General features: G+C 60.6%; 35 protein-coding genes and 2 pseudogenes (1 of these 37 running past the window's edge). 17 read left to right on the top strand and 20 right to left on the bottom strand.

The annotated features are described in order from the left end of the window. From FYJ44_RS07325 to FYJ44_RS07305, 5 genes are all read left to right on the top strand, one after another. Nucleotides 1-316: the final stretch of a branched-chain amino acid ABC transporter substrate-binding protein gene (locus FYJ44_RS07325; protein ID WP_154510733.1), read on the top strand. Its footprint begins 815 nt before the window's first position; 316 of the gene's 1,131 nt are visible here — the last part of the coding sequence; its start codon lies beyond the left edge, outside the window; it ends in the stop codon at nt 314-316. A 191-nt stretch (nt 317-507) separates the two neighbouring features. Continuing rightward, complete coding sequence (locus FYJ44_RS07320; RefSeq protein WP_154510731.1) at nt 508-1,416, top strand: branched-chain amino acid ABC transporter permease; 909 nt, start codon at nt 508-510, stop codon at nt 1,414-1,416. A gap of 2 nt (nt 1,417-1,418) precedes the next feature. Further along, nucleotides 1,419-2,639, top strand: coding sequence for a high-affinity branched-chain amino acid ABC transporter permease LivM (gene livM, locus FYJ44_RS07315; RefSeq protein WP_154510729.1), 1,221 nt, complete (start codon nt 1,419-1,421; stop codon nt 2,637-2,639). Beyond that, nucleotides 2,636-3,421, top strand: a complete 786-nt coding sequence (locus tag FYJ44_RS07310) for an ABC transporter ATP-binding protein (RefSeq protein WP_154510727.1) — start codon at nt 2,636-2,638, stop codon at nt 3,419-3,421. The genes livM and FYJ44_RS07310 overlap by 4 nt, the downstream gene beginning before the upstream one ends. Then, entirely contained in the window at nt 3,414-4,118 is a 705-nt protein-coding gene (locus FYJ44_RS07305; protein ID WP_154510725.1) for an ABC transporter ATP-binding protein, read from the top strand. Before FYJ44_RS07310 ends, FYJ44_RS07305 begins: the two co-directional genes overlap by 8 nt. 142 nt (nt 4,119-4,260) lie before the next feature. On the opposite strand, the gene FYJ44_RS07300 is transcribed toward FYJ44_RS07305, so the two are convergent. Both FYJ44_RS07300 and FYJ44_RS07295 read right to left on the bottom strand, forming a co-directional pair. Continuing rightward, nucleotides 4,261-4,680 carry a pyridoxamine 5'-phosphate oxidase family protein gene (locus FYJ44_RS07300; protein WP_287702495.1) on the bottom strand — a complete coding sequence of 140 codons (420 nt, stop codon included), beginning with the start codon at nt 4,678-4,680 and terminating at the stop codon, nt 4,261-4,263. A 166-nt stretch (nt 4,681-4,846) separates the two neighbouring features. Beyond that, on the bottom strand, nt 4,847-5,932 hold the full coding sequence (locus FYJ44_RS07295; protein WP_154510723.1) for a glycosyltransferase family protein: 1,086 nt from the start codon (nt 5,930-5,932) through the stop codon (nt 4,847-4,849). A gap of 193 nt (nt 5,933-6,125) precedes the next feature. Here FYJ44_RS07295 and FYJ44_RS07290 point away from each other — a divergent pair, with 193 nt between their 5' ends. The 4 genes from FYJ44_RS07290 to FYJ44_RS07275 all read left to right on the top strand — a co-directional run bounded on the left by FYJ44_RS07290 (nt 6,126) and on the right by FYJ44_RS07275 (nt 13,274). After that, on the top strand, nt 6,126-7,142 hold the full coding sequence (locus FYJ44_RS07290) for a glycosyltransferase (protein ID WP_154510721.1): 1,017 nt from the start codon (nt 6,126-6,128) through the stop codon (nt 7,140-7,142). Nucleotides 7,143-7,215: 73 nt separating this feature from the next. Beyond that, nucleotides 7,216-7,806, top strand: coding sequence for a tetratricopeptide repeat protein (locus FYJ44_RS07285; RefSeq protein WP_154510719.1), 591 nt, complete (start codon nt 7,216-7,218; stop codon nt 7,804-7,806). 198 nt (nt 7,807-8,004) lie between these two features. Next, nucleotides 8,005-9,285: a metallophosphoesterase family protein gene (locus FYJ44_RS07280; protein ID WP_154510717.1), complete on the top strand. Its 1,281-nt coding sequence runs from the start codon at nt 8,005-8,007 to the stop codon at nt 9,283-9,285. Beyond that, the gene (locus FYJ44_RS07275; protein ID WP_154510715.1) at nt 9,285-13,274 is read left to right on the top strand and encodes an AAA family ATPase; all 3,990 of its coding nucleotides are present in this window, start codon (nt 9,285-9,287) and stop codon (nt 13,272-13,274) included. Before FYJ44_RS07280 ends, FYJ44_RS07275 begins: the two co-directional genes overlap by 1 nt. Before the next feature lie 64 nt (nt 13,275-13,338). On the opposite strand, the gene FYJ44_RS07270 is transcribed toward FYJ44_RS07275, so the two are convergent. Beyond that, a complete protein-coding gene (locus tag FYJ44_RS07270; RefSeq protein WP_154510713.1) occupies nt 13,339-14,301 on the bottom strand; it encodes a DMT family transporter in 963 nt (320 codons plus the stop codon). A gap of 181 nt (nt 14,302-14,482) precedes the next feature. Between FYJ44_RS07270 and FYJ44_RS07265 the strand changes: the two genes are divergently transcribed. Together FYJ44_RS07265 and FYJ44_RS07260 are read left to right on the top strand one after the other, a co-directional pair. After that, the gene (locus tag FYJ44_RS07265; RefSeq protein WP_326833674.1) at nt 14,483-14,866 is read left to right on the top strand and encodes a squalene cyclase; all 384 of its coding nucleotides are present in this window, start codon (nt 14,483-14,485) and stop codon (nt 14,864-14,866) included. Nucleotides 14,867-15,035: 169 nt separating this feature from the next. Beyond that, entirely contained in the window at nt 15,036-16,676 is a 1,641-nt protein-coding gene (locus FYJ44_RS07260; protein ID WP_154510711.1) for an outer membrane homotrimeric porin, read from the top strand. Between the two features lie 254 nt (nt 16,677-16,930). Here the strand turns inward: FYJ44_RS07260 and FYJ44_RS07255 are convergent, their stop codons facing one another. The 4 genes and pseudogenes from FYJ44_RS07255 to FYJ44_RS07245 all read right to left on the bottom strand — a co-directional run bounded on the left by FYJ44_RS07255 (nt 16,931) and on the right by FYJ44_RS07245 (nt 19,544). Then, nucleotides 16,931-18,136, bottom strand: coding sequence for an MFS transporter (locus FYJ44_RS07255; RefSeq protein WP_154510709.1), 1,206 nt, complete (start codon nt 18,134-18,136; stop codon nt 16,931-16,933). 149 nt (nt 18,137-18,285) lie between these two features. Beyond that, nucleotides 18,286-18,729, bottom strand: a complete 444-nt coding sequence (locus FYJ44_RS07250) for a C-GCAxxG-C-C family protein (protein WP_229772586.1) — start codon at nt 18,727-18,729, stop codon at nt 18,286-18,288. A gap of 317 nt (nt 18,730-19,046) precedes the next feature. Continuing rightward, nucleotides 19,047-19,158: pseudogene (locus tag FYJ44_RS15025) on the bottom strand (DapH/DapD/GlmU-related protein); the annotation flags it as partial. Nucleotides 19,159-19,163: 5 nt separating this feature from the next. Next, a complete protein-coding gene (locus FYJ44_RS07245) occupies nt 19,164-19,544 on the bottom strand; it encodes a maltose acetyltransferase domain-containing protein (protein WP_229772584.1) in 381 nt (126 codons plus the stop codon). Between the two features lie 252 nt (nt 19,545-19,796). Here FYJ44_RS07245 and FYJ44_RS07240 point away from each other — a divergent pair, with 252 nt between their 5' ends. Then, a complete protein-coding gene (locus FYJ44_RS07240; protein WP_154510707.1) occupies nt 19,797-20,504 on the top strand; it encodes an SDR family oxidoreductase in 708 nt (235 codons plus the stop codon). A gap of 4 nt (nt 20,505-20,508) precedes the next feature. Continuing rightward, entirely contained in the window at nt 20,509-21,456 is a 948-nt protein-coding gene (locus FYJ44_RS07235) for a helix-turn-helix transcriptional regulator (protein ID WP_154510705.1), read from the top strand. 583 nt (nt 21,457-22,039) lie between these two features. Here the strand turns inward: FYJ44_RS07235 and FYJ44_RS07230 are convergent. Further along, nucleotides 22,040-24,199, bottom strand: a complete 2,160-nt coding sequence (locus FYJ44_RS07230) for a RelA/SpoT family protein (RefSeq protein WP_154510703.1) — start codon at nt 24,197-24,199, stop codon at nt 22,040-22,042. 121 nt (nt 24,200-24,320) lie between these two features. Between FYJ44_RS07230 and FYJ44_RS07225 the strand changes: the two genes are divergently transcribed. Both FYJ44_RS07225 and FYJ44_RS14855 read left to right on the top strand, forming a co-directional pair. Next, nucleotides 24,321-24,809: a hypothetical protein gene (locus tag FYJ44_RS07225; protein ID WP_154510701.1), complete on the top strand. Its 489-nt coding sequence runs from the start codon at nt 24,321-24,323 to the stop codon at nt 24,807-24,809. Nucleotides 24,810-24,861: 52 nt separating this feature from the next. Then, nucleotides 24,862-24,996: a hypothetical protein gene (locus tag FYJ44_RS14855; protein WP_268234070.1), complete on the top strand. Its 135-nt coding sequence runs from the start codon at nt 24,862-24,864 to the stop codon at nt 24,994-24,996. Nucleotides 24,997-24,999: 3 nt separating this feature from the next. Here FYJ44_RS14855 and FYJ44_RS07220 read toward each other — a convergent pair whose 3' ends face one another. The 3 genes from FYJ44_RS07220 to FYJ44_RS07210 all read right to left on the bottom strand — a co-directional run bounded on the left by FYJ44_RS07220 (nt 25,000) and on the right by FYJ44_RS07210 (nt 28,017). Further along, on the bottom strand, nt 25,000-25,698 hold the full coding sequence (locus FYJ44_RS07220) for an LrgB family protein (RefSeq protein ID WP_154510699.1): 699 nt from the start codon (nt 25,696-25,698) through the stop codon (nt 25,000-25,002). After that, entirely contained in the window at nt 25,689-26,069 is a 381-nt protein-coding gene (locus FYJ44_RS07215; protein WP_154510697.1) for a CidA/LrgA family protein, read from the bottom strand. The genes FYJ44_RS07220 and FYJ44_RS07215 overlap by 10 nt, the downstream gene beginning before the upstream one ends. Nucleotides 26,070-26,331: 262 nt before the next feature. After that, complete coding sequence (locus tag FYJ44_RS07210; RefSeq protein WP_229772583.1) at nt 26,332-28,017, bottom strand: peptide-binding protein; 1,686 nt, start codon at nt 28,015-28,017, stop codon at nt 26,332-26,334. Between the two features lie 124 nt (nt 28,018-28,141). On the opposite strand from FYJ44_RS07210, the gene FYJ44_RS07205 reads away from it, so the two are divergent. Then, entirely contained in the window at nt 28,142-31,396 is a 3,255-nt protein-coding gene (locus tag FYJ44_RS07205) for a DEAD/DEAH box helicase (RefSeq protein WP_154510693.1), read from the top strand. Nucleotides 31,397-31,488: 92 nt separating this feature from the next. On the opposite strand, the gene FYJ44_RS07200 is transcribed toward FYJ44_RS07205, so the two are convergent. Then, on the bottom strand, nt 31,489-31,821 hold the full coding sequence (locus FYJ44_RS07200) for a winged helix-turn-helix transcriptional regulator (RefSeq protein ID WP_154510691.1): 333 nt from the start codon (nt 31,819-31,821) through the stop codon (nt 31,489-31,491). A gap of 135 nt (nt 31,822-31,956) precedes the next feature. On the opposite strand from FYJ44_RS07200, the gene FYJ44_RS07195 reads away from it, so the two are divergent. Then, nucleotides 31,957-32,514, top strand: coding sequence for a flavodoxin family protein (locus tag FYJ44_RS07195; protein ID WP_154510689.1), 558 nt, complete (start codon nt 31,957-31,959; stop codon nt 32,512-32,514). 269 nt (nt 32,515-32,783) lie between these two features. Here FYJ44_RS07195 and FYJ44_RS07190 read toward each other — a convergent pair whose 3' ends face one another. The 8 genes and pseudogenes from FYJ44_RS07190 to FYJ44_RS07155 all read right to left on the bottom strand — a co-directional run bounded on the left by FYJ44_RS07190 (nt 32,784) and on the right by FYJ44_RS07155 (nt 57,234). Continuing rightward, nucleotides 32,784-42,641 (bottom strand): VCBS domain-containing protein, encoded by a 9,858-nt coding sequence (locus tag FYJ44_RS07190; RefSeq protein ID WP_154510687.1) that lies wholly within the window; start codon nt 42,639-42,641, stop codon nt 32,784-32,786. Nucleotides 42,642-43,174: 533 nt separating this feature from the next. Beyond that, on the bottom strand, nt 43,175-46,489 hold the full coding sequence (locus FYJ44_RS07185) for a VWA domain-containing protein (RefSeq protein WP_154510685.1): 3,315 nt from the start codon (nt 46,487-46,489) through the stop codon (nt 43,175-43,177). Between the two features lie 568 nt (nt 46,490-47,057). Further along, complete coding sequence (locus FYJ44_RS07180) at nt 47,058-49,598, bottom strand: tetratricopeptide repeat protein (protein WP_154510683.1); 2,541 nt, start codon at nt 49,596-49,598, stop codon at nt 47,058-47,060. A gap of 254 nt (nt 49,599-49,852) precedes the next feature. Further along, nucleotides 49,853-51,502 carry a Ppx/GppA phosphatase family protein gene (locus tag FYJ44_RS07175; RefSeq protein ID WP_154510681.1) on the bottom strand — a complete coding sequence of 550 codons (1,650 nt, stop codon included), beginning with the start codon at nt 51,500-51,502 and terminating at the stop codon, nt 49,853-49,855. Further along, nucleotides 51,487-52,251, bottom strand: a complete 765-nt coding sequence (locus tag FYJ44_RS07170; protein WP_154510678.1) for an HD domain-containing protein — start codon at nt 52,249-52,251, stop codon at nt 51,487-51,489. The genes FYJ44_RS07175 and FYJ44_RS07170 overlap by 16 nt, the downstream gene beginning before the upstream one ends. A gap of 17 nt (nt 52,252-52,268) precedes the next feature. Continuing rightward, nucleotides 52,269-54,440: a polyphosphate kinase 1 gene (gene ppk1 / locus FYJ44_RS07165; protein ID WP_154510676.1), complete on the bottom strand. Its 2,172-nt coding sequence runs from the start codon at nt 54,438-54,440 to the stop codon at nt 52,269-52,271. A 145-nt stretch (nt 54,441-54,585) separates the two neighbouring features. Further along, nucleotides 54,586-55,704: a pentapeptide repeat-containing protein gene (locus tag FYJ44_RS07160; protein ID WP_288957191.1), complete on the bottom strand. Its 1,119-nt coding sequence runs from the start codon at nt 55,702-55,704 to the stop codon at nt 54,586-54,588. 763 nt (nt 55,705-56,467) lie between these two features. After that, nucleotides 56,468-57,234: pseudogene (locus FYJ44_RS07155) on the bottom strand (IS5 family transposase). Nucleotides 57,235-57,671: the final 437 nt, after the last annotated feature.

Raw genomic sequence — 57,671 nt, 5'->3', positions numbered from 1 at the left:
CTATCCCAAGGACACCAGCACCCTGCCCGAGTACAAAAAGGCGCGCGAAGCGCACGTCAAGGCCTACGGCAGCGAGCCCGGCTTCGGTTACTACAATGCCTACGCCGCCGCCCAGTGCCTGCTGGCGGCCATCGAAAAGACGGGCGGCACGGACACGGCCAAGCTCAAGGAAGCCCTGCGCACCAACCCGGTGGACACGCCGTTGGGCAAGATCAGCTTCAACGAAAAGGGCGACGCGGCCGGTATGGCGCTTTCCATCTACCAGGTCAAAAACGGCAAGTTCGTGGAGCTGGATCACAGCATCACGTTGCAGTAGTAGCACTGGCGGGACGCGGCTCACGCCGCGCCCCTTTTCCGCCCCGCGGCGGTGCGGCGACCTCCGGGCCGTGCCGCGTCCGCCGCGCGCGGCGATTGCGCGCGCGGTTTATGTTCCGGGCGCTTCGCAGCATTCACCAGGCAGCCGGCGCTCCGGCAATCTGGCGGGCCCATGCCCGCGTGCGGGTAAGCATGGACATCCAATTCTTCGTAGAGCTCTTTTTCGGCGGACTGACCCGGGGCAGCATCTACGCCCTGATCGCTTTGGGCTATACTCTGGTGTACGGCATCATTGAGCTCATCAACTTCGCCCACGGCGAAATCTATATGCTCGGCGCTTTCACGGCCCTGCTGGTGGCCGGGGTTCTGGGCGTATATGGTTTCCCGGCCGGGGGCATTCTGGTCGTGGCCGCCCTGGCCGCCGTGATCTGGTGCGCCGCCTACGGCTACACCCTGGAAAAGGTGGCCTACAAGCCCCTGCGCGGCGCGCCGCGCCTTTCCCCGCTGATTTCGGCCATCGGCATGTCCATCTTTTTGCAGAACTACGTGCTGCTGGCCCAGACCTCCGACTTCGTGCCCTTCCCCCGCCTGTTGCCGGAAATGGAATTTCTGGAATACGTCAACTACGTCATGGGGCCCAGCGATTTTCTGATCCTTCTGGTCAGCACGCTGGCCATGGTCTCCCTGTCGCTCTTCATCCGCTACACGCGCATGGGCAAAGCCATGCGGGCCACGGCCCAGAACCGTAAAATGGCCCTGTTGCTGGGCATCAACGCCGACTGGATCATTTCCCTGACCTTCATCATCGGCTCCGGCCTGGCCGCGCTGGGCGGCGTGCTTATCGCCTCGCACATGGGGCAGGTCAACTTCGGCATCGGTTTTCTGGCTGGTCTCAAAGCCTTCACGGCGGCGGTGCTCGGCGGCATCGGCTCCATTCCCGGAGCCATGGTGGGCGGGCTTGTGCTGGGTCTGGCCGAGAGCTTCACCACCGGCTATTTCTCCGGTAACTACGAAGATATTCTGGCCTTCGGCATTCTGATCCTGATTCTGATTTTCCGCCCCGACGGCATTCTGGGCAAAGCCAAGGTACAGAAGGTGTAGCCATGCGGCGCGTATTCAAGGCCGTGCTCACGGCGATATGGTTCATGGTGCTGACCCTGCCGGTCATGGGCATCAAGCTGAACACGCTTGACGAAACCGTTCAGTGGCGTTTTGACCGTATTCTCTGGCTGGGCGCGGGAGTTTTCGTCCTGGCCGTGATCTGGGACTGGTGTTTTTCGCGCAAGGCCAAAGGTCTGCCCCTGCTGCGCCTGCCCGAAGGGCTTGGCGCGGGCCTGCGGGCTCTGAGCGGGCGACCCCGCCTCAAGACGGGCGGTCTGGCGGTTCTGGCCCTGTTCATGCTGACCATGCCCCTGATCAGCTCCTTTTATCAGACCAATATCATGATCTCGGCTCTGCTCTATGTCATGCTGGCGCTGGGTCTGAACATTGTGGTGGGTCTGGCCGGGCAGCTGGTGCTGGGCTATGTGGCTTTTTACGCCGTGGGCGCCTATGCCTACGGCCTGCTCTACCAGTTTCTGGGCTGGGGATTCTGGGCCTGTCTGCCCGTGGGCGGCATACTGGCCGTACTTTTCGGTCTGGCCCTGGGTTTTCCGGTGCTGCGTCTGCGCGGAGACTATCTGGCCATCGTCACCCTCGGTTTCGGCGAAATCGTGCGCCTGGGCCTCCAGAACTGGACCAGCCTCACCGGCGGCCCGCGCGGCATCAGCGACATCCCCCGACCCGGTTTTTTCGGCCTGGAGATGGATATCAATGCCTCCACCACCTATGTCTATTATCTGGTGCTGGCGGCGGTGGTCATCACCATCATCATGATCTCGCGGCTCAAGAATTCGCGTGTGGGCCTGGCCCTGCAAGCCCTGCGCGAGGATGAAATCGCCTGCGAAGCCATGGGCATCGACATCACCCGCGTCAAGCTCTCGGCCTTTGCCCTGGGCTCCTGCTGGGCCGGCTTCGCGGGCGTGATCTTCGCGGCCAAGACCACCTACATCAATCCCTCCAGCTTCACCTTCATGGAATCAGCCATGATTCTCTCCATGGTGGTGCTGGGCGGCATGGGTTCCATCGCGGGCGTGGTCATCGCGGCCCTGATCCTGATTCTGGCCCCGGAATACCTGCGCGCCTTTTCCGAATACCGGATGCTGATCTTCGGCGCGATCATGGTGATCATGATGATCTTCCGGCCCCAGGGTCTGATCAGCGGCGAACGCCGCCGCTACAGAATCAGCGCCCTGCACGGGGCCCACAATGGAGGCCGGGCATGAGGCCGGTGCTGGAAGTTTCGGGTCTTTCCCAGGATTTCGGCGGTCTGCGCGCCCTGAGCGATCTGGACCTGCGCGTGGACGCCGATGAGATTGTGGCCCTTATCGGCCCCAACGGCGCGGGCAAAACCACGTTTTTCAACTGCGTCACCGGCATCTACACGCCCACCGAGGGCAAGATGTTCCTCTACGACGCCGATGGCGAAAAGCATCTGCTCAACGGCAAAAAGCCGCACGTCATCACAGCCATGGGCATGGCCCGCACCTTTCAGAACATCCGCCTGTTCAGCGACATGACCGTGCTGGAAAACGTCATGGTGGGCCGTCATTGCCGCACCCGCGCGGGCATCTGGGGCGCGCTGTCGCGTGACGGCCATACCCGCCGCGAAGAGCAGGAAAGCATCGACATCAGCTATGCCCTGTTGGAAAGCCTGCACCTGCAGGAACTCTGGAACGAAAAGGCCCGTAATCTGGCCTACGGCGCCCAGCGTCGCCTGGAAATCGCCCGCGCGCTTGCCACCGAGCCGCGCATGCTGCTGCTGGACGAACCCGCCGCGGGCATGAACCCCCAGGAAACCCACGAGCTGGAAATCCTGGTGCGCGGCATCCGCGACGCGCGGAACCTTTCCATTCTGCTCATCGAGCACGACATGAGCATGGTCATGTCCCTTTCGGACCGCATTTACGTCATGGAATACGGCTCCTGCATCGCCATGGGCAAACCCGAGGAAGTGCGGGCCAACCCGCGCGTGATCAAGGCCTATCTGGGGGAAAGCGATGCTTGAGCTCCGCAACGTGGACACCTATTATGGCAACATCCAGGCCCTGCGCGGGGTTTCCCTGCATGTGGACGACGGCGAGATCGTCACCCTGATCGGCGCCAACGGCGCGGGCAAATCCACGACCCTGATGACCGTTTGCGGCATCAACCGGCCGCGCCGGGGTGAAATCATCTGGAACGGCACGCCCATCCACGAACTGCCGCCGCATGAAATCGTGACCCTGGGCATTTCCCAGGTGCCGGAAGGCCGCCTGATCTTCCCGGACCTCAGCGTGCGCGAGAATCTGGACCTCGGCGCTTTTCTGCGCCGGGACAGCCAGGGCATCAAGGAGGACATGGACTATGTGTTCAGCCTCTTTCCCATTCTGGCCGAGCGCCGCCGCCAGGCGGGCGGCACCCTTTCCGGCGGCGAACAGCAGATGCTGGCCATCAGCCGCGCGCTCATGGGCCGTCCCAAGCTGCTCCTGCTGGACGAGCCCTCTCTGGGCCTCGCGCCCATCATCATCCAGCAGATCTTTTCCATCATCCACAAGGTCAATGCCGACGGCACCACGGTTTTCCTGGTGGAGCAGAACGCCAACCAGGCCCTGCGCATCGCCCATCGCGGCTATGTGATGGAAAACGGCCGCATCGTCATGGAAGACACGGCCGCCAACCTGCTGCAGAGCGACGAAGTGCGCAGCGCCTATCTCGGCATGTAGCGCGCTGTCCGCCCGCATCCGGAGCGGATTAACGTTAAGATCATAGCTGGCCGGGGCACGCTGTCCTGACCGGCAGGTTTCACGCCGCGACGCCGGAGTCTCATCTCGTCGGACCCCGTGACCAGTTTCAAAGCGAATGGTTCTACGCGGGCGTGAAGTCCTCGGAGCGGAACTTGCTGTAAAAGCGCCCGGACACGGCGGTGAACCGCAGCACGCAGTAATCCGGATCAAGCAGGCCCAGAGGGTAATAGAGCGTATCACCCTCACGCCAGATTCTGGATTTGTTCTCCAAATCCTCCAGCACTTCCATCCCGCCCCTGAACATCACCCCCCGGAAAAAACGCCGGTCGCAGAAATAGACGCAGGCCCTCGGGTCGTGCCGGTACTGCCGCACGCGCAGGGACGAGAGATTAGTGGTGAAGTAAAAGACGCGCAAGCCTTCCCGCAGGCGCGGGGCCAGCATGGCCTTGACGTTGGGAAAGCCGTCGGCGTCCAGAGAGCCGATGAAGGCGGTGCTTTGCCTGTCGATAAGTTTGCCCAAGGTCTGCTCGGGATTTTTCACGCGCGCCTCCCTGTTCCTGGGTCTGTTAACACTAGAGAATTTTTGTTTGCCTGCAAAAAAGATAAGTCTGCTCTGAGGGAGTGTACTCTTTCTTATGGTACTCGCCCGAAAAAGCAGGCGAAATCTGACGCAGCAGACGGGCAAAAAGGCATAGTGAGAACAGGCCCTAGCCTTCCTCCACCGGCGGTGCGCCGCGCGTCGGCAGGCTGCCGTGCCGGATGAAGTGGTCCACCAGACCAAAAACCATTTCATTGCCGCAGAAATTTCCGGCCGCGATGGCGGCCTTGAACTCCGGCAGCCGGGCCTCGAAACGCCGCAGCAGTTCCGGCTCCAGACTGAGCATATCGGCCTGCATGCCGTAATGCAGGCGTTCCACGTAAAGAGCGTTGAAGCGTTGTTCCACCATGGCCTTGAGCGGCAGGGTCAGAATGGGCTTGCCCAGATACAGGGCCTCGCCCATCAGGGTATGCCCGCCGCCCTGGATCACATAGGAGCAGCCCTCCAGCAGCCGCAAAAAGCCCTCCTCGCTCTTGCGCATGAAGACCACATTGCCCTCGCGCCCTTCGGTGCGGTCATAGCCGTAAACATAGCAGGTCTTGTCCGTGGCTGCGCGCAGAAAATCCACCAGCTTCCTGTGGGTGGAATTGCTCTGGTAGACCAGCACATGCCCCTCATCGCGGGGATGCAGGCCCAGCACGCTGTCGCGCAGGATGGGCGGGGCCACGCGGGCCTTGTAGCGCGGCAATACCGGCGGCGCGTAAAAAGAGATGATCAGGTTTTCCGCCGTGGGCCGGAACAGATAGCGCGGGGTCAACCCCTGCACCAACGCGTCCCACCACATGCCGGGCGGCAGATTGTGGCGGCAGCAGGTGATGATATGCTGATGATCCAGGGTCAGACAGGGCAGACCCGCCTGTTCGGCGGCGCGCGGCACGAAGTATTCCAGATCGGTCATGCAGACGTCGGGCCTGAATTCGTCCATGAGCCGCAGCACCCGGTCGATATAGCGTCGCCGGTGCAGGAGCAAGGGCACGGCGCGGGCGATAGTCGCCCCCAGGTCCACCTTGTAGTTTTTGAACACTGTGCCCAGATTGGGCAGGCGGCGGACAGGAAATTCCGCTTCCAGCACCTTGGGGGCGTCGTCATCGGCCACAAAAAGAAATTCGTGGCGGGAAAGCCGACGGGCAATGGTCAGGCCCCGCATGGCGTGCCCGTGGCCGGTGCCGTGAATGCCGTAAAGTACGCGCGCCATACCGCTCCTTATCTGGAAAATTTCGCGGATAAATTTACCAACGGGGAAAAGGCGCGTCAATCAGAAGCGCATCGGGGCGGCACAAGGCGGCAGGGACGCCTTCTTGATCCGATGGTCCCGCCTGTCCAAAAGCTTGCGCTTGACGCCCGCTAGCCTTCTCCCTACCATTTTTACTCCGCACGAGAGGAGCAATATGGAACAGGACTTCCAGAGCCATCCGTCCGGCGTCGCGCCCGTCTGCAACGTGACCATTCCGGTCTTCAACCGTCCGCGCGCCACGCGCGAGACGATCCTCGCCCTGCGCCGGACCTCGCAGGAAATCCCCTTTGACATCACCGTGGTGGACAACGGCAGCGATCCCGCTCTGGTCGAAAGTCTTCTGGCGCTCAGAGAGCGCGGCGTCATCGACCATCTTTTTCTGCTGCCCCGCAACATGGGCGTGGCCTGTGCCGCCAATGTGGGCTGGGAAATGGTGCCCGCGCCCGTGTATATGAAGCTGGACAACGATACGGCCATGCGCCGGACGCGCTGGCTGCCCGGCCTGCTGGCCCTCTGGCGGCACGGCAGGCCGCAATCCAATCTGGGCGGGGCCTTCAATTTGGACATGCTGCGTCGGCATCCCGGCGCGGTGAACACGCCGGAGGGCGTGCTGGGCGTCTGCCCCGACAATCTGCCGGGCCAGGCCGTGCTGATCCCCAAAGCGGTTTCGGACGAACTGGGCTTCTGGAACGAGGAATACGGCGTCTACGGCGGCGAGGACGGCGACTACGGCCTGCGCATGACCTGCGCGGGCTTTCCGCAGTACTATTATCACGGGCCGGACTATTTCGAGAACCTGCCCGAAGAGGACGCCCAGGCCACCTATGCGGCCCGGGGCATCGACAAGCGGCGTTTGCACCGGGAGCTGGTGGTCACGGACAACCTGCTGCCGGGCAAACTCTTTCTGAATAAAATTCTTTATGCCTCGGGCGTGCGTTCGCTGAAACCCATGCGCCGCTATGAAATCCTCGACGTGGCGGACGACTGCCGCGTCACAGTGGCCGAACGCAAGGAATACCGCGAACTCCGGCGCGACATGGCTCCGCACCTTGCGGCCGTGAACCGCCGCTTCAGGGAACATATCATGTCCTTCCGGCCTGATCCGGCTGCGGCGCAGGCCCTCAGGGCCAGTCTGGCCCGGCACGGCCAGGACGGCGGCGCGACCCGGTGACGGCGCTTCCTCCGCTTGCTCTCGACGGACGAATCCGGCATACTGATGAGAGAGGTTACCCTAAAAAGTCGCTATGAATGCACGTAAAATCCGCGAAGACCTGGGCCGCGCCAAGGCCAGCTGCCAGCGGCGCGACTTTTTGCGCGCCATCTTTCTGACCATCAACGCCTTCAAGGAGCTGGGGGGGCAGACCGTGCCCACGGATATGCGCGGCGACTTTCGTACCGCGCTCTCCGTGCTGACCTCGGACCCGCAGTATAAAAAAGAATGCGGCCAGCCCCTGACCTACCAGCCGGGCAAGGAACGCGAACTGCTCATTTTTCTCATCAACCTGTACAAGGAGCTCCGGGGCCAGGAAAACCAGGAAGACTACGAAACTACCCTGCAACGCAAGATCAATCTGGACCGCTGCCTCAAGGACGGCAAGCTCTTCCTGAAGCAGGGCAAACCCTCCGAAGCCGACACCAGCTTTGCCGAAGCCCTCAAATACTATAAAAACGAATTCGCCGTCTTTTCCATAATGGCCAAGGCCATGCTGGAGGCGGGCGAATACGTCCGCGCCCTGGGCCATGTGCGCAGGGGGCTCAAGGAACGTCCCGAAGACGCGGATCTGCGTCGGCTGGCCGAGGAATGCCTGCGTCTGCGGGCCCAGGCCAGCCGATAACCAGCCGCGCCGTCTGCCGTTCCGGCCGCTCTTTCTCCTCCCCATGCCGCCCGGGCTCCCCTCTCCGTCCGTGGATTTCCGGAAAAATGTCCGGCGGATGGCCGCCGCGCTTGTCATAATGCTTGAAAAAGTCTAGATTTTCACGGCTATTCTTCCCGTATCGTTATCTTTTTATCATCCGCAAGCGAGGCTTTGCGCATGGACGCTATCCGGTACATCCACGCGGCCGATCTGCATCTGGACACGCCCTTTCAGGGGCTTTCGCGCGAGACGGCCCAGGGCGGGCATCTGGCGCGCCTGCTGCACGACGCCACCTTCACGGCTCTGGAGCGCCTGTTCGGTTTCTGCGAGGCTGAAAAGCCCGACTTTCTGGTGCTGGCCGGCGACATCTACAATCAGGAAAATTACAGCGTCAAAGCCCAGCTCCGCCTGCGCGACGGCTGCGAACGCCTGAACCGGCTGGGCATCCGCGTTTTTCTGGCCCACGGCAATCATGACCCGCTGGATTCACGGCTCAACGCCGTGGAATGGCCGGACAACGTCACGGTTTTCGGGCCGGAGCCGGAGCGCCATCTGCTGGAAAAGGACGGCCGCCCCCTGGCGGTGGTCCACGGCATCAGCCACGCCAGGGCCAGAGAGGGCCGCAACCTGGCCCGCTTCTTCCAGCGCGACGCACGCTATGACTGCTTCCAGCTGGGCGTACTGCACTGCACCGTGGAAGGCGAGAGCAAGGCCGACCGCTACGCTCCCTGCTCCCTGGACGATCTCAAGTCCGCGGGCCTGGACGCCTGGGCGCTGGGGCATGTGCACGAGCGCCGCGTGCTTTCCGAAGCGCCCTTCATCGCCTATCCCGGCAACGCCCAGGGCCTGCACGTCAATGAGCCGGGTCCGCGCGGCTGTCTGCTGGTCACGGCCGCGCCCCGGGGCGGCTCCTACGTCTGCGACGCCGGTTTCCAGCTCCTGGGACCCGTGCAGTGGGAAAAGCTGAACCTGGACCTGGACGGCGTGAACCATCTGGACGAGGTGGAACGCCGTCTGAACCAGTGCCTGGAAGCTGCGGCGCACGCCGCGGACCCCGCCTGCGAGGCGATTATGGCCCGCGTGACCCTGAGCGGGCGCACCGCTCTGGACGCCATGCTGCACGATGCCGCCAACCAGGAAGATCTGACCGAGCGCCTCCGGCATCTGAGCTCGGGCATGCCGGGCGTCTGGCTCAAGGATCTGCGTGTGGAAACCCGCCCCCTCACGGAACGTTCCGAATATCTGCAACGCGAAGATCTGCTGGGCGAGACCATGCGCCTGGCCGAGCGCATGCGCGGGAGCCGGGAAGCCCTGCAGGAGGTTGCCGGTCCGGCCCTGGCCCCGCTGTTCGGGCACAACCGTCTGCGCAAGGCCCTGACCCCGCCCGACGAGGCCCAAATGCAAGCCCTGCTGCAGGAGGCCGAACGCCTCTGCGTGGATCTGCTGGAGGTCCGCTGATGTATATTGAATCCTTCCGCATCGACGGCTTCGGCATTTTTTCCGGCGTGCAGGTGGACAGCCTGCCGCCGGGCCTGTCCATCTTTCTGGGCCGCAACGAGGCCGGCAAATCCACCTGTCTGGAATTTCTGCGCTCCATGCTCACAGGCTATCCCGATCCCCGCAGCCGTGAGGCCCGGCACAGTTACGCGCCCCTGCGCGGCGGCCAGCCCGGCGGCGGGCTTGTGCTGCGCGCGGACGGGCGGGAACCGCTGCACCTGACGCGACGGCCCGGCGCGGGCGGCGGCCTGCTGACGCTGAGCGAAGCGGACGGCAGCATGCTGCCGCCGGAACTTTTGCGCCAACTGCTCTTCGGGGTCAGCCGCGAGGTCTACCGCAACGTCTTCGGCTTCAGCCTGAGCGAACTGGAAAATTTTGAAAGCCTGAGCGCCGAAGGCGTACGCAATGCGCTCTATGGCGCGAGCTTCGGCCCCGGCCTGCGCGCGCCCGGCGATGTGCTGAAAATCCTGGAACGCCAGGCCGAGGATATCTTCAAAAGCGGCGGCAGCAAGCCCGCCCTGAACACGGCCATCCGGCAACTGGAAGAACTGCGCGACAAGATTGAGGATGTGGCGGCGGAATGCGCGGGCTTTGACGGCATGGCCCTGGAGCTCTCGCACAAAAAGACCGCCCTGGCCGATCTGCGCCGCCGCAAAAGCGATCTGGAAGAGGAACGCCGCTTGCTGGAGCGCCGTCTGGGCGTCTGGCGGCAGTGGGATGAATGGCGCATGGCCGGAATCCGGCTGGAACGCCTGACCCCGGTGAGCGAAAATTTTCCCGAGGACGGCCCGGCGCGTCTGGCCCGCATTCAGGAGGCCCGCGAAACCTGCGAACGCCAATTGGCGGCCCACAGGGAAAAAACAGCCCGCCTGCGCGAACGGCACGACGCCGTGCTGGTGGAGCAGCGCCTGCTGGACGCCCTGCCCGAACTGCGCCGCCTGTCCGAGCGCAAGAGCGGCTACCGGCAGGCCCAGAGCCTGCTGTCAGGCCAGGAAGACAATTGCCGCCGGGCCGAGGCGGATCTGAACCGCGAACTGACCCGGCTGGGACCCGGCTGGAACTGCGAACGCATCCGCGCTACGGACCGTTCGCTCTTCGCCCGCGAAGATCTGGAAAAGCAGGCCAGGGAAATGGCGGCGGCGGACTCGGCCCATCAGGCGGCCGTGGACGCCCTGACCAAAGCCAATCGCGACGTGGAAACAGCCGAGCGCGACGTGGCGGCGGCCCAAAGCGCCCTGGCCCTGCTGCCCGCGCCGGTGGCCGCCCTGGGCGACGAGGCCCGCGACGACCTGCGCCAGACTCTGGCCCGGCTGGAGGAAGGCCGCCGCCAGTTGCCGGGCCGCCAGCGCGCCCTGCACAATGCGCGCACGACCTTTGCCAGAGCGTATGATCCCCTGCGTCTGGCGGCCCCCGGCGGTGTGCCCGGCAATGGCGGCAATAACGGGCCGCGCGACATCCTTGACGGCCTGCTGGCCCGCCAGGACGAGGCCCTGACCCTGGCCGGCGAGGTGCAGGAACGCCTGCGCGAAGCGGGCGAAGCCTCTCAGGCCGTGCAACAGGCTGAAGAGCAGGTGGAGGCGGTCAAAAACCGCATGGAGGAGCTGCGCGACGCCCAGCGCAACGCCAGCGGCCCCAGCCGTGAAGCCTTGGACGCCCGTGCAGCGGCCCTGCGCTCCCTGCGGGCGCTGTCGGCCGGTATGGCCACGGAACGCGAACGCCTTCAGGAACTGGACAACAGGATCAACAGCGAACAGGCGCCCTCGCCGGTCAAAAGCCTGCCGCTGATCGTGGTGGGCGCACTGCTCATCGCGGCGGGCCTGGGCATTCTGCTGGCCTACTGGCGCTGGGGTCTGACCAGCCTGCCGCTCACCGGCACACTGGCCCTGCCCGTCAGCCTCTGGTCCGGCTACCTGGTGCTGGCCTGCGGCGTGGGCTTTCTGGCCGGAGGCCTGCCGCGCAGCGGCCCCGAAGCCAAGCGCCACCAGCGGGAGATGGCGCAATTGCAGAATCGGCGCGAAACCTGCGCCCTGCATGTGGCCGAACTGGGCGAGCAGGCCCGCCAGCTCTGTGCCGCCGCCGGCGTGGACAGCATGGACCTCGTCACGCTGGAAGCCACGGAAATGCTGCTGGAGCGCGAGCGCGAGCAATGCTTCAATGAAGAACGCTCCCGCCGGGACATGGAAGGCCTGAAACGCGAAATGGGCCTTGCCAAGGCCCAGGTGGGCGTGGCTCAGGCCAGGGCGCACGAAGCGGAGAGCGTGGTCCAGCAGACCCGCCGCCGCTGGCATGAACTCATGCTGGCGCTGCGCGTCAGCAACGTGCCGTCGCCGGAAAGCGCGGCCGCCTTTTTCGCCAGGGCCGAATCCGCCCGTCTGGCCTTTGGCGGCGTGGCCGCGGCGGAAGCCGAACTGCACGCGCTGGAAGACGATCTGCGCGGCCTGGAGGAACGCATGCGCGCCGTGCCCGCCGTGGCCGAGCGCCTGACGCAGGAAGCCGACTGCGCCGCCCTGGTGGAATGCGTGCGGCAAGTGCTGGAATCCTGCCGCGAGGCCGACGCCGCGCGCGAGCAGCGCATCAAGGCCGCGGCCGCGCTTCAGAATCACGAAAACGAACTGGAGCGGGCCGGGAACCGACAGCGTGAAGCTTCAGAACAGTTGCGCGCGGCCGAGGAACGCCTGGGCGTCGCCCGCGAAACCTGGAGTCTCGGCCTGCAAGGCCTGGGACTGGGCGAGGATCTGGATCCGGAAACCGTGCGCGAGGCCTTCAAGTATATGGAAAACTGCCTGGCCGCCGAATCCGCTCTGGAGCGCGCCCGCACCGAGCTTGCGCAGGGCCGCGCGGAACTGGCCGCCTTGCGCGAACCGCTGGCCGCCCTGTTGGCGTCTCTTTCGCGGGATCCGCTGCATGACGCGGACGGCGCGCCTGACTGGCTGGCCAGTCTGGATGCCGCGTTGGCCGCCGCTGAAGCCATGGCACAGTCCCAGGACGAGCGGACCCGTCTTTCCGGCCTGCTGGCCGAGGAAGAGGACGAGGTGCGCGCGGGCGAAGCGGCCCTCAGCGAGGCCCGCAACAACGAACGCAATCTGCTGGCCCTGGCCGAGGCGCATGACGCCGAGGACTTTCTGCGTCTGGCCGCTCTGCGCGACGAACAGCAAGCTCTGGCCCGCCGCCGCCAGGATCTGGAAGACGCCCTGCGCTTGGCCGCCGACACCCTGCCGTTGCCGGAATTTCTGGCATCCTTCCGGGAAGAGGAGCAGGAAAGCCAGGAAAAACGCAGCGCGGCCATTCAGGAGGAGCTCAACGGCATTCTGGACGAGGAACAGGAGCTGGCCACCGCTGTGGCCGGTCTGAGCGCCAAGGTCGCCGCCCTGGCCCGGGCCGACGATCTGGCGGAACTGCGCCAGCAGGAAGCCCTGCTGCTGGAGAGCATGCAGCGCATGGCTCTGGCCTGGAGCCGCCGGGCCTTGGCCCGTGAAATCCTGCTCAACGCCAAGCGCATTTTTGAGCGTGAGCGTCAGCCGGAGGTCATCCGTCAGGCCTCGGACATCTTCGCGCGCATCACAAACCGCCGCTGGCGGGGCATCAGCGCCTCACTGGAAAATTCCAGCCTGAGCATTCTGCCGGATCAGGGCGAGGCCGTGCCGCCGGAATCCCTGAGCCGGGGCACGCAGGAACAGGCCTATCTGGCTCTGCGTCTGGCCTACATCAAAAACCATGCCGCCCACGCCGCGCCCCTGCCCGTAATCATGGACGAGGTGCTGGTCAACTTTGATCCGGAGCGGGCCGAACGCACGGCGCGGGCCTTCGCGGAACTGGCCGACGGCAGGGAAGGCCCGGCCCATCAGCTGCTCTACTTCACCTGCCAGCCGCACATGGTGGACGTGCTGCGGGCCGCCGAACCCGGCGCGGCCCTGTTCAAGGTAGAAAACGGAACCATCACGGCCGGTTAAACCGCAGCCGCAATGGAATTCGCCTGAAAGAAGGGCCGGACACCTTGAGCGTCCGGCCCTTCTTTCAGGCATGCATGCGCCGCCGTGCGGCCCTGTAGCGGTTCCTGTGCCGGACGTTACGGCGGTGCAGAATGTGGCGCGCCTGCGTGAGCAGGTACACGCCGGACAAAATTCCCACCGCGCCGAAACATTCCTGCCAGTAAAAATCCTCCCCCAGCACGGCGATGCCGACTCCCACACCCATCAGAGGCATGATATTCAGAAAGACGGCGGCCTGCCCGGCGCCCACCGCCTTGATGCCGAGATTCCAGAAGACCATGGCGCAGACCCCGCCCACCCAGACCACATAGGCCATATAGGCCATGCCCGCCGTCGACAGCGGCGCGTAATGCAGTTCGCCCGTGAACAGGCCGTAGACGAAGGTGGTCAGCGCCCCGAACACCCCGGCCCAGGCCGTGGTGGCCAGCGCCGAAAGATGCCGCATGACCCGGAAGCCGATCAGCATATACGCGGCCCAGCCCAATTGGGCGCAAAAGAAAAGTATGTCGCCGTAATTGAAGGAAATATGCAGCAGGGCTTCCAGTGAGCCCTTGCTGAACAATACCAGCACGCCCAAAAGAGAAATGGCGATGCCCAGCCACTGGATGGGCAAAAGCCGTTCGCGCAGAAAGAGCACCGCCAGCAAGGCTGTGACCGCGGGCGTGGTGGAGGCGATCAGGGTGGCGTTGCCTACAGTGGAGTATTGCAAGCCGGTGAACTGGGCCACGTTGTTCACGGCCACGCCGGTCACGCCCATACAGAACAGCGGAAAAAGACTTGCCAGGGGCGGCAGCAGCGGCGTTTTGCGCCGCCAGCGCATGATCAGAAAAATTGTGGCGCTGATCAGAATGAAGCGCACCACGGTCAGGCTCACCGGCGTGATTTCCCGCACGGCAAGCTTGATGAACAGTGGCTGAACGCCCCAGATGGCCGCCGTCAGGGCCAGAAGACCGTAGAATCTTCCCACTGCTTGATGCCGTCGGTTCATGCTCCGCTCTCTTCGCAAGACTTGCTTGACGCGTTCTGCTTCAAATTCCTCACAAATGCAAGCCGTACGTATTTTTTATGAAAATGAATTTCAATTTTATTGACACCAGATCCGTTCTGTGCCAAAGTCACGCCTACACACCTGCAACGCGGAGAAAAGTATGAATTCTTCCTGCACCGCCGTGCAAACCCTGGATGTCAGTCATCGTTTCAGCCATGAAAATCTGCATATTCGCTTCAATACCCGTTTTGATCCGCCGCAAGTCGGCATTCTCATCAACCTTCTTCAACGCTACCATCAGTCCTGTAAGCGTATTTTTATTGATGTCAGACAGGTTGAACAGCCGGATCCACTTGCAGTTACAGCTCTTAAGACCGCCTTTTTGCACGCCGCCTACGAGCCGCAGCGTATTGTCTTCAAGGGCAATAGCGGCTTCGCTCTGGCGGTCAGCGGCAACAGGGTGCTGATCGTTCCGGAAAAGAAGCGGGAAAAACATGTCTGCCGGGGCAACTGCGCCAATTGCCGTTGCGGGCACAAGAAAAGCCCTCAGGTCAAGAGCGCATGACAAGCCGGAAAAGGGAAAATTGGGGGCTTCCGGAACGGCGCGCGAAATTTTTAATTGCTACACTTTTAAAATTCGTGCTACCAAGGTAGCCGCGACAACGCCGTCGGCTCCGGTCGGCCAGGGGGCGCCGGAAAAACGGCGGCATAAACATAGCCCTGAGGAGAGAGGCATGAGCAAAGAAAGGAACAATCCGGGAAGATTCAAGAAACAGTGCATGGTGGCCTTGCTGGCGGCCGGTCTGTTTCTGGGCGCGACGGGGAGCGCCAAAGCCATTGACTTTAAGGTGGCCGGTGAATGGCTGGTGGGCTTCGGCGTGGGCGACTCCAATCTGACCAAACACACGCGCGATGCCCAAGGCGGCCCGAAAACAAAATCCAACAGTAATGATGACTTCGCCGCGGGCCAGCGTGTGCGTCTGCAATTGGACGCGGTGGCTTCCGAAGCCCTGTCCGGCACGGTCTTTTTCGAGATCGGCGACCAGACTTGGGGCAAGGCCGACGAAGGCGGCGCGCTGGGCGCTGACGGCAATAACGTCATCAAAGTCAAGAACGCCTATATCGACTGGCTGGTGCCCCAGACCGATCTGCGTTTCCGCATGGGCCTTCAGGGCGTCGCCCTGCCCAATGTGGCCGGCGGCTCGGCTGTCATGGACGCCGATGCAGCCGCTGTGGTGGCCAACTACCGGTTCAACGAGCATGTGGGGCTCACTGCTCTCTGGATGCGTCCGGTCAACGACAACTTCGGGGGATGGGAAGACAACAACGGCAATGCTCGTGAGTCCAATTATCTGGACAATATTGATTTGTTCGCCCTGAGCCTGCCCTTGAAGTTCGACGGCATTGAGCTGACCCCCTGGGCCATGTACGGCATGATGGGCAAAAATGCTCTGAACGGCAATGACGGCGCTGACGAAAACGGAATCTGGCGCGATGACGGCAAGACCTATCTGGGCGATCCCTGGGGCACGTCGGACGGCAACCTCTCCTACACCCTGACAGGCCGCTATCCCGGCTTTAACGGCACCGGACTGGGCGGAACCAGCAAAGCTTACGGCTCCATGTTCTGGGCCGGTCTGCCCATCGCCATCACCGCCCTGGATCCCTGGAACTTTGAACTGGACCTGAACTACGGCTACGTGGAAGCCATGGGCCGCTACGACGTGATGAAACGCGGCAATCCCAGCGACATCAAACGCGGCAGCAGCGAGCGTCAGGGCTGGCTGGCAAAGGCCCTCATTGAATACAAGATGGACTGGGGCACGCCGGGCATTTTCGGTTGGTACGCTTCGGGCGATGACGGCAATGTGAAAAACGGTTCCGAACGGATGCCTTCCTTGTCCGCCTCCGGCAACTTCACTTCTTTCATGGGCGACGGCAATCTGGCCTGGGCTCCCAACGGCGAATGGTATGACCGCGACCTGAGCTACGCGGGCACCTGGGGCATCGGTCTGCAGTTGCGGGACATGAGCTTTGTGGAAGATCTCAAGCACACCTTCCGCGTGGCCTACTGGGGCGGCACCAACGCCCCCTCCATGGTCAAATACATGGCCAACGCCTCTTCCTGGAGCGACGGCTACGGCACCAACGACGGCCCGTATCTGACCACCAACGACGGCCTGCTGGAATTCAACCTGGTCAACTCCTGGCAGATATACGAGAACCTGGAAGCCAACCTGGAACTGGGCTACATCGTCAACATGATGGACAAGGACACCTGGGAAAAGGACGGCTACTACGGCGGCGCGGGCAATGGCGCCTTTGAAAAGCAGGACGCCTGGAAAGCCCAACTCGTCTTTGCCTACACCTTCTAGCGTTTGAAGCCCTCTGTGTGCGTTTCCTTCCCGCACACAAAGTATAAAGGCCGTTCTCCGTATGAGGACGGCCTTTATGTATCTTCCGCATGCGCGGCGAGCGCGTCATTCAACATGCTCATAAATAACATATTTCTGGCTGATAATGAAAATCACGGCTGCGGGCAGCCACTTTACAGACCGTCTGTATGAAGAAAAAAGAAAGAGACTTACCGTAATATAGAGGAATAGTACAAAGGAAGAAACAATAAGTATCATGAGTCGTTCTCGTCACGGAAAACTGTTTTTGCCTGCAGACGCTTGAGCGCCGCTGTCAGAAAAACAATAGCCACGCCTATGACTATCATGGGCGACAGTGCCCAGCGCAGAGTCAGCCATTCGGACAGCATCCCCACCACCGGAGGACTGGCAAGCAGTCCGAAATACCCGATGGAGGCGACGAATGATATGGCGGCCTGCGGAGAAACCTGGCTGGATTTGCCCGCAAGGCTGAAACAGAGAGGCACTACCGAAGCCATGCCGAACCCCGTCAGGGCAAAGCCTGTTGTTGCCGTCGCCAGTGTGGGCGACAGGAGCGCGAGGGTTAACCCGGCGGCAATGCTTGCGCCGCTTACTTGCAACACGGGAACCACGCTGTAGCGATTGACGAGCGTATCGGCCACCAGACGCCCCACCACCATCGCGCTCAAACAGGCGACGTAGCCCACGCGCACCAGACTTTCCCGCACCTGCACGACTTGGGCGAAATAAACCGCGCTCCAGTCGTAGAGAGCGCCTTCCGTTGCAAAGCTGCCGAAGGCGATGACGCCGAGAAGGATGATGTAAAGATCAGGGCGGATGGAAGACTGTTTTTTCTTCTGTGCGGCGGACCGGACGTCGCGGGGCATGATTGCCGTGCGCAGCAGCACGAGAATCAGGATGGACAGCAGGAACATGGCCCCGAAATGCGGCAGGGGAGGTATTCCCATGGGAGCAACGATGGCCCCGATGACGCCGCCTATGACGGCCCCGACGCTCCACATGCCATGAAAGCTGCTCATGATGCTTCTGCGGTAGAGAAATTCAACGCCCACCGCCTGCGCATTAAGAGAAATATTCAGCATATTGTTGCTGAAGCCGAAAAAGACCAGCGCCGCAAACAGCCAAAGACGACCGGGAGCCACAGGCAGCATCACCAGCGCGGTCGGCATGGCGCACATGCCCAACATGATGGAACGGCGGCTTCCGATATGGCCCACAAACCATGCCGTGGGGGCGATGGCAAGAAGCTGGCCTACAGGCGCGCCGAACAATATGCCGCCAAGCTCGGCGTCGGAAAGCGACAGAGCGTTTTTGATGTCCGGAATGCGTATGGCCCAGGAGGAAAAGAGTATTCCCATGATGAAGAAAAAATGCATCAGGGCCAAACGATAATAGTTTTTGGGCGCATGCGGCAGAAGCGCCGAGAGCGAATGGTTCATAATCTGGGTATCCTGAAAGTTCTTTGCCGAGCGCGTTGCCCGTGTTCTGCGGAAGGCGGCGTCCATCGAAAACATGCTTGATCAGAGATCGGCCCGCCGCAGGCGATACAACGAAAAAGCGGCGGCCAGCCTCAGGGCTGGCCGCCCCCTTAACCGAATGCCCGTTCGTTCAACTGGCGGGACACGAAGCGCAGCAAATCCCGGCAACGGCTGTAGCCGAACTGATCGACAAAGAAGGCGCATTGTGTGCTGCCCATTTCTTTTTCAAAGGCGTCCATCAAGGACGCGCAGGCATCGCCTTTCCCGGCCAGCCCGCTCAACATCAAGGCCACCGTGAGCGCTCCGCAGGTCTGCTTTCTGCCCATGCCCAGGCCGAACCCGGAAGCAAGAGCTTTGGCCTGCTCCTCCCGCAAACCGACCAGATCGGCGTACGTCGTCGCCAGAGCCTGAGCGCAGCTCATGGCGCCGAACCTTCCCGCAGCGGTTTCGGGCCGTTCCGCCAATGCCGTCCCCGCCGTCGCGGCGTCGGCGCGAGGAATGCCGGGCACAGCGCCGATCAGCGCCGCAATGCCGACTGCGCCGCCGGTTTTCAAAAGCATTCTGCGGGAGGAACAGACCCCACATTCGATATTGTTGTTCATGCGATATTGTTGTTCATGCTCGTTTCTCCAAAAACGTTTTGAAGTCAGAAATCCACAGGATCGGGGCGCAGGCCGGAATCGCCGGAATAAGCCATGCCCTTGGCGGCGGCCACAGCAGTATCGCTATCCGGCGTCTGCCCTGTGCCGAACCACGGACAGGGGATGGCGCAATTGTTGCCGAGTCTGAAGGAATCAGCGGGGTTATACAGTGTCGTCCTCCAGTTCCTTAATCTTTTGGGCGGGGACCCCCGCGACGACGCAGTTGTCGGGAACGTCTTTGGTGACTACGGCTCCGGCCGCAACGATGACGTTGTCGCCGATGGTCACGCCGGGCAAAATAGTGCAGTTGCCGCCGATCCAGACGTCATTGCCGATGGTGACGGGTTTTACCTGGGATAGCCTTGCCCGCCGTCCTTTGGCGACAAAGGGTGATTGACCGTGGTGATAAGTGTATTGGGGCCTATCATGCAGTAGTCGCCTATACGTACCGGCGCGGCATCGAGAATGGTCACGTTGTAGTTGGCCAAAAACTCTTTTCCCACATGAATATTCTTTCCATTATCACATTGAAAACAAGGAAGAATCGAAGGATTCGATCCCGCCGATCCAAACAGTCTGGTGATCAGTTCACGTTGTTTGTTTCGATCCGTATGGGCGCTGCTGTTGAGTTCGCGGCATAGCGTCACGGCATTGCCTTTCCGGGCTTTAACCTCCGGATCGGCAAAGCAGAACTCCAGTCCGGCATCAAGCTTTTCCAGTTCCGTCATATGCTATAGTTCCTTGTGTGGGTTGCCGGATTATCTGTTTGGGCTTTCATAGAAATGCCTCCTTCCGAGATGGGAAAAGTTTCCGAGCCTCCATAAAGCTCTTCCGCAAAGGCTGGCCGTTTTGAGGGGAGCCAATGCGTGGTGGAGGCAACTATAGAAATTCCAAGGGAAAAATCAGCGCTAAATATTAATGAATCATGTGGTATTTTCTCATATTATGTGATACGAGAACGATACAAAGGGAGGGGAACCATGTTCAAAAACAAAGTGGCGGTCATCACAGGCGGGGCGCAGGGGATCGGGAAAACCACTGCCGAGGAGTTCCAAAAAAATGGAGCAATTGTTTGTATCATAGACAAACGCCCCAATGCGTATTTTACCGGCGATCTGGCTGATGAGCGGGCTTTGTCCCGTTTTGCCGGGCAGGTCATCAGTGATTACGGGAAGGTGGATTATCTGATCAACAACGCCTTGCCGCTGATGAAAGGGCTTACTGACTGCACGTATGAGGAATTCAACTATGCTCTGCGGGTAGGCGTAACCGCTCCGTTTTATCTGGCCAAACTGTTTCTGCCGCACTTTGCCCCCGGCGCTGTCATCATCAATATTTCATCTTCCCGCGACCGCATGAGTCAGCCGCAGACCGAGAGCTATACGGCAGCAAAGGGCGGGATTGCGGCATTGACCCATGCGCTGGCCGCCAGCCTTGCGGGTAAAGTGCGGGTCAACTCCGTTTCCCCCGGTTGGATTGATACCGCCTTTACCGAGTACAGCGGCCCGGATGCGGTACAGCATCCGGCAGGCCGGGTCGGCAATCCGCTGGATATCGCCAACATGGTGCTGTTCCTTTGTTCGGATAAGGCCGGTTTCATTACGGGCGAAAATATCTGCATCGACGGCGGCATGACAAAACAGATGATCTATCACAACGACTTTGGCTGGACACTACGCAAGGAGTGATAGCATGTATCCCTTACTGGAGTCCGCAATCAACCATCTGGGGGAACATTTTGCCCGGCGCAACTGGAAATATCTGGATGTTCCGTCTGGAAGCCCAAAAGAAAAAACCTACGAATGGCCCGGAAGCCCAGATGAAAAAATCATGATCTGCGTCCATAATGGGCCGGATATACAAGAGATGTTTCATAGACAGGATTTTTTCTTTTTCAATTTTGCTTATAAAGGCGACTATGGAGCACTCAGTTATAAATATGACAACCATATCACTGTCCACGAAAACGAGTGCTATATCGGCCAGCCCCACACCGGATACGCCTTGTCAGCCCACAGTGAAGAGAACATCATCATTGTCGGTATCCTGATCCAGAAGGAAACGTTTTTTAAAACATTTCTGCCGGTGCTGTCGGCGGATGCCAAGCTCTTCCATTTTTTCCTCAATCCACAGACCAACGAATACTCGGAAGAATTCATCCATTTGCGGTTTGACGACTCCTGTTGTGTCCGGATGTTGTTGGATATGATGGTGATTGAGTATGCCAATCCCCGGGAGGATACGCAGGATATTCTTCAACCCATAGTGTTGACGCTTTTGATGTTGGTGGCGCGGCAATATAAACATTCAAACCCTGTTTCGGGTGATGCTCGCTTGTCGGATCAAATAGTCCGCTATATGGGAGAGCATACGGATGCGGTCACCCTGAAAGATATCGCAAAACATTTTTCCTACCACCCGAACTACATTTCCACCCTGTTGCGCCGGGAAATCGGAAAGTCATTTTCTGAAATCCTGCTGGAACTGCGGATGGAACGGGCACTCAGCCTGCTCAAGGGCACCAGCCTCTCCATAGAAAAAATTGCCCTGATGCTTGGGTACAGCAACAGCAGCAATTTTTATAAAGCATTCCGTGAGTATTACGGAAAATCTCCGCGAGATTATATAGCCGCGAAATGAATCTATCCGTTTGAATTGTCAGGTATACACCCGAATTTTTCTCTTCAGTCTTACCCTTGGTAAAATCTGTCCAGCCTCGCGTCAAAGGAACTTTTGTCATCCTGATTTTCGGCGGGTAGATTTTAGGGTATCAAAATTTTTCATAAATTTTATTTTTATATTTCAATAAAATATCATACAAAATAAGTGCTAGCTACACACTGCTATACGCCACGAAATGTGAAAATTGCGGTGAGCTGCCAGGGAGTTTTTTTACTGGAAAAATTTGTCTGCTTGAAGCCGATAAGGTCTTCTGAGAGCCAGAAAAAATGCCGGTATAAAAAATGGTATAAAAATTCAAAAAATATTTTTATATAATTTATTTCAACATATTACATTTATAGCGCAAATCCGCTTTGAATTGCTCTAAGCGCTGTTTCTCAATAAGGATTTTCGTTCTCTGGCAAGGAAGGCGGGGCCTGGGCGAAGGGAGTATATTCAAACATATTCGACTGTCGCATGGGGCGAACCCGCCGCAGGCAGAGGGCGAAAGGACAATTTAGAAACAGCTCCTAACGGCAAAACTTCTTTCTTTGGCATTCCCTCACACGTCCTCGGTGTCGCGCACCACTTCCAGAATGGACGGCAGGGCGCGGATGGCTTCAATGAGCTGATAGAGCTGGGTGGCGTCGCGCACTTCCACAGTAAAACGCAGTTTGGCGCGGCCGTCCACCAGATTGTCCATGCTCAGGCCGGTGATGTTCACGTTGTTTTTGGACAGTATCTGAGCCACTTCCGCCAGTACGCCCTGCACGTTTTTGGCGATAATGAAAATGCCCGCTTCGTAGGGTTTTTCCTCCGCGCCGTCCCAGTGCACGGAGATCAGGCGCTCCGGCTCCATATTGGCCACATTGGGGCAGTCGGCGCAGTGCACGCTGACGCCCATGCCCCGGCTGATATAGCCGATGATGGGGTCGCCCGGCACCGGATTACAGCATTTGGCGAAGCGCATCAGGACCCCGTCCACGCCGGAAATGCCCACGCCCTCGGTCTTGCGGACGGCCTCTTCCCTGCTTTCCTTGACGCTGGGGGTCGCGGGCGCGGTCGGCGCGGCCTCATTGGGATGCAGCACGGCATAGAGGCGGTTCAGAATCTTGCGCGGGGTCAGGTGGGCGTAGCCCACGGCGGCGATCAGGTCGTCCACGCTCTCGAAATTCATCTCCTGCGCCACCAGGGCCAGATGCCCTTCCTTGAGGGCCTTGGCCACATTCAGGCTGGCCTTGCGGCCTTCCTTCTCCAGCATGTCGCGCCCCAGGGTCACGGCGCGGGCCCGTTCCTCGGTGCGCAGATAGCGCTGGATGCGGCTGCGGGCCTTGGCGGTCTTGACCAGCTTGAGCCAGTCCCGATTGGGATTGCGCGCCGGGTCCGTGACGATTTCCACGATGTCGCCGTTCTTCAGCTCCGTGCTCAGGGGCATGAGACGGCCGTTGACCTTGGCCCCGGCGCAGTGCTGTCCCACCTTGGTGTGGATCAGAAAGGCGAAATCCAGAGGCGTGGCTCCCTCGGGCAGCTCCTTGACGTCTCCGGCCGGGGTGTAGACGTAGACCTCGTCCTTGAAGAGGTCCATCTTCAGCGCGTGCATGAATTCGCGCGAATCCGTCTCGTCGCCCTGGCGCTCAAAAATTTCCCGCAGCCAGGAGAACTGCTCCAGATCCTTGCTGTTGACCCGTCCTTTTTCCTTGTACAGCCAGTGCGCGGCCACGCCGTGCTCGGCCTGACGGTGCATGTCCTCGGTGCGGATCTGGATTTCGATGCGCTCGCCCTCAGGTCCGATGACCGTGGTGTGCAGGCTCTGGTAGCCGTTGGCCTTGGGCATGGAAATATAGTCCTTGAAGCGCCCGTGCACGGGCCGCCACTGCGAGTGCACCAGACCCAGCACCGCGTAACAGTCCTTGATGTCCTTGACCAGCACGCGAAAGGCCATGATGTCGTGCATTTCGTCCAGGGTCAGGGACTGGGACTGCATCTTCTTGTAAATGCTATACTTGTGCTTGATGCGGCCATAGACCTGCCCCTGAATCTGGTTGGAGGCCAGCAGATCCTGTATCAGGCCCACCACCTTGTCGATGATGTGCTTTTCCACCACCTGATGCTTGTCCAGCCAGTGATCGATCTGGTTGAAGACATCCGGCCGCAGATACTTGAAGCTCAGATCCTCCAGGTTGCGCTTGAGCAGATACAGGCCCAGACGGTTGGCCAGGGGGGCGTAAATGTCCATGGTTTCCTGGGCGATGCGCTTCTGCTTGTGGGCTTTCTGGAAATCCAGGGTGCTCATGTTGTGCAGGCGGTCGGCCAGTTTGACCATCAGCACGCGCATATCGTGGCTCATGGCCAGAATCATCTTGCGGATGTTCTCGGCCTGGGCTTCCTCCTTGTTTTCAAAGGGGATCATGCTGATCTTGGTGACCCCGTCCACGATATCGGCCACTTCCTCGCCGAAATTCTCGTCGATCTCCTCAATGGTGGCCTTGGTGTCCTCCACCGTGTCGTGCAGCAGGCCCGCGGCCACCGTGGGTTCATCAAAGCCCATGTCCGCCAGGGTGTCGGCCACGGCCAAGGGATGGGAAAGGTAGGGCTCGCCGGAAAGGCGCGTCTGCCCGGCGTGGGCTGTGGCGGCGAACACATAGGCCCGCTGGATCAGTTCCAGATCGGCGTTCTGATTGTTGGCCGCCACTTTATCGAGAATTTCCTGAATGCGAATCATGGGGTCAGCCCTGCCGGAAGTATGAAAAATGTACGGGAAGAGGCGTTTTTTCGACTATGTTCCGACAAGCGCGGGCTTGTCAACGGCGGAAAGGGATCCCGCGTCTCGGAGTCTCCGGTATTTGTCGGTATTTTTCTTGCATGCCCAAAGTTCAACGGCAGAAATTTCCAGTCATAACGCAGTGGCGTCTGTGCCGCGTGGAGGCTGCAGTGTCCATCAACATCTCAAGCGCGCTTTCCACTGGTCTTTTCACGAATCCGCGCGCTCCGCACGGCGTAGTGCATCCACTGACGCCGAAGCTGATTGTGGAGATCAGGTCAGCTTTTCCCAGGAGGCCCTGGCTCTGGCGAAACAGGCCCTCTACCGGCGACAGACCGCCGGTCGGGGGCTTGCCGTTCAGGACCGGCAGGACCAGGCCGATGCCGACAGCACGGACAACCGGCAAAAACTGTTTCAGCAATTCCGTTCCTACGTGCACAGGGACGGCATAAATTTCCCCGGCATGAGCGCCGCCGAAACGGAAGAACGCTCTCAAACCGAGGCCATATCGGAGTCCCGACAGGCTGGAGAAGCGGACGAAAAAATCAACAAAAAAAATTTCCGGCATTGAACGGCAGTTAAAGGATCTGACAAGCCAACTGGAACAGGTGCTGGCCTCGGATATGCCTGACGCCGCCAAAGAGGAACTGGCCTCAGGCATCAAGAAAAAGATAGACGAGCTGTTGGGTCAACTACAGGCGTTGAAAACAGCGGATCAGGCCGGACAAGACGCGCGGGCGGACGCATCCGGAAACTGACGGCTAGCCGCCGTGAACCATTCCCAGCAGCCAGACCACAGGGGGCGCGAACGCGGCAGTGAGCAGGCCCGCCAGGATCATGGCCAGACCGGCCATGGCCCCGGCCTCCTCATTTTCCTGAAGGGCCGCCGCCGTGCCCTGGGCATGGGAGATGGTGCCCAGCGTCAGCCCGCGCGCGAAAGGGGAAGCGACGCGCGCCAGCGTCAGCGCCCAGGCTCCCAGCAAGGATCCCAGCGTCCCTGTGGCCACCACAAAAGCAGCGGCCAGGGAGGGGATGCCGTCATAAATGGCGGCAATTTCCACCGCGAAAGGAATGGAAACCCCCTTGGCGAGAATGGACATGACAACCTGGCGCGGCAGCCCCCCGGCCTGGGCCATGAGCCCGGCGGAAAACATGGCCGCGAAGGCCCCCGCGCTCACGCTGACGAGAATGGCCGGGGCATTGCGCCAGAGCAGCTTTCTGTAACGGTACAGCGGCAGCGCAAGGCTGACCGTGGCCGCGCCGATCAGGCTGGTCATCAGTTTTTTTGCGGGTTCATACGTGCTGTAGGGCAGACCGCAGAGCAGCAGTACGGCGATAATCACGGCCGCGCTGATGCCGACGACGTTGATCAGCGGATGCCGGTAGCGCAGATACAGACGGAGCACACACTGGTAAACAAGCAGCGTGCCCGCCACGCACAGAAACGTCGTCAGGAACATTGCGCTTTTTCCTTCTCCGGCCTGCGGCGCAACGCCCCGGCCAGCCAGCCGGTCACCAGCAGAGGCAAGGCCGTGCTGCCGACAATGGCCCCCAGCAAGACCCAGCCATAGTCATAAAAGACCTCGCCCCAGTTCATCAGGCCCACGGCCACGGGAATGAAAAAGAAGACCAGGTGCCTGAGAAGAAAGGAAGCTGCCTCGCTTATCCAGCGTTCCTTGACGACGCCCGCGCTCAGCAGGAGGAAAAGTACCATGATACCCAGAACATTGCCGGGAACGGGCAGATCCAGCACCGTGACCGCATAGTCCGCCAGCCAGGCAATGGCGGCGAGCACAGCCGTCTGCCAGAGCAAGCGCCAGGTTTGTCGCATACCACACTCTCATAAAAAATTGCAGCCAAATTGTTCCGGCGAGTCCGTTTTCACGGACAGCCGCCAGTCCGGGTCGGTTTCATACCGCAATCCCGGCCTGAAGGCCAGCCATCTCCGGCCAATCCGAGGGCAGACGCCTTTACTTCCCTCATCCCGCGAACGTCACCGGCGCAGCCGGAACGTGAGCCGGGGGCTGGTGTTGCGGGAATTTTGCAAAATTGACGATTTTTCCCTCTTCCGCCTGCCCGAAATGAGCGACGCCCTACTCCACCACTTCATAACGCTGCAAGGCCTTGGGCACCCACCACTTGTCGAAATTGTACATGATCCCGGCCAGAGCCGGCCGGATGCCCATGAAACGGCGCTGCACCACGGGCAGGGCGTAAGGTACGAACAAAAAGCAGTAGGGCTGGTCATCGGCCAGGATTTCCTGAACCCTGGCGTACAGGCGCGCGCGCACGGCCTGATCCGGCGTGGCGCGCGCCTCTTCCAGCAGGCGGTCCAGTTCGGGATTTTTATAGTGAGTGAAGTTCAGGCCGCCGTCATGGGCCTGGGAGGAATGCCAGACCTGAAAAATGTCCGGGTCCTGGGTGATGGTCCAGCCCAGAATCACGGCGTCAAAGCGGCCCTTGTTGACGAATTCGCGGATAAAGGCCGCCCACTCCACCGTGCGGATGCGCACGTCGATGCCCACGGCCCGGAGCTGGGACTGGATCACCGTGGCCGTGAGAATGCGCTGCTCGTTGCCCTGATTGGTCAGGATGGTGAAGGCCAGGGGCCTGCCGTCCTTGTCCAGCACGCCGTCGCCGTCCGTATCCCTGAAACCGGCCTCGGCCAGCAGGGCGCGGGCCGCCGCCACATCCCGGGCCACGGGCTTGAGCGTGGGGTGATAGGCCCAGGAACCGGGCTTGAACGGCCCGAAGGCCGGTACGCCCTGCCCCAGCAGCACGCCCTTGACGATCTCGTCGCGGTCGATGGCCATGGAAACGGCCCGGCGCACCCGGATATCCTTGAAAAAGGGATGTTCCAGATTGAAGCCCAGAAAGACATAGACCGAAGCCAGATAGCGATATTTGTGAAAACGTTCTTCCCAGAGCGGGCCGGAGGTCTGCCGCAGATACTGGAGCGGGCTCAGGTCCATGACATCCAGACGCCCGGCGCGGGTTTCCATGAACATGGTGGCGCCGTCCGGAATAATCCTGTAAACCACTTCGCTGATGTGGGGTTTGCCGTCGAAATAAGTAGGCGATGCCGTGAGCGTGATGCGGCTGCCCGGCTCCCAGGACTTCAGGCGATAGGGACCCGCGCCCACGGGCTTGCGGGCAAAAGGCGTCTCGCGGATGTTCTGCCCTTCCAGAATGTGCTTGGGCAGGATGGGGCTCATCCAGGAAGATACGGCCCTGGCGAAGAACTGCTCGTAGCGCACCTCAAAGCGGTAGCGGTCCAGCACGCGCAGTTCTTTGATCCGTAAAAAATCCTCGGCATAAGGGCTGCCCGTGGCCGGGTCAATGATCAATTTGTAGGTAAAGGCCACGTCCTCGGCCGTGAGTTCCCGCCCGTCCTCCCAGAGAATGCCCTTGCGCAGGGTGAAGCGCATCAGCCGCCCGCCCTCCTCCATGCTCCAGGATTCGGCCGCCCACGGTTCGGGCTGCAAATCCTTGTTGTAGCGCAGCGGGGCCACATAGAGCATGTCGGCCACCTCATGCGAGGCCGAATCCGAGGTCAGGTAGGGAATCAGGTTGGAGGCCTCGCCGATGCTGCCGAAAAGAATGCGGTCGCCGTAGCTCTCCCCGGCCGGGGTGCCGTTTCCGGCGGCGCGGGGCGCGTCCTCCACGGGCATGTCCCGCGAAACATCCGCCGCCGCGAAGGCCTGACGGGCTTCCGGCGGACAGAAAGCCCCCAGCCAGAGGGAAAATATGACGGCGGGAATCAGGAATATTTTTTTCATAATTTGCGCGCTTGCGGTTGCTTTCATCCTGTAACCTGTGCTAAATGTCGCAAATGTCAGAACAGCGCTCTGCGTCCGGCAATTCCGGGGGGGATTGTCTGACGCGGGTGATTTTGAGGGATGCATGAGCCGATCAGAACAAAGTGTCGTCCGGGAAATGTGCCAGGCCTTTTTGCACGACAGCGTGCCGGAATATATCCGCGACGCCGCCTACTATATCCTGTCCGAAGGCGGGGCGCAAAAAATAAATATTCAGGAAGGCGAGACCTGGGACGTGCAGGGCGTGATCCAGGGGGAGGACCTTCAGGTCTACACGCCGAGCCTGAGTTTCACCATCACGGACCGCAGCACGCGCCACCAGTGCAACTGCTCGGACGCCTTTTCCGGCATCTGCCGGCATGTGGCGGCCCTAGCCCTGCGCCTCATTGAAGAACTGCGCAAGGAACAGGGCGATCCGGAGGAAACCCCGTCCCCAGCCACGGACTGGAAGCAGAGCTTCCGGAATTTCTTTTCCACGGACATGGAGCCTGAACCGGGTCGCCATTACCTGATCTTCCGTTTCGCGCCGGAACAGGGACGGCTGCTGGTTTCCTTTTTCCGGGGCAGGCAGAACAAGTCCGGCCTGTCCAGCGTACACAGCGAGGTGACGCTGGAGCAGATCATCCAGAATCCGGACTGGTCCGAATTTTCGCCCCAACTGCCGCACGTGGCCCGCCAGATCGGCCAGCACCTTGATTATTACGGCCACCGGGTGGAGATTCCCGACGGGCTGACCTCCTGGTTTTTCTGGTCCGTGCGCAAGGAATATTACCTGCTCTGGATGGATACGGACAAGCCCTGCCGCATCGAAAGCACGCCTTTCGCCCTCAAGCTCAAGCCCAATCTGGACGACACGGGCTTCAGCTTCGAAGTGCTGCTGAAACGCGAAGGCCGCCCTCCCTTGCCCATCCGCGCGGGCAATTCTTCCGCCCAGGCCGGCGGCCATGCCAACCTGGAGGACGCGCCCATCACCTTCCACGGCCAGATGCCGCTCTGGGTCTGCTACCAGCACAATTTCTACCCGGTGCAGACGGGCCTCTACCCTTCGCTGGTGCGCAACCTGATCTACGAGCGCCCGGTGGTGCCGCACGAGGAAATTTCGGAATTTCTGGACCGCGTCTGGACGCGCCTGCCCGCCTCGGAACTCTATGAGCCGCAGGAATTCCTCAAGCTCATGGAGCCGGTCTTCCAGCCCGCCACCTACAATCCCAAACTTTTTCTGGATGAGGAAGGCAGCCTGCTGACCCTGGAAATCGACAACATCTACGAAACCAGACACGGCGAATTCACTCTCAACGGGCCGAACCCGGACTTCCAGACCGGCAGCTACTCCTATGAGGGCCAGACCTACCTGGTGCGCCGCCATCAGGATGAGGAAGCCCAGCTCATGAACGAGCTTACCGGCATGGACTTTCAGGCCCGCTCCAGCAAGCTCTGGTTTCTGGAGCCGGAAGAGGCCATTGCCTTTCTGCTCGACTCCTATCCCAAGCTGGTGGAAAGCTACCGGGTATACGGCGAGCGCGCCCTCTCCCGCTACAAGATGCGCACGGCCAAGTCCACCATCACGGCCCAGGTGAGCAGCAACGAAAAAGAAAAGTGGTTTTCCCTGGACATCAGCGTGGATTACGAGGGGCAGTCCCTGCCCCTGGAAAAAATCTGGAAAGCCTGGTCGCGCGGCAAGCGCTACGTGCAGCTTAAGGACGGTTCCTACACCAGCCTGCCCGAGGCCTGGCTGGAAAAGCTCTCGCACAAGCTCACGGCCCTGGGTCTGGACCCCAGCAAGCCCCCGCAGCAGAAATTCAAGCAGTTCGAGGCCCCGGTGCTGGACAGTCTGCTGGAAGACCTGCCCGGCGCGGCCACGGATTCTTTCTGGAACAATCTGCGCGAAAAAATCCGCTCTTTCCGCGAGGTGCGGCCCATTGCGCCGCCCAAGGGCCTTAACGCGAACCTGCGCGCCTACCAGGCGCAGGGCCTTTCCTACTTGAATTTTCTCTCGGAATACGGCTTCGGCGGCATCCTGGCCGATGAAATGGGCCTGGGCAAGACTGTGCAGACCCTGGCCTTCATCCAGTATATGGTGGAAAACCACTATGACGGCCCCAACCTCATCGTGGTGCCCACTTCGGTGCTGCCCAACTGGGAACGCGAGGCGCAAAAATTCGTGCCCGGCCTCAAACAACTGACCATCTACGGCACGCGGCGCGAGGGCATGTTCAAGCATATCGCGGGCTCGGATCTGATCATCACCACCTACGCGCTCTTGCGGCGCGACCTGGAGGAGATGGAAAAGTACGAGTTCAACACCGTGATTCTGGACGAAGCCCAGAACATCAAGAATCCCAACACCATCACGGCCCGCGCCGTGCGCCGGATCAACGCCCGCATGCGTCTCTGCCTCTCGGGCACGCCCATTGAAAACAATCTCTTCGAGCTCTGGTCCCTGTTCGAATTCCTGATGCCCGGCTTTCTGGGCTCGCAGCACGCCTTCCAGCGCGGCATCGTCAAGCCCATCAAGGACGGCGACGCCGAAACCCTGGAATATCTGCGCACCCGCGTGCGGCCCTTCATCCTGCGCCGCACCAAGGCTGAAGTGGCCAAGGATCTGCCGCCCAAGGTGGAAAGCGTCACCTGCTGCGCCCTAGAAGAAGCCCAGGCCGAACTGTACGCCGCCCTGGCCCGCAAGCTGCGCGCCCAGGTGCTGGCCGACGTGGACCAGAAAGGCCTGGCCAAAAGCCAGATGTCCATTCTCGACGCCCTGCTCAAGCTGCGCCAGATCTGCTGCCATCCGCGCCTGCTCAAGATGGATCTGCCCGGCTTTTCCAACAACCTGCCTTCCGGCAAGTTCGACGCCTTCAAGGACATGGTCATGGAAATCGTGGAGGGCGGGCACAAGGTGCTGGTCTTCTCGCAGTTCGTGCAGATGCTTCAGATCATCAAGCAATGGCTGGAGTTCTCGCAGGTGCCCTTCTGCTACCTGGACGGGGCCAGCAAAGACCGCTTCGATCAGGTGGACCGCTTCAACAACAGCCCGGACATCCCCATCTTCCTGATCTCGCTCAAGGCGGGCGGCACAGGCCTGAACCTGACCTCCGCCGACTACGTGATCCACTACGATCCGTGGTGGAACCCGGCTGTGGAGAGCCAGGCCACGGACCGCACCCACCGTATCGGCCAGACCCGCCAGGTCTTTTCCTACAAGCTGATCTGCCAGAATACGGTGGAGGAAAAAATCCTCAAGCTTCAGGAAGCCAAGCGCGGGGTGGCCGAAGCCATCATTCCGGGTCAGGACACCTGGAAATCCCTGACCAGGGAAGATCTGGAAATGCTCTTCGACGTATAGAAACAGGCCCTGCTTCGGCAGAGCGCGTCCGCGGGAAGAACCGCCGCTTTGACGGCGTTTTCCCGCGGGCTTTTTGTGCCATGCGCCAAGCGTCAGATCCGGTGCGCTTCCCCCCACTCGCACAGTGCGTCCAGAATCGGCATCAGCGACCGACCCCGTTCGGACAGACGGTATTCCACCTTGGGCGGAATCTGCGGATATTCCGTGCGGACGAGCAGGTCGTCCGCCTCCAGTTCCTTGAGGGCCATACTCAGGGTTTTGTGCGAGATGCCGCCGATGTGCCGCTTGAGCGCGTTGTAGCGAACAACCATGCACTCGGCCAGGATATACAGGATCAGCAGTTTATATTTGCCTGAAATCAGCGACATGGTGTAGCCGAAGCCCGTGGATTTGAGGTCCGCCCCGGTGGGCGCGCAGGTGGGCATGGCACTCTCCTTTTGGTGAGTATCTCACTTTTATGTGCGTACTTCCGCTTTCATCTACAGCAGGTTATGAGCAGGGGCAAGACGGTGCGCTGTTCGCGCCCGGCCGCAACATTCTTTTGAAAAAGGTTGAAACGCATGAGCAAAAAAATTCTGATCCTCAACGGCAGCCCCAGAAAAAACGGCAACACCGCCGCCCTGGCCGGAGCATTCGCTGATGGCGCGCGGGAAGCCGGGCATACAACCACCAGTTTCGCGCTGCGGGAACTGGATATTCACCCCTGTTTCGGCTGTTTCGGCGGCGGCAAGGACCCGCACAGCCCCTGCGTGCAGAAGGACGGCATGGAGCGCATTTACCCGGCCTACAGGGAAGCGGACATTCTGGTGCTCGCCTCGCCCATGTACTACTGGAACTTCAGCGGACAATTGAAGTGCGCTTTTGACAGGCTCTTCGCCGTGGCGGAATGCAATGCCGGTTATGCCAATCCCCGCAAGGACTGTGTCATGCTGATGGCCGCCGAAGGCGCGGACAAGGACAATTTTGAACCCGTGCTGCACTATTATGAGGCCCTGCTGCGGCACATGGGCTGGAAGAATCTGGGCACGGTGCTGGCGGGCGGCGTGCTGGCCGTGGGCGACATCCTGGGCAAACCGGCGCTGGAAGAGGCGCGGCAGCTCGGCAAAAGTCTGCGCTGAGCGGGCCCCGCCAAAGACGCAGGGCCCGCGCCGGATATCCGGCGCGGGTTCCCGACGGATGACAAACCCCGCTTCGCGCGGTTCGCGCCGCCGTCGGCTCGTTTTCACGAAAACTCGCCGGGCGGAAAGGCACGAAAATCAGTCGCCTGACGGCGCAGCAAAGCTGCGACCCGCTCCTGATTTTCGGGGCTGCCGACGTTGTCAACAGCATCATGGCCCGCGCCGGATATCCGGCGCGGGCCATGTCATTTTTTAACGCTTATGCCGCGCTAGCTGTTTTCCACCTGTATCTGGGCGGCGGCCTGGTCGGTCTGCTCCTGCATGGTGTTCACATGCACATCCGAACCCACTGTTATGGTCACGCCGCCGTTGCTGTAAGCGTCGTAACCCTCGGGAGCGCCGTCCGTCTTGGACCAGCCCTCGCCCAGATCCACCCGATTGTCGCCCAAGGTGATGCCGATGCCGCTGAGGGCGTCCATATTGGTCAGATTCGAGACGTCCTCGCCGCTGATGATGACCTCCACGTTGGTGACGTTCTGATCAAGTCCGCCGCTCTGGAAGAGGGAGTCCATATTCTGCTCTCCCTGCACCAGAAGCACGTCCATGCCCGCGCCGCCGTCGTAGGTGCTGCCGGTCTGGCCGTTGTACACCAGGATGTCGTTGCCGTCGCCGCCGAAGAGGTAGTCATCGCCCGCGCCGCCGGAGAGGATGTCGTCGCCGGAACCGCCGTGCAGGCTTTCCGCGCCCTCGCCGCCGAAGACGACCTGCGCATCCTGCGCATGCTCATCACCGAGGCTGCCGCCCGCGCCGGGCGAAGGCGCGTCAAGGCTGACCTCCACGCTGCCGTGCGTGTCAGTCCAATGGCCGTCGGACACCGTGTAGTTGAAGGATTCCTTCAGCTCTTCACCGTTGGCGTGGGCCTCCGCGAGCTTCAGCAGATTCTCCGACGAGGTATCCAGAGTATAATGGTACTGGCCGGTGGCCGCGTCGAAATGCAGGGTTCCGAAAGCGCCCTGCACGTCGCCGCTTCCGTCTATCTGCTCAAAGTGATAGGTCAGAGGATCGCCGTGATCCTGCCCGTCCAGCTTCACATCGTTGAGCGGCAGGCTGTTGTCGGCCGGATTGGCGTTCGCGTCATCGGATGAGATGGAGAAGTCCGCGTCCGGCACCAGACCGGTCAGACCCAGCACCAACGCGGCCTGGCCAATCTGCGGTCTGGCATTGGCGCCGGTGATGGTCGCCTTCAGGTTGCCGGACGTGGCATCTTCACGGCCGTCGCTGACCTTGAACTGGAAGTTCACGTCCGTGGATTCGTCCGTGCGCATATTTTGTGTTATTTTGGAATCAGCGGTGAACTTCCAGCTCCACACCTTGCCGTCCGCATCCTTCGGACTCAGTTCGAACCTGCCCACGCCCTCAATATCCACGCTGTTGCCCGTTACCGGATATTCGTGTCCATTCACGACAATGGACAGGCTGTGCGTGTCAGTGGCGTCCGCATCGCTGAAAGCCAGGGTGCCGGCGTTGTTCTTGCCGGTGGCCGAATCAATGACCGGCGCGTCGTTGGTGCCCACAATGTTGATGGTCACATCCACCGGATCGGACTTCGCGCCGTACTTGTCGGTCGCCGTCACCTGAAAGACTTCCTGCGCCGTCTGATCCTGAGCGAGAACAGCGGCCCGGCCGTTGTCCAGCGTATAGGTATAGTTGCCGTCGGCGTCGATGGTAACCGTGCCGTATGTCGTGGTCAGAACCGTGCCGTCGGCGTTCAGAGTCCAGCCCTCCGCCTTCTGTTCATCCGTTAAGGAGAATCTGTACGTCAGCTTGTCGCCCGCGTCCGCGTCCACGTCATTGGCGACGATGTTTCCGCCGAAGCGGGCGTCATCGCCTGTCGCGCCTTCGACGAGCGGCGTGTCCACGGTGTTGCCGGTGCGGGAAGCATTGACGTCGATATCCGGGGCGGTGTTGGTGCCCTTGATGTTGACGACGATTTGTCCGCTTCCTTCAAGGCCGTCATGATCCTTCACCGTGACGTCGAACGTGATCTCGTACAGTTCGCCCGGCTTCATGGCGCGGACGGCGTCGTTGCCGCTGTTCAGCGCAAACGAATACTTGCCGGTGGCGGGATCCAGCGTCAGGGTGCCGTAGTCGTTGGTAAAGGTCAGCAGGCCGCCGTTTTCCGCAGAGACGGTCTCAGACCCGCCATCCTTGGGGCCGGTGATGGTATAGGTGAGGTTGTCCCTGCTGTCCGCCGCGTCCGGGTCGATGACGTAGAAAGTGCCTTCCGCCGTTCCGGCCGTGTCGGAAGCCTCGGTCACGGTGAGCGTCTTGTCGATGATCAGTTGCGGCTTGTCAGCCGTCCCCTGGATGGACACGTTGACGTCAACGCCCTCGGCGCTGGTCACGTTGTGCCCGTCTACCGCGTACACCTTGACGGTGGCGGTCGGATTGTCCGCTTGGCTCAGGCCCTGCACGGCGGCGCTTTCGTTGTTCAGGGTGAACACGACGTTGCCGTCGTTATCAATCTGCCAGGTGCCGTACCCGTTGGGATCTTCCATGAAGGTCTTGCCGTTGGCGAACACGAAGTGCAGATTGCCCGTGCCCTGGTCATCCGTGAACGCGGCCGCAAGGTCGCCCTTGGCGATCACGCTCTCCACGGTATTGGAGCCGACAGGGAAGCCGTCTTCCGTGACGCCCGTGCCATTGACGCTGCCAACCGAGGCGTCACGTTCGGGCGCGAAGTTCTGCCCGTCGATCTTGATGGTGATCTCCTGATCCACGGTGGCCGTGCCGTCAGTAACGTGGACAGTGAACTTGTCGTTAAGATCCGTGCCCGCGATAAGATGCCACTTGCCGTCGGCGTCCTTGTAGAAGTACTTCGAGGCCTCGGAATCCGCTTCCAGCTTGGCCGGGTCCAGCTTGTAGGTGTAGGTCCACTTGCCGTTCTCGCCCTCCACCAGCGTGATCGTGCCGTACTTGCCGACCATGGTGTCCGTACCGTTGTCAAAGTGGGCGGTCAGATCTTCCATTTTGCCCGCGTCGTCGCGGTCCACATCCGTGGCGATGATCGTGCCCTCAGCGCTCAGGACGCCCCCCTCCACGCCATGAATGGTCTTCGACGCATCAAAGTGGGTGATCTCGGGCGCATCGTTGGTGCCGGTGATCGTAATGGTGATCTTTACAACATTGCTGCCGTCCTCCGCCGGTTCCTTTCCATCCGTCGTCACCACCTTGCCGTTGAGCATGACGGTGAATTCTTCCTCCACAGTCTGGCCCTCGTGCAGGTTCTGCACCGGGTTGTCGCTGCCGTTCTCGCCGTTGAACAGGGTATAGGTCCACTTGCCCGTGGCCGGGTCAACGGTGATGTACCCATACTTGCCGTCGACCGGTTCGGGATGATCAATCATCCCGGTCTGGGTCTGGCCGTTCGCGCCCTGCACGCCGAAGAAGACGGAGGAGTCGGACGCATCAACATTGGCGTTCAACTGCCCGGAAACGGATTCATGGGTAGTGTCATCCTGGTCCGAATCGCCGTCCTCGACCACCGCCCCGGCCAGATCGCCGTCGACATATTCGGGGCCGGAGCCGCCTCCGCCGATCCAGTCGTTCTTGTCGATGGTGATCTGGATTTCCCTGGTCGTCTCGGACTGCGCGCCGTGCGGATCCACCACCACGACCTTGATGGTGTCGGTAAAGGTATCCTTATCCGGATTATCCCTGAAGTAATCCGCCAGCTTGGAGCTGTAGCTGTCCACCGTGTAGGTGTACTCGCCGGTCACGGGGTCAATGGTAAAGGAGCCGTAATCCGTCTTGATGACGGTGGACGTGCTGAAGTCCCCGTTCACCTGCTTGCTGCCGTCGGTGAGCATGTATTGCAGGGAATTGTCATTGTCGTCGATATCGGTGCCGCCGCTGACCGAGCCTTCAAAGCGCATGTCGGGCTTGATCTCATCCGTGTGATCCGTATCCTTCACAAAGGGCTTGGCCACGCCGGTGAAATCGTCGGTCCCCTTCGTCCATTCCGGGCGATCGTTGGCGCCGTTGACGGTAACGGAGATTTCCTTCTCGACCGTCTGGCCGTTGATCACGGCCTGGATGGTAAAGTGTTCGGTATCCGACTTTGCGTTGCTGCCCTCGGAGTTCCAGTCCTGAATCTTGCTGTTGTCCAGCTCGTAATGATACTTGCCGGTGGCCGGATCAAGAACAAGCTTGCCGTACGCGCCCTCCACGACAACGGTTCCGTCCTTTCCGTCCGTTCCGCCCTTGAGATTCCACTCAACCTCACCTCTGGCGATGGCGTCCTTGTCCTGCTGATCCACGCCCGCAACCGAAGAAGATTTGCTCTGCGAATCAGTGAAGCCCTCGTCACGGCTGAGCGCCCCGCCGTTTTCCGTCACCGACAGATTGTCGGCGCCCAGCTTGAAGTCGTCGTGTTCGCCCTGGAAGTTGATCTGGAACTTGCCGTTGGTGGACGCGCCGTGCTCGTCCGTGATCCGGATGTTGAAGCCTTCGTCCGTGAGCAGCTGATCCGCGTTCAGATGGTCGAACGTGCTCTTGGGAACTGTCAGGGTGTAGATATAGCTGCCGTCCGGGCGCAGTTCGAGGATGCCGTACTTGCCTTCAATCTTCTGCACCAGCGTGCCGTCGGGCTTGACAATGGCATAGGTAAAGGAATCGCCTTCGGCGTCGGAACCTGCCAAGTTGCCCGAGATGCCGCCCGAAGCGCTGTCTTCCTTGAAGGAGACTCCGTTTTCTCCCGCGACCCAGAGCGGCAACGAGGAACCGTCCTCCGCCGTGTGCGTGGCGTCCAGCGTGGCGTTGTCGGCGCCTTCCTGCACAAAGACGGGGCGGTCGTTGGCGCCGTCGAGGTAGACCTCCAGCTTCTGATCGGCCACCATATCCGGGTCGGTCAGTTTGCCGTCGGTGAAGGCGTCGTGGCGGTCGTCCCAGGCCACCAGCCTGAAGTTGTCGCCCAGGAAGTCGGAGAGTTTGGCGTGCCAGTTCTCGTCCTTGAAGTTCAGGGCGTCCTGGTCCATTTCGAATGTGAATTTGCCGTCGGCGTCGATGCTCAGCGTGCCGTAATGGATGCCGTCAATGGTGATCTCCAGCGAGCAGCCCGCGCCTTCACCTGTGCCGGTGATGGAGTAGGAATGGCCGTTCGCCACGCCCACCGTGGTGACGGGATTACTACCGTCGCCGTCAACGGCGCTGAGCAGCTTGCCGTCCAGCATGAAGCCGTAGTGCTGGTTCTGTTCGCCCGAAGCGTTGGCGTCGGTCCACTCCACATTGAAATTGCCGCTGGCCGAGCCGTCGGCATTGTTATCCACATTGCCGCCGGGTATGACGCCTTCTTCCTTCACTTCCAGAGCATGGGCGTCCGCCGTGACCACGGTCAGTTTGGGGCCGTCGTCCGTGCCCGTGACCGTAAAGGTCACGTCCTTGATGTCGAACGCGCCGCCGGAGTCCTTGACCACGATGCTGAATGTTTCGTCGGCGCTGTCCTGTGCGCTCCAGTCCGAAACCTTGTTGTGATCCAGTTCGTACTTGTAGATGGGATTACCGTCGGTATCCTTGGTGATGGTCAGCGTGCCGTACTTGCCCACCACCGTGGCGGCAACATTCCCATTGGCGCCGGAGTCAATAATATTACCCGCCGAGGACCAAAAACCGCTGTTCCCCTCATTCAGGTGCTCGCCGTTTACGGTGACGTCGTTGCCGGCTGCATCCTTCTGGACAATATAGTAGTTATGCGAGTCCTTCGCGTCGGGGTCCAGGGCCGCAAGGCTGCCTGTGGCGATCGTGTCCGTCTGGTCGGTCACGTCATGATCGGCATTTTGGTCCAGCACCAGTTCGGGCCGGTCATTGGTGCCCTGGATCTTCACCACGACCTCAACAACCTTCGTGCCGCCATGCGGATCGCTCACCTCTACCTTGAAGGTGCGGCCGCTGTAGTAATTCGCGCCGAACATGTTGTTGATGATATCCCCCACGCTGCCGGAAGCGGCCATGGTGAAGGTATATTCGCCGGTCTGGGGATCAAGCGTCAGTGTGCCGAGGCTGATGTGGGAAAGAATGCCCTTGGCGTTGGCGTCGGACAGGGTGGAGATGTCAAAACCGGGGGCCTGAATCAACGCCTTGAGGGCGTCGCTGACCGCCAGGCTGCCGTCGGCCGCCGCCGCCTTGATCGCCGCGTTCAGAGCGTCGAGCTGATCGGGCGGGAATGTGTCGCTCCGGATCTGCCCCAACACCGCGGTGTAATCCCCGCCGGAGCTCAGCAAATGCTGGGCGCTCAAGCCATCCTTCGCGACCTGGGTGTGCGTCGCGTCGACAAATTTGAACGTGAAACCGTCTTCCGCCGCGACATGCCCGTTAGTTCCGGTAATCTTGTCATCCACGTCCGAGACCTTGATCTGGCCGGACGCTTCAAACTGGTGTCTGCCGTTGACCGTGCCGCCGTCAACCGTGGGCGCGTTACCGTTGAACACGCCGTCTTCCCTGACGGTCAGGTCGGAAGCGCTGGCCGTGGGCGCGTCGTTGGTGCCGTCCACCCGGATGGTGATGGGCTCCTGAGCGTAAGCCCCGTGTTCGTCCGTGACACGGACATTGACCGTGTCGGCGGAGTTAATGAAGTCGCCGTTGTTCATCCCCTGCACGACGGGACGGTCATTGAACAGCTCGAAGTGGTAGCCGCCCCCCGGTTCCATGACCAGTTTGCCCACACAGGTATCAATGTTGTCCGACGTCTGCAGATGCCCGTCCTTGTCCATATACAGGGTGGTGTACACCTTGGCGTCCGGCGCGTCGCCGAGCGTGAAACCGTAGCTCTGGGTGGCGTTGTGGTCGTCGTCCGTGCCTGTGGCCGTGCCGCTGTCCTTGCTCTGGGAAGCGTCCACGTCCACGCCCGCCTCACGCACAACGAGCGCGGTGTGGTCCAGGGAAAGTATGGGCACGTCGTTGGTGCCTTCAATGGTCACGCCGATCATGTGGTGACCCTGCGAGCCGTGTTCGTCCGTGGCAGTGACGGTGAAGTGGAAATCCAGCTTCTCGCCCTTGGCCAGGCTTTGCGCGGCGTCGCCGTCAAGAGCGAAAGTATAGTCCCCGGCCTTGTGGTACACTGTGCTGCCGTCGCCCAGCGTTTCCGTCCAGTCCTGCTTGTGGAAAGTCAGCGTGCCGTAGTTGGTCTTGATGACCTGAACGTTGTCCGTCTCCGAAGAGCCTGCGGGGTCCACGGTAATGTTGGAGGTAAAGGCGTTGCCGCTAGCGTCCACGAAAGGCGTGGCGCTTGAGCCTTCACCCTGGTAATGCGTGACGTCCTTGCCCGCGAACTCGTCGCCGAGTTTCACGGAAAGCCCGAATCCGCCGTCCTGATCCGGGTCGCTCACGTTGACATGACCGGAAACCTCGACCCGATGATGATCAGGGAAGACGTAGCCGTTGTCCTTGCCGTCGTCCGTGGTGGCGGTATTGCCGTCGCCGTCCTTGCCCATGGACACGCCTTCTTCCTTGGCGTGGACCTTGCTGTATTCCACCTTGGGCTGGTCATTGGTGCCCTTGATCAGGATGTCCACCTCATGTTCGGCGGGAGTGGAGCCGGGCCTGCCGTCCGACACGGACAGTGTGTATTTGCCGCTATAATGGTCCTCGCCCTCGACGTGGGTGGCGCCATCCGTCTCATCATACTGCTTGAGGCCGTTTACCGCGTCGTTATCCAGTTCGTAACGGTAACTGTAGGTGGTGTCGTGGCTGCCGTCGGGGTTGTTGACGGTGGTCTCGGTGACGAACAGGGTGCCGTACGCGTCCTTGACGTACAGTTCGCCCGTGCCGGGGTCCCGCGTCAGGGTCACCTCATTACCGTTCGCATCCTTCACGGTCAGGGTCAGGGTGTCGTTGGTATCGACTTCATGCACCTTGAACTGGCCGTCAGCCTCCGAAATGCCGTCGATTCTGGCCTGGTTCGGACCTTCCGCCCAACCGTCATTGATGCCGGTTTCCGTCTTGTCGCCCACGCCGGATTCCTTGAGCACCAGGGAACCGCGCTGAACGTCCCCGGTGGGATCGTCGTTCGCGCCCTTGAGGGTCACGGTAATGGATTCGGTATCGTGCGCATCGTGACGGTCGGTCACGGTGATGTCGAAATGCAGCGTGACGTCGTCACCCGCACCCAGGTGCTGGGCCGCAACGGAAGGCTCGAAGGTATAGGTGCCGTCGGCCTTGACGGTCAGCGTGCCGTACTTGGTTTCAAAAACGGCGTCGTCGCCGAAATCGGCGGAGGGCACGGAACTGTCAATGGAGGCGTCGTCATTTTCTCCGGGCCGGTGCTCAATGCTGAACTTGTGGTTGACGGTTTTACCGCCCGCCAGCGCGCCGTCCGCATCGTCATCCAGCACGGTATGCGTGCCCTGGCCTACGCCGTCCTCGCTGCCCACCATGTTCGTATTGCTCAGGCTCAGATCCGGCGCATCGTTGGTACCCGTGATCGTGACCTTCACATCCTGCTGCACAGAGGCTCCCGCGCCGTCCGTCACGGTCAGCCGGAAGGGCAGGTCAACCGACTGGCCCTCGTTGAGCTTGCCCGCCGCGTCGCCGTAGCCGGGGTTGTTTTCGTCGTACAGGTTGAAGATATAGGTGTAGGTCGTGGTTGTGGAGCCGTTGGCATCCGTCACGATGACGGGCGTGATGGTGAGCACGCCGTATTCCGTGGTGACGGTGGTGACGCCGTCCGACGAGGTGGAAACGTTGTACTCGGACGGATCAAGGCCATCAATGACCACGGAAAGCGTCTGCGCGTCGTTGGCGTCCTTGTCGAACACGGTAAAGCTGCCGCCGTCGTTCATGACGCCGTCCACGGGGGTCATCTCCGCGCCGACCACGCCGCTTTCCACCACACCCAGCGCGCCCTTGCCGACCTCAGTAATAACGGGATCGTCATTCGCGCCGCGAATGACGACTTCAAGCGGGCGTTCCGCATGCGCGCCGTACTCGTCGGTGACCACCACGGTCACATGCTGGATCACGTCGTCCGCGCCGTCGCCCTTCAGAACTTTTACGGCGTCGCTGTTCCTGTCCAGCGTATAGGTATAGTCGCCCGAGTCCGGGTCGATGGTCAGCGTGCCGTAGTCGTCCGTAATGGACAGAATGGGGTTGCCGTCGGCATCCGTGCCGAAACTGTAATGAAGATCGTGTCCGGCATCGGGGTCGTCGCCCAGAGCCGTGCCGCCGTCGGTGATGTTCCCCGTCATGTCAGGCGTGCCGTCGACATCGACGAAAAGTTCGTCCCTGGTCAGTTCCAGGCTGGGAATATCGTTGGTGCCGGTCACATTGACGGTGATGGTGGCCTCGGTCACGCCGCCGCGCCCGTCGCTGACCTGGACGGTAAAGTCTTCGGACACCGTCTGGCCTTCGGCCAGCCCATTGGCCTTGTCGTTGTCCAGCACATAGGTGTAGGAGCCGTCAGGATTGATGGTGATGGTGCCGTAGTCAGTGGTGATGCTTGTGACCAGGCTGCCGTCGGAAGCGACAAAAGCGAAATGCAGCGCGTCGCCGTTGGGATCATAGGCATTGACCTGCCCGCCCGCCGTGGGGACGCCCTCCTTGTAGTCGTTGCCGCCCACAAAGACGCCGGTTTCCACCACGTTGATCGCGCCGCTGATGGAAATCACGGGCGCGACGTTGACCTCGTCGCCATCCGGACTGACCACCCCCAGGGCGTCCACGTCTTCGGTGTAGGGCCGGTCCAGGTTCATGCCCCAGTCCAGCTCGTTAAGGTGGTTGATGCCGTCAAGCAGGTCGCTGTTGCCGAACTCATTGTAGCGGGCGGCGCGGGCGGCCGCTCCCGCCGCCGGTCCGGCGGCGGGCATCAGGTCAGGGCCAAAGGCGTTGAAAAAGTCCGCGCCCGCCACCAGGGTGCCGTCCACTTCAAAGTCCGGCATGCTTTCCTGGGAATACTGGGTGTAAAAATTGGCGAGCTCAATCTTGGAGCCGTCTTCAAAACTGAAGACGAGGTTGTCCCCCGTGCGCTCCATCGTGGCCTGATCCGTGGGGAATTGCAGCACCAGACGGGAGTCGGGCACGCTTTCCAGAACGATATGCTGTCCCGCTTGCGGACGGCTGAGGGTAATATCTGCCATGGGTCTCCTCCCGTCGTGGCCGGACGGACAGTCCGCGCCACAGTAGAGTAAAGTTCCACCGCGACGCGTGAATGCGCCCAAGCGGCGAAAGCGGAAGTTTCGTGGGGATTATCGGGAATACCGGCGAGAAAAAAGCAGGCATCAACAAAAAAAGAGACCGTGGACCAGGTCGTCCATGCTCTTTGCGATACTTGCGCTGCGGTCCGCCGCGCCAATGGGGCGGACTCGTTCTTCTCGGGATGCCAAGCGACATCCGGAAAAGCAAGGGGAGGCGGGTCCGGGGGCGACCCGCGCTACGGGATGAGGAGTACGCAGCAAACGCTACTAAATACAGCCAGAGCTACGAAATATCACCTCGTGCACCTCTTATTTATGCCTTTTCACACGAGAAGTCAAGACAAGTCCGCAAAATAATATGACGCCGGGATCCTGAAGCGTTTTCGACAGTAAAAAACTTCAGGATCCCGGCGTCATGAAAAGGCGGGCTGTCCGCCCGCCTGTCTCAGAAACGAGCATTGCAAGTGTTAAATGCTCTAGCTGTTGCCCTCCGCCAGCTGGTTCATGGTGACCTGCAGCGCGGAGTCCGCGCTCACTTCCACGGTGACGCTGCCGTTGGTGTACGCGTCATAGCCGTCATGGCCGCCGCCCACGTTCGTCCAGCCGTCGCCGAAGCTGACGCTGTCGTCACCCACGGTGACGCCGATGCCCTCCAGGGCCTTCATGCTGGTCAGGTCATTGATATCGCCGCTGACGATCATTTCCACATTGCTGACATTGCCGTCCAGGCTGCCGTCGCTCCGGAAGAGCTGATCCATATCCTCGTTACTGCCCACCAGCAGCACGTCCACGCCCGAGCCGCCGTCAATGACGTCATGGGGATGATACATAAGGATGTCGTTACCCAAGCCGCCATAAAGATAATCCACGTCCGTATCGTTGCCGCCGTCCAGGAAGTCGTTGCCCGAGCCTCCGAAGAGCACGTCGCTGCCGTCCCCGCCATAGAGCTTGTCGTCGCCGCCCATGCCGAAGAGCACGTCGTCGCCCGAACCGCCGAAGAGATAGTCGTCGCCGTCGGTGTTGTGCTCAATCTCCGCGCCTTCGATCCTGTCCACAAAGTTGTGGATTTCATCAGCCTTGCCGCTCTGCACCAGATCGTGTACTCCGGCGGTCAGATCCGAACCCTGGGCATGGCCGCCCAGCAGCGTATGGAGTTGGTCCACCGCGCCGCCCGCCGTCTTGACGTCGTCGCCGTCGCCCAACAGCACGTCGTCGCCGCCCATGCCCGCCAGAATGTCGTCGCCCGCGCCGCCCAGCAGCAGGTCGGGCTGGTCGCGCTCCGAATCTTCGGGCAGGGAACTGACGAAATCAGGATGTTCGCTGATGAACCGGTAGACGCTTTCCTTATCGCTTCCATCGCCGCCGGCGGCGGCCACGGCGGCCTGCAGGGCTTCCCATCCGTCCAGGGTTACGCCGCCCTTGACCAAGGTCACATGGTCGCCAAAGGCGATATCATTGCCCGCTCCGGCGTAGATAACATCCTTGCCGGCAAAGATGCCGGGAATAACCTCGCCGGGATTGAGCAGGGCGTTGAGGTCGTCCACATTATTCAGAATCTGGGAACCGCCGGTATTGTCGAACTTGTCCAGTGTCTCCTTGTCCAGACCGGGACCGGCGAAACCACCGGCATTAACGCCGACGCCCAGTTCCGCCAAATGGTCAAACGGATTATCGCGTCCTTCAATATATTCCACATATTGCCGCTTTCCCTCCGCCATGATGGCCATCTGAACATCAAACTTCTTGCTTCCGGCATATTCCGGATGCGTCTCTATGAAAGCGTTAATTTGGGCGTCCGTGGCCCATGGGCTCCAGTAGGAACCTTGATCGCCATTCAGCAATTCGCCATGCACCAGGCCGGGGTAGCCGAGTTCCTCGGCATGCTCATAGACATAATCCTGTCCCACGGACTTGCCGTTGATCATCAATAAATTCGGGTTGCCGTCGGAGATGAAGTACACGGAATTGTGAACTTCGCCCCGGCTCTCCGGCAAGGACTGAAAGGCCGCCAGAACCTTTTCGAAAGCCGCCTCGTAGTTGGTCTCCCCGAAAGGTGTGGCGGCCAGCGTGGCCAGATAAGCCTTCAGATCATCCACATTGTCCTGCGTCAGAGTTATCCAGCCGGAGTCCTTGGCCTCATTGCTGAAACCCACCAACTGGATGTTGACGGTAAGACCGTCCTTGCCGCTCTGCTCGGCAATGGAATCCACCAAATTCTTCAGAGCCTCCACCGAAGCCTGCATGCGCGTCTGACCGTTGCCCAGGGATTCCTTCATGGAACCCGAGGTATCCAGCACCAGGGAAATATTGTAGGTGGCCTCTGTCTGTTCGGCTGGCGTCAAACCCTGATCGCCGATGATGATATCCGAACCGCTACCGCCAATGATGGTATTGCCGCCCTCGTTGCCCACCTGCACGCCCACGCTTTCCAGATGCACGGATTCCGTTTTACTGTCGCCGTCGGCATCCGTAACCGTGACCGTCACATCATGGGCCTGGCCGCGAGTGCCGAATTCCGTCGTGTCGGCGGCGGCGCTCTGATGGTAGGAGACGGCGCCGTCCGTCACGCTCACCGTATCGCTGTGTTCCAGGTCCACCTCAACGCCGTCCACCTTGACGGAGACATTCGCGCCGTCACGGTCGTCCATGCCGTAGTCGAAGTCAAAGGAAGCCGAGAAGTCGGCGCTGCCGTCCTCATGCGTGTCGGCTCCGGTGCCCTTTTCATTCAATGCAAGCGCGGGCTCGCCGTCCACAATGGTGATGTCCAGACGCCCCCCGGCCGTGTTGACGCCGTCGGAGACAGACAGATCAAAGGAGTCCGAAAGTTCTTTGTCCTCCTTGGTGCCCAGTTCCGGTTTATCGTGTTCCGCGCCCCCTTTGGCGATGTCGTACTCATACTGAATCGTGAGCTTGCCGTTTTCATCTCTGCTCACAGTGAGGTCCAACGTGCCCTTACCCGGGGAAACAATGGTTTCCGTCCGGCTAAAAACGCCGGCGGCGGGCACCTCGAAAGAAGTGTTGCCCACGGTGATCGTCCCCGCGCCCGCCAGTTCCACGTCAATGACGCCATGGGTCGTATGGGGTTTGTCAACCGCTTCGTCCACCGTTTTACTGTCGCTGCCGATGCTGATATCCGGCTCTGGTTCAGGTTCCGGCTCCGGCTCCGGTTCAGGTTCAGGCTCCGGTTCTGGCTCAGGCTCTGGTTCAGGCTCAGGAGACGGTTCCGGAGACGGCTCAGGTTCAGGCTCCGGAGAGGGCACAGGTTCAGGAGACGGTTCCTGATCCGGTCCCGACGCGGGCGGGACCGGTGGCGGCGTCACGCCGCCAACTTCGACGGCCGGAGCGCTTTCACCGCCGACTGTGCCCAGGGCGTTCATGTTTTCTGTGGCCGGATTGTCCAGACCCATGCCCCAGTCCAGCTCGTTCAGATGATTGATACCGTCGAGCAGATCGCTGTTGCCGAATTCATTATACCGGGCGGCGCGGGCGGCCGCACCCGCCGCGGGACCGGCGGCGGGCATCAGGTCGGGACCGAAGGCGTTGAAAAAATCCGCGCCCGCCACCAGAGTGCCGTCCACTTCAAAGTCCGGCATGCTCGCCTGTGAATACTGGGTGTAAAAATTGGCAAGCTCAATGCTGGAGCCGTCGTCAAAACTGAAGACCAGATTGTCGCCGGAGCGCTCCATGGTGGCCTGATCCGTGGGAAACCGCAGAACCAGGCGAGAGTCGGGCGCGCTGTCCAGTACTGTATGCTGTCCCGTTTGCGGACGGGCAAGGGTAATATCCGCCATGTTTCTCCTCCTCACATCAAAATAGTGAACGCGGGCAGCCCTCCCGCGAAAAGCTGAATACATGCCCGCGCGCGCCGCCACACGCACGCGGAGACTGCCGGTTGGGGCACAAAATCAAAAAGGGAGACAGGCGAGAAAGAAAAACAGCCGACCCATAACAAAAAAGCGCAACCAGAGTGCCGTGCCCGTGGGCGCCGCGCTGTTGATCACGCCACCATGCCCGGCGGCTGACAATTCTTTTCGGGACGGAAAACGTCCAAGGAGACATGCATGACGAGCCCTGAGGCGACTCGCGCGGCGGGAATAAAGACTGTAGACGGCCTCTGTTACCCGCGCGATCTCTATCTACGGGATACAGAATTAAAAGTCAATAATAATGCTTACCGCTTACACAAGATAACAAAGATACGATTTATAGCCATAGTATATTTTTAATTTTCAATTTATAATAAAAATATATTCTTTATCGTATTTATCCTTCAAAAAATTATCTTTAACAAAGAATATTTTTGTATACAGTAATTTTACAAAATTAAACTCTTTATATCGCGGTAAGCCGCGCATCGCCTCAGGCCAGCAGGGCGCGCGCGTCGGCCACGCGGGCCTCCTCTTCACGGTTCAGCGCGCGCAGGGCGCGGGCCAGAGTCTGCCAGGCCTCGGGCCGGTCGTGCAGCCCCACGCTTTTACGGGCCAGCAGCTCGGCCATGGCCGGGTCTTCATTGCCGTCCAGGTAGATTTTGGCCAGCAGCAGCATGGCCGCCGCGTCATTGGGATTGCGCAGCAGAGCCTCGTGCAGCAGTTCCCGCGCCTCACCGCCCCGCCGCTGGCGCGCGGCCACACGGGCCAGATGCCGTCGGGCCAGGCTGGGCGCGCCCGGCCTGGCGTCTTCAATGGCCGCGGCCCGTTCATAGAAACGCCGCGCCTCGCCGCGGCGGCCCCCCTGCTCGCAGAGCTGTCCCAGGCGGATATGGGCAAAAAGATGGTCCGGCGCGATTTTGACGCACTGGCGGTAATAGCGGGCCGCGGCCCGCCGCTCGCCCAGATTCTGGCAGACCGTGCCCAGATTATAGCAGATCTGCGCGGCCCGCGTCTCGTCCGGGCTCTGCTTGAGGGCCTCCAGAAAATGACGGCGCGCCTCGTGCTGACGGCCCAGGGCCGCCATGCACACGCCCAGAGAATTCCAGGCCATGACGTTGGCTTCATCCGCCAGCAAGGCCAGTTTATACTCCTCCACCGCGCCGAAAACGTCGCCCAGGCTGTAGCGCCGGTCCGCGCTGATGTTCAGCGCCAAGGAATTGCAGACCCCCGCCTTGGGTTCGGGCAGAAGCAGGGCGTATTCCAGAGCCTTGAGAGCGCAGTCCTGCATTTCCGCCTTGCGGAACTGCAGGAAAGGATAACCCGCCAGCCCGGCGGCGGCCTCCAGGCCGTACTTTTTCAATCCGGCGCAGAGCTGGGCATACACGGGCAGCAGGTCCTCGGCGGCACGGCCGGGATGGAAAAAAATCAGGCTGTTGCTGCCGTAGCGTCCGCCGAAAGCCTCAACCTCTCCGGCCTCCGGCGGCGCGGATTGGGCCCGGACAGGAGCGAGCAGCGCCCGCCAGAGCTCCAGAGCCTTGCGCATGCCGTGTTCCGGTTCGCGCGCGGCGTTCCCGCCAGCCTCGTTCCTTTGAACCAGACGCACAATGGCCAGCGTAAAACGCGCGCATTGTTCCCGCTCACGGTTGAAGAGGTTTAAAAAGTCGCCGTGCCCGTACAGGCCGCCATGCTCCCCACGGTTGCCGCGTTCTTCCGTTGCGGCGGAGGACGGCATCCGTGCCGGGGATTCTTTCGGCGCGGCAGGCTCCGCCGCCGTTTGCGGCGCGCCGCCCGGTCGCTCCAAAGCATCCGGTTCGCCCGGAGCGGAAGCGTCCGCCGCGTTTTCCAACGCGCTTTCCATGTCCGGAGGGCTCAGAACGGGCAGGCCGTCCAGCAGCGCCAGGCTGTCGCCCGGCTCCGGGATCTGGGCCGCGTCCTCCAGGTGCAGGATTTCGGCCACGGCATCCGGTTCACGCACCTGCAGGAGCACGATTTCGCCCCTGGCCGCGCCGTCCGCTCCCCTGACCGCGAAACGCAGGCCCTCGCGGGCCTTGGTCTGGCGGCCCAGGCTGACGCGCAGGCGACCCAGCGGCAGATTTTCCAGCACCACGCCGCCATCCTGAAGAATACGGGCAAAGGGCATGATCCGGCTTTCGCCGCCCACGCCCGCCCCGGTCTGCCCCTGTGCCGCCACATCAGCGGCCAGACGGGCCCGGGCCATGAGCAGACGGGCCTGCTCGAACATGGGCAGCACCAGTTCCGGCCCCTGCATGTCCTGGGGATAGAGCGCGTGTCCGGCACAGAGCAGAGGGCGTATCGGCTGCCGGGTCAGAGGGCCGGGCAGGCTCACGGTTTCCATGCGGCCCAGAGCCGCGCGGGCCAGCTTGTGGCAGGCCCCGCGCCCGCTGGCGGACAGCAGCAGGGCCAGCTCATGGCGTCCCACGCGGGCGGCCAGCACGTCCGAAGGCAGAGCGGCGCGGCAGGCCTCGGCCACGCGGCGCAAAAATGTCTCGCCAAAGGCAAAGCCGACCTGGCGGGCCAGATCCTCGCCGTTGCGCAAGCGCAGCACCACAAGCCCCATGCACAAACGGTGCAGCGGCGCGGGCCTGCCGTCGGGCCGGGCCGGATCGTCCAGATGGGCGCGTACCCGCGCGGCCTCATCTTCCATGCGCGCGAACAAGGCGTCTTCCGTGGCCAGGCCGGTGCCCGCGTCCGTGCGCGCGGCCCTGACGCGGGCCAGATTTTCCAGGCAGAGCGCGGCCACGGCCGGCAGCGCGGGCAACAGCGGCCGGACTTCACGCGCGCGCACGCCGTGGAGCATGAGCACGCCCAGCGGCTTCTCCCGCCAGACCAGCGGCAGCAGAAGACGCCGCTCGCGCGGCAAAAGCTGCGGCGCTTCCGGCGCATTGTGCGTGGGAAAATACAGGGCATGCCCGCTGAACGAAAAAAAGGCGGTCAGGCCGCTGCACAGCAGGCTTTCCATATCCATCAGATCGCCGCGCGCGAGATCCAGATTTTGCTGAATTTGCTTCATCTTTACAGTGTAGATGCGGGGAGGCCGATTGTCTAGAAAATATCTTGAAATCGCTTCCTCCCGCCCAGCGACACCGCATGCTTCCCCAGTGGAGAAGATTCAACAATATTCCGCCCCAGGGGCTGTTTCCCAATTGAGGGGTTTTGTCTTTGCAGCGCGGAAAGCAAGCTTTTTGCGAAAGGAGTGCGCTCTCAACGGTACTCGACTGAAGTCAAAGCGCGCCTTGCTTTGGCGGATGGCCGCATTCGCAGCCGTCAGAGCAGTTTTGAAGCAATCTTGCTCTGATCCAAACAAAAATCCACTTTCTCCCCCAAAACCTTGCGCAGCAATTTCCGGCTGCGCTCCATTTCGCGCAGCTCCATGGGACAGGCGGCCGCCGTCTCGACGTGAAGTTCCAGCCGCTTGCCCTTGCGCCGGAATTCCACCGCGCGGACCAATTGGCAATGGGTCTTGTCCAGGCGTTCGGCCAGGGTCAGAAAAAGGGAAAGCACGCGCACAGCCTCCTGCCAGGCGGAAGCCAGGCGCGCGAAGATTTCATACTTGGGCGAGGCCTGCTTGCGGTGAAAAAACACCGTGGCCGCCAGCGCGTCGATTTCCTCGTCCGTAAATCCCAGCAGTTCCTTGTTCCGGATCAGGTAATGGCCGTGGGCATGGTGGTTCTCAAAGGCAATGAAAATGCCCACGTCATGCAGCAGGCCCGCGTAGCGCAGGAGCTCACGCCGGCGGCTGTCACCCTTGTGCAGGCCCAGGCGGGAGGCGCTGTCAAAGAGCATCAGGGCCAGGTCGGCCACATGGCGGGAGTGGCGCTCCTCAAAGCGGCAGAGGCGGCCCAGTTGCAGCACGCTCTGCTCCCGCGTGGGAATGCCCTCGGGAAAAACGTCCGGCCTGGACCGCATCAGATAGTCCAGCAGAATGCCGTTCTGCAGGCTGCGGTTGCTGACGCTGATGGTCTCCACGCCCAATTCTTCCATGAGGGTCTGGACAATGGCCGCTCCGGCCACAATGACGTCGGCCCGTCTGGGATTGATACCCGGCAGGGCCCGGCGCTCCTCCAGCGTACAGGCCCGGATCCTGTCCGCCAGGGGCAACAGCCTGTCGTAAGCCAGAAAGCGCGCTTCCGGCGCTTTTTTGCCCAGGCCCGCCGCATTGCCGTCAGCGGCCGCGGCCATGGCGGCCAGGTTCTGGATGGTGCCGGAACTGCCCACGGCTTCGGCCAGATCATAGCCCTCAATGCGCTTCACCGCGTGCAGCAATTGATTGCGGATGGCGTCCTGCAACTGGCGGTAGCGCGACGCGGAGACCGGGCCGTCGTCTTCGCTGAAAAACTGATTGCTCAGGCGCACGCAGCCCACTTTTACCGAATCCAGATTGGAAAAATTATGGGAATTGCCCACAATCAGCTCGGTACTGCCGCCGCCGATGTCGATGAACAGCCGGGATTCCTCGCTATATTCCAGACCGCTGGCCACGCCCAGATAGATCAGGCGCGCCTCTTCCCGCCCGGAAATCACGGTGAAAGCCAGGTCCGTATGCTCCCGCACCCGCTTCAGGAAGGCCGCGGCGTTCTCCGCGTCGCGCACGGCGGCCGTGGCGCAGGCCACGATATCCGTGGCGCCGTAGGCCGAGCACATGCCCGCCATGCCCTGAAGCACGTGAATGGTGCGCTGCATGGCCTCTTCGTGCAGATGGCCGCGCAGAAAAACGCCCTCGCCCAGACGGACCATGTGCTTGACCTGATTGAGCACCGTGCAGGAGGCATTGACCGGCCCCACGCGCACCAGCATCAGACGTACGGAATTGCTGCCCAGATCAAAGATGCCCACGACCTTGCCGGGCCGCCCGGCATTCCCGGCCTCCTGAACGCCGGCAGCCCCGTCCGCCGGGGACTTCACTGGGGCAGACATGAGCAGCACAGCTTTTTGCCGAACTCGGCCTCAAAAAGATCGCCCTTAACTCCGGTCCGGCGCATTTCCTCCAGGCAGGGAGCCTTGGACCGCAGGCACAGCTCAACCTTTTTTTTGCCGATGCGGGCGCTGAGACTCTCCACCAGGCCCTGGCGGCTGTAGTCCAGCGCGTCGGCCAGACGCAGCAGCGCGGCCAGGCGCAGCACGCATTTTCGATCCTCTTTGCTCAGCGCGGCAAAGCGCCGGTGCCGACGCGAAGGCCAGGCGCGCCGGTGGTAGCGGGCCAGCAGGGCCACCAGGGGGCGCTCCGCTTCGTCCGGCACCAGGGCCGGGTCTGTTTCAATAAGCCGCATACTGGTTTTGTGGTGTTTTTTCCGGCCCTCCACCCAGCCGATGTCGTGCAGGCGGGCGGCGGCACAAAGGCGCGCCTCCCACACTCCGTCCAAACGGTGCAGGGGAGCCAGTTCACGGAACAACGCCGCGGCGAGGCGTTCGACCTGACGCCCGTGCGCCAGTGCCCCGGTATAGACCGGATCGTCGGGCAGACTGGGCTCATAGGCTATTTCCACCGGCACGGGCGGTGGCGTCCCGGCAGCATCCCCGTCTTTTTCCGCTTCGGTCGTTGGCGTCGCGACGGACGTTTCGGGCGCGGCGGCTCCTTTGGCGCGGGAGGGCTGCTTTTTGGGGGCCGCCGGAGCGGATTTGGCCGCCGGGGCCGTAGTTTTGTCTGCGTCGTTGTCTTTTTTCATGCTGCGCGGCCTTTGGTTTAACATTGCAACGGGGAGCCGCTGTACAGTTCTATCAGGGCTGCCTGTGAATTGACGGGCTTATCTTTTTTCCCCGGCTTGAGGCGGACGTATTCGCCGTTTTCAAGCAGTTTGTAGCATTGCATATTGTCTTTCAGATGCAGTTTCAGGATGGTGTGACGAATGTAATCGCGCAGATCATCGTCCGGCACAGGCGTCAGCACTTCCACGCGGCGGTTCAGGTTGCGCGGCATCATGTCGGCGCTGCCCATATACAGCTCTTCCGCGCCGTTGTTGAAAAACCAGTAGATGCGCGGATGCTCGAGAAAGCGGCCCACCACGGACGTAACCTCGATATTATCGCTCACCCCCGGCAGGCCCGGCCTGAGGCAGCAGATGCCGCGCACCTGCAGCTCAATCCGCACTCCGGCCTGTGAGGCGCGGTAGAGCGCGCGGATCATGCTCTCATCCACCAGATGATTGCATTTGATGATGATCCGGCCGTTGGCGTGCTCCCGCTGATGGGCGATTTCGCGCTTGATGCGCGAGAGCAGGCCCTGGCGCATATTCACCGGCGAGACCAGCAGGCGCTGATAATGCTCATGCACGGCATAGCCGGTCATATAGTTGAAAAGATCCGTTATGTCCGCGCAGATCTGCGGATTGGCCGTGAGTAGGCCCATATCGGTGTAAATCCGGGCCGTGGAGGGATTGTAATTGCCCGTGCCGATGTGCGCGTAGGAGGCCAGCCCGTGCCCCTCCCGGCGCACCACCAGGCAGAGCTTGGCGTGAATTTTCATACCCTTGAGGCCGTAAACCACATTGACGCCCGCGTCTTCCAGTTCCTCGGCCCAAGTGATGTTGCGTTCCTCGTCAAAGCGCGCCTTCAGTTCCACCACGGCCGTGACCTGCTTGCCGCGCCGCCGGGCCTCCATGAGCGCGTCAACGATGGGCGAATTGCCGCCCACCCGGTAGAGAGTCTGCTTGATGGCCATCACGTCCGGGTCTTCGCTGGCCTTGCGGATGAATTCCAGCACGGCGCAGAAACTGTCGTAGGGATGGTAAAGCAGCTTGTCCTTGACGCGGATGGCCGGAAACATGCTTTCCTCCCCGCAGATGTCGGGCTGGCGAGGGTGTTGCGGCGGCAGCTTGAGGCCGGGCCTGTCCACGTCATAAAAGGGCAACATCTGGGAAAAGGCCAGCGGCCCCCGGATCTTGTAAATCTGGAAAGGCCGCACCTCCAGATGACGCGCCAGAAAGTCCACCAGCATGCGGTTGACGCCGCTGGCAAACTCCAGCCGCACCACGTCGCCGAAACGGCGCTGGTCCACCAGATCCTTGATGGCCTCCAGCAGGTCGTCGGCCTCTTCCTCGGCCAGTTCCAGATCCGTATTGCGGGTTATCCGGAACAGACCGCACGCCAGAATCTTGTTGCCGTAAAACAGGGTTTCCAGATACTGGCGGATCAGATCTTCCAGCAGGATCACGTCCGTGTCGCGCAAATTGCTGGACAGGCCGAGGCAGACGTAATCCTTGGCCGCCTTGGTGCGCGGCACGAAAACGAAGCGCGATACATTGCTGGGGCAGCGCAGCCGGGCGAAGCGAATGGTATTGTCCGGGCACTGGAGCTGGACGATGAAGTTGATGCTCAGGTTTGAAATGGTGGGAAAGGGGTGGGCCGGGTCAATGGCCTGGGGCGTGAGCACCGGGTAGACTTCGCTGTGAAAGAAGTCGTCCAGGAATTTGTGCTGCTTTTCCGTCAACTGGTTGTAGCGCCGGAAGCGCACGCCCTTTTGGGCCAGTTGGCGCGAAAGATTTTTCCAGTGTTTGTAGGCCGTACTCTGCAGGGCCAGAACCTGTTTGCGGATTTCCGCCAGCTGGCGTGCCGGTCGGATCTGGTCCGGCGTGCCGCAGGGAAGGCCGTTTTTGTGCTGCTGCACGATGCCGGCCACCCGGACCATGAAGAATTCATCCAGATTGTTGTGGAAGATGGCCAGAAATTTCAACTGTTCCAACAGGGGAAAGCGCTGGTCCAGAGCCTGTTCAAGAACTCTGGCATTGAATTTCAGCCAGCTCAGCTCGCGGTTCAGGTACAGGTCGGGGCAGTTCAGGTCTTCAACAGCCGCGACACAACAATCCGCCTGATCCTGGTCAGCCTCAACGGACCCGGTTGCAACGGCGTCCTCCGGCATAAACTCTCCTCAGTGAGCGTTGAATGAATGCGGCCGGGCACGCCCCCAGTGCGCTCCCTCCATGCTCCGCAGTTCCATCATACAGCACAGGAAGCAACAGGCAAGAAGGAATTTGTGACAGTTATATGACAATTTCCGTGACGCATCAATGTCCGCCCGTCTTGCGCCAGACAATGCCCCAATCCTCGGGCGCGGGCACATGCACCTCTTCCCAGGAGAAGGGGACGGGACGCCGCATCAGGCCAAAATACAGTGATGCCTCGGACTCTTCAATCCCGCTCCAGGGTTCCCCCAGCGGAAATTGCAGGTTATAGGCCGCGACATTTTCAAGACGGCTCTCATCGACGATGACCGGCGGCTCAATCACCACATTTTCCCACTGTCCGCTCAGCAGGCGCAAATAGCGCCAACTGCCGCCCTTGAAAATCACGTTGCGCAGGTCCAGACGGCGGGTGACCTCGCCGGTTTTGCTGCCCAGCATGGGCGCGGCTAGGGTGATGTTCCGGGCCTCAAGGTTGCCGCCGCCCATGGACAGATGCGCCGGAGCCGGATCCCGGTGCAGGATATACAGCTTGCCCCTGCCCAGAGCGCGCACGGCATTGCAGCTTCCCCGGCTGTCGGCGGGATAGTGATTGTAAGCCAGGTAGCCCGTGTCCGTACAAAGCACTTCCGTGCCGGACAGGCTGGAATCACGCACCACGATCTCGGCGGCCCCCAGATGCGAATCGGCAATGGTGCAGTCCTGCATGAAGATGGCGTCACAGTAGCCTGAGAAGCCGCTGAAGATACTGTTGCGCGCCAGCAGGAAGCTTTTATTTTTCTCCCCCATCTGCACTTTGATTTTGCCGCCGCTGATCAGGGAATCCTCCACGCTGACCCGCAGTTCCAAGCCGGACAATAAAAGTTCACAACCCTCCTCGGGCACAAGATCGGTTATTTTTTTAAAAGACACGCTGCCGCCCGAACCCCGAAGTTCAGCCAGACGAACCTTGTACAGCCGGCTTTGCTCAAAAAGCACATTATTCACGGACGAGCCTTCAAAATTGGTCAGCCGCAACGTGCCGTCAGCGGCTTTTCCCGATTCAAGAATGCAGTTCCTGAATACCACGTCTTCAAAAAAAGAACGGCGCAGGTCCACCCGCGAAAAGCGGCAATTGTCAAAAACGATATTATGGAAATAAGCTCCGTCGGCAATCACATCTTCAAGCACCATATTACGTATAGTCGTATTTTCGAGATGCAGACTGGACAGACGAACACCCACAAAAGAACGGCCGCTGAATTGCTGTACCGTGGAGGACGAATTTACCGCCGCCCCGGCGGGTTTGCTAAAAAAAATAAATAATACCGCGATGATCAAGCCGATGCGACACCCCATGCGCACCATAAGCAGCCCTCCATCCTTCGGATTTCACTCGTCCGGAGCTATGATTCTCACTCTCTCTACTATAGAGATTTATCCGATCACCGGACAGCTGTCTACAGCGTCAGCCGCCAATTTCCCCTGATATACACGATTATGAGCAAAAAAAATAAAAAAATGCTTGAGAGATACATACACAAACGATATTTCATCACGAAATAACAAGTTTTAATAATTTCATAGTGTTGCTCATCCTAGCCAATTGATCGGAATCAGGGCTATTCCATCTATACGAGAGGCCTGAGCTGCAAAAACAATTCGGGAAGGCAGAAACGTCCTTGCCCAAAGAAGTGCGCGTTACGAAGCGGGAAGTCGCAGATTACTCAAAGCGCAAAACGAGAAGCGAGGGACAGTTCAGCACAGGGGTGTTTTCAAAAAGAGCGGAAGATCAAGGCGGGATAAGGGCTATCGGGATGCATATGATATTGGCCCAGGCGTTAAGCGCCGCGGCCCTGCGGAGGCTTCAAGCGTTTGCGGGCGGGAAGCTGGCCTGAAGGCAGTATGAGTGCATCGTGGAGGAGTTACGCAAAGGCTGTCGTCATCCGAAGACCTAGACCAACGGCTGACGCGCATTCAATATTCCCTAGATGGTGTCTACACGAGTTCAAGTTAAAACCTTTAACCATATCGCTATACAGCGGATCTGTACGGCAGCCTTAAACGAAGTGAGTATCTTTGCGTACCGGGTGGCAATGCCGCGCCAGCGTTTGAGGTGGAGAAAAGCATTTTCCACCAAGTGCCGTACACGATAGAGCGTCTTGTCGTATTAACGCTGTGTCTTGTGATTCTTTTGGGGCGGAATGACAATTTCGCAACCAATCTCAATGGCTTTATCTATAATCTCATTACTGTCATATCCACGATCCGCTAACAAGAATTGAGCGGCAATGCCGTCAATCAAGGCTATGGCTTGTGTGCAATCCGCTGTGGTACCCGCTGTAACAGCAACTCTGACCGGCATACCATGCGCATCCACGGCCAGGTGTATTTTGCTGTTGAGCCCCCTTTTGTGCGGCCCATACCTTGGTTGCCCCCCTTGGCTCCCGCCGCGTGGGGGTGGACTTTGCAATGGCTGGCATCAATCATCAACCATTCAAAATCCGGATCATCAATCAACACTTCAAGGAGTTTTTCCCATATTCGCTTGTCTCGCCAACGAATAAAGCGTTGGTGAACGGTTCCCCATTTACCATATTCCGGCGGCAAATCTCGCCACGGCGCGCCAGCACGCAATATCCAGAATACGGCATTGATAAAGAGGCGATTATCCTTTGCGATGCCTCCCCATTGTCCACTTTGCCCAGGCAGATGCGGCTCCAATAAGGCCCATGCTGCATCTGAGATGTCATGGCGGCGTTGAGGATTCGTCATAAGCACATCCTTGTAGAATTGATGCGCTTCTCATAACATAAATCTCGTGTAGACGCTATCTAAAAGAGAACCCCCCTGGACGGAGATGATCCAGGGGGCTTTCGAAGAATCTTTGGCGGCGGCCCGTTTTGCTTCGGCCGTCAGCGTATAAGGACGCTCCGGATGAGGACAGCGGCTTTCCCGCATGCCGTTCCTTCAGCTCTTGGCGGCACAGCCGTTTGCAGATGGGCCGCACGCCGCAGTCGCAGGCAGTGACCGGAGCGGAATGAGGGCTATCGGGAGGATGCGGACAGGCTTGTTCTGGGCGTAATGCGGCGCGGGAAGCGGCGTCTGAAGGCAGTATGGGGGGGCATCGTGGAGAATCCACGCAACGGCTGTCGGCATCCGGAGGTCTGACGCGGGCCGGCATTTCATACAAAAGGAAAGGCCCTTCGCGC

Source organism: Desulfovibrio porci (genome assembly GCF_009696265.1).
Lineage (GTDB): Bacteria > Desulfobacterota > Desulfovibrionia > Desulfovibrionales > Desulfovibrionaceae > Desulfovibrio > Desulfovibrio porci.
The sequence above is the reverse complement of the archived record's forward strand: the minus strand, read 5'-3'. Positions and strand labels throughout refer to the sequence as shown.

Excerpts from the sequence above, each read along its gene's own strand:
- FYJ44_RS07175 (WP_154510681.1), bottom strand. The coding sequence starts at position 51,502 with ATGTCTGCCCCAGTGAAGTCCCCGGCGGACGGGGCTGCCGGCGTTCAG.
- FYJ44_RS07275 (WP_154510715.1), top strand. The coding sequence starts at position 9,285 with ATGTATATTGAATCCTTCCGCATCGACGGCTTCGGCATTTTTTCCGGC.
- FYJ44_RS07170 (WP_154510678.1), bottom strand. The coding sequence starts at position 52,251 with ATGAAAAAAGACAACGACGCAGACAAAACTACGGCCCCGGCGGCCAAA.
- FYJ44_RS07280 (WP_154510717.1), top strand. The coding sequence starts at position 8,005 with ATGGACGCTATCCGGTACATCCACGCGGCCGATCTGCATCTGGACACG.
- FYJ44_RS07205 (WP_154510693.1), top strand. The coding sequence starts at position 28,142 with ATGAGCCGATCAGAACAAAGTGTCGTCCGGGAAATGTGCCAGGCCTTT.
- FYJ44_RS07295 (WP_154510723.1), bottom strand. The coding sequence starts at position 5,932 with ATGGCGCGCGTACTTTACGGCATTCACGGCACCGGCCACGGGCACGCC.
- FYJ44_RS07305 (WP_154510725.1), top strand. The coding sequence starts at position 3,414 with ATGCTTGAGCTCCGCAACGTGGACACCTATTATGGCAACATCCAGGCC.
- FYJ44_RS07310 (WP_154510727.1), top strand. The coding sequence starts at position 2,636 with ATGAGGCCGGTGCTGGAAGTTTCGGGTCTTTCCCAGGATTTCGGCGGT.
- FYJ44_RS07240 (WP_154510707.1), top strand. The coding sequence starts at position 19,797 with ATGTTCAAAAACAAAGTGGCGGTCATCACAGGCGGGGCGCAGGGGATC.
- FYJ44_RS07230 (WP_154510703.1), bottom strand. The coding sequence starts at position 24,199 with ATGATTCGCATTCAGGAAATTCTCGATAAAGTGGCGGCCAACAATCAG.
- FYJ44_RS07320 (WP_154510731.1), top strand. The coding sequence starts at position 508 with ATGGACATCCAATTCTTCGTAGAGCTCTTTTTCGGCGGACTGACCCGG.
- FYJ44_RS07200 (WP_154510691.1), bottom strand. The coding sequence starts at position 31,821 with ATGCCCACCTGCGCGCCCACCGGGGCGGACCTCAAATCCACGGGCTTC.
- FYJ44_RS07290 (WP_154510721.1), top strand. The coding sequence starts at position 6,126 with ATGGAACAGGACTTCCAGAGCCATCCGTCCGGCGTCGCGCCCGTCTGC.
- FYJ44_RS07220 (WP_154510699.1), bottom strand. The coding sequence starts at position 25,698 with ATGTTCCTGACGACGTTTCTGTGCGTGGCGGGCACGCTGCTTGTTTAC.
- ppk1 (WP_154510676.1), bottom strand. The coding sequence starts at position 54,440 with ATGCCGGAGGACGCCGTTGCAACCGGGTCCGTTGAGGCTGACCAGGAT.
- FYJ44_RS07215 (WP_154510697.1), bottom strand. The coding sequence starts at position 26,069 with ATGCGACAAACCTGGCGCTTGCTCTGGCAGACGGCTGTGCTCGCCGCC.
- FYJ44_RS07235 (WP_154510705.1), top strand. The coding sequence starts at position 20,509 with ATGTATCCCTTACTGGAGTCCGCAATCAACCATCTGGGGGAACATTTT.
- FYJ44_RS07195 (WP_154510689.1), top strand. The coding sequence starts at position 31,957 with ATGAGCAAAAAAATTCTGATCCTCAACGGCAGCCCCAGAAAAAACGGC.
- FYJ44_RS07185 (WP_154510685.1), bottom strand. The coding sequence starts at position 46,489 with ATGGCGGATATTACCCTTGCCCGTCCGCAAACGGGACAGCATACAGTA.
- FYJ44_RS07190 (WP_154510687.1), bottom strand. The coding sequence starts at position 42,641 with ATGGCAGATATTACCCTCAGCCGTCCGCAAGCGGGACAGCATATCGTT.
- FYJ44_RS07180 (WP_154510683.1), bottom strand. The coding sequence starts at position 49,598 with ATGAAGCAAATTCAGCAAAATCTGGATCTCGCGCGCGGCGATCTGATG.
- FYJ44_RS07260 (WP_154510711.1), top strand. The coding sequence starts at position 15,036 with ATGAGCAAAGAAAGGAACAATCCGGGAAGATTCAAGAAACAGTGCATG.
- FYJ44_RS14855 (WP_268234070.1), top strand. The coding sequence starts at position 24,862 with ATGCCTGACGCCGCCAAAGAGGAACTGGCCTCAGGCATCAAGAAAAAG.
- livM (WP_154510729.1), top strand. The coding sequence starts at position 1,419 with ATGCGGCGCGTATTCAAGGCCGTGCTCACGGCGATATGGTTCATGGTG.
- FYJ44_RS07210 (WP_229772583.1), bottom strand. The coding sequence starts at position 28,017 with ATGAAAAAAATATTCCTGATTCCCGCCGTCATATTTTCCCTCTGGCTG.
- FYJ44_RS07270 (WP_154510713.1), bottom strand. The coding sequence starts at position 14,301 with ATGAACCGACGGCATCAAGCAGTGGGAAGATTCTACGGTCTTCTGGCC.
- FYJ44_RS07245 (WP_229772584.1), bottom strand. The coding sequence starts at position 19,544 with ATGACGGAACTGGAAAAGCTTGATGCCGGACTGGAGTTCTGCTTTGCC.
- FYJ44_RS07285 (WP_154510719.1), top strand. The coding sequence starts at position 7,216 with ATGAATGCACGTAAAATCCGCGAAGACCTGGGCCGCGCCAAGGCCAGC.
- FYJ44_RS07255 (WP_154510709.1), bottom strand. The coding sequence starts at position 18,136 with ATGAACCATTCGCTCTCGGCGCTTCTGCCGCATGCGCCCAAAAACTAT.